This window comes from Fimbriimonadaceae bacterium, from assembly GCA_019638775.1.
GTDB lineage: Bacteria > Armatimonadota > Fimbriimonadia > Fimbriimonadales > Fimbriimonadaceae > JAHBTD01.
The window spans coordinates 283,871-341,541 of record JAHBTD010000001.1 but is presented as its reverse complement, the minus strand read 5'-3'; the positions used below and the strand labels follow the sequence as shown (position 1 = coordinate 341,541).

Here is a 57,671-nt window from a genome sequence, read left to right as displayed (position 1 = left end):
CCCAGCCGTTGCCGATTACAAATTGCAACTCCTTGACGCCATTCCCGAAGGCGAAGCGATCTCCTTCTACGATCAAAAGCGGACCGATAGAGAAGGAAATCATCATCGCTTCCTGGACCTTTGCCGAGGTCCTCATGTCGATTCCACCAAGGAGATCAAGCACTACAAGCTGATGTCTTTGGCGGGCGCGTACTGGCGTGGCGACGTCAAGAACAAGCAGCTCACCCGTATCTACGGCACTGCCTTCGAGACTGCTGAAGAGTTGGAAACCTACCTTCATAACCTCGAAGAGGCACGGAAGCGCGACCATCGCATCCTTGGCAAAGAGCTTGGCCTCTTCATGTTCTCGCCGAGAGTCGGCACCGGTTTGGCGCTATGGCTGCCCAAGGGGGCGGTGCTGCGCGAAACCATGACCGAGTTCCTGCGTGAAGAGCAGCTCAAGCGTGGGTATCAACCGGTCATCACCCCCCAACTCGCCTCAATCAAGCTGTATGAAAAGTCGGGACACATCATCACGTTTAAGGAGAAGCTCTTCCCGTTCATGGAGGACGAGGAGAAGGAAACCTACATCCTCAAACCGATGAACTGCCCGTTCCACATCGAGATCTACGCATCTCAGATGCGCAGTTATCGAGACCTTCCCATCCGCTACGCGGAGTTCGGAACCGTCCACCGCTATGAGCAGAGCGGGGAAGTGCACGGAATCCTCCGAGCTCGTGGGTTCACCCAGGACGATGCTCACCTCTTCGTCCGCCCCGATCAACTCCTCGAAGAGTTCATCGGTGTTGTCGACCTCATGAAGGTCGTGCTCAACAAACTTGGCCTGACCGAGTGGAAGGCTCGCCTCGGAACCAAAGACCCCAACAGCGATAAATACGTAGGCCACGACGACAACTGGAAGGCCGCAACCGAAGCCATCGAACAGGCCTGTAAACAGATTGGCATCGATTACTTCGTCTCCGAAGGCGATGCGGCGTTCTATGGCCCCAAGCTGGACCTCATTATTAAGGACGCCATCGGTCGCGAGTGGCAAATGGGGACCGTTCAGGTGGATTACAATCTGCCCGAGCGCTTTGGATTAGAGTACGTCGGTGATGACGGCTTGCCCCACCGCCCCATCATGATCCACCGCGCCCCGTTCGGCTCAATGGAGCGAATGATCGGACTGCTCACCGAGCAGTATGCGGGTGCTTTCCCGTTCTGGCTATCTCCCGTTCAGGTGGCGATCCTGCCCATTGCCGACCGTCATATCGAACACGCGTATGCCATCGCCGAGGCGCTGCAAGGCTTCATGACGAAGGATCGCGAGCATTCAGAAGAGTCGGTTGAATCCTCAGCCGAAGTAAGAGCACAGATAGAGAGTGTCCGGGCAGCCGGGCACAAGTTCAGAGTTCATGTCGATGATCGGCGCGAAACCCTCGGAAAGAAGATTCGCGAGAATCAGCTTCAAAAAGTGCCCTTCATGATGGTCATTGGTGACCGCGATATCGAGAACGGCACGGTCGGTGTGCGCTCTCGCGAAGACGGTGATCTTGGAGCGATGCCTATCGAGGAGTTTGTTGGTTTGCTCCAAAAAGCTTCGTCTTAGTTCGACGCTTCATCCAACTACAGGAGTGGAAACCGTAAGGATTCCACTCCTATTTTTTGGCCTTCTTGCTATTTGTTGGCACGCTACTTGCCGAATATGTGGAATGAGGAAATTAGCCCGCATAGAAGCGGTGGATTCTTGGTTGATGGTGAAGTATGCGTAAAAGAGCATTTACTCTTGTTGAGATCATGATCGTTGTGCTGATCATTGGTGTCCTATTGGCAATTGCAGTGCCGCAGTTCATGAGGGCTCGCGCCAAATCGCAAGCACGAACATGTGTCGCCAATCTCCGCCAAATCGAAGCGGCAAAAGAGATGTTCGCGATGGAGAACAAGCTTCAAAACGGAGCCCCCGTCACGATTAACGACATCTGGCCCACCTATATTCGACAGAGCAACAAGCCGGAGTGTCCAAACAGCGGCGTCTATACCATCGATGTCGTCGGTACCGTTGCCTCGTGCAGCTACGTTGACGCGACGTTCCCCCACGTTTACCAATAAGAACTACTCGTGACGCAGGCTCTCGACGGGATCTCGTCGAGAAGCGCGGATGGCGGGGATAAGGCCAAAAACCCCGCCAACCCCAACACTCACCGCAAAGCTGAGCCCAACTACGCCCCAAGTAATCAGCGGCTTAATCGCCGTATTAGAGGCCAGCAGAAGGCTGACGACATAGCTCAGCGAGAGTCCGACTAGGCCTCCCATTACCGCGATAAACACCGACTCAGCCAAGAACTGAGAAAAGATATCGGACCGCATCGCCCCCACCGTTCGCCGAATGCCGATCTCCTTGGTCCGCTCATTGACCGACATCAGCATCACCACCATAATCCCAACACCCCCAACAAACAGAGCGATTGAAGTCAGGCCGATAATGAGCCAGGTCAGGATCGACATGATCTTGAATACGAGCTTAAGCAGATCCTCCTGAGTGAGCACGGAGTAGTTGTCTTTTTCGAGCCGCTCTCCAAGCGCCTTTTCAACGGATGAGACAAGCTGCTTGGGTTCACGTCCCGGATCGGTCTCGATGAAGATGCGGTTGATCTGCGCCGAAGGTTGAGTTTTGCGAATGTAACTGTATGGCACGTAAACAAAGTTATCGAAGCTCCCCTGAGAAAGCAAGCTACTCTGATTATCGCGTTGCCTCAGTACACCAATAACCCGGTAGTCGCTCCCCCTGTAGTGCACGGTCTTGCCCACGGGATCGACTTCTCCAAACAACTCTGTTGCCGGTAGATCCCCTAAAACGATCGTCGGTTCAGCATCATCTTTTGCGCCGAAAAACCGCCCGGACTTCAACTCCGAGCGCCGCATCGCAAACCACTCGGGATCGGCGGCAACAATGAAAGCCGTTGTGGACTTCTTTCCACCGTATTCGATCCCGGCTCCTACAAACGAAACTGGCGATGCATCGACAACGCCCTCGACCTTCTTTACTCGCGCCACGTCGGCATCGGATAGGTAGCTGATGCCCATGAGGCTGGGGGCAAAGAGCGAGTTGCCCTCAAACCGGCCAGGAAGCACGATGAGCGTATTGACTCCAAGGGTGTCCACCTCGCTGCGAATGTCTTGCTCAACCCCTTTGGCGATGCTCATCAGCAGCACAATCGCAACCGTGGCCACCATCACCCCCAAAGCGCTCAGGGCCGCACGATCAAGCTGCTCGCGAATGTTAGAGAGCCCGTTTAGAATGTTGAGAAGAGTTCGGCGCATGGCGTGAAACTAGAATCAGAGAAGATAGTTGACTAAGGATTTGCTGGTCCGCGGAGAAGTCTGAGACCGTTGAGAATGACCAGTACCGTCGAACCCTCATGCCCAACTACTGCAAGCGGAAGAATAAGGTTTCTGTAATCCGGAAGGAATTGATCGAAAAACATTGACCCCAACGTGAGAACGACGATGACCGATCCCGCAAAGTAGAGATTTGCGCGGATGATTGAATTCGTCATTCGACCGAGCTTGATCAGTCGGGGGATGCTCTCAAGTCGGTCGTTCATCAGAACCACATCTGCCGCATTAAGCGCGATGTCACTCCCCAATCCACCCATCGCAACGCCGACACTGGCCCTTGCCAGACTCGGGGCATCGTTCACACCGTCGCCGACGAAGATGAGTCCACCCCCTTTTGCCGTAAGTTCAGCGACGATCTTCTCCTTGTCTTCGGGAAACAATCCTGCACGGACGTCCGTAATCCCGACCTCACTCGCAACCGCCTCCGCCGTCTCTCGTGTGTCCCCCGTCATCATCACGGTCTGCCGGATGCCGAGTTCTTGAACATCACGCAGCACTGTTTTTGCCGATGGCCGCGGGGCGTCATGCAGGCCGATAGCCGCCATCATCCCGTCATAGTCCAGCACCACAACCGTAAATCCCTTGTGCTGCAGCTCCTCCGCGTGAACCGCAAAGTCCGGGTCAAGGGAGCTATCAGCCGTGTCGAAGAACTTTCTCTGCCCGACCTTGACCGCTTTTCCTTCAACGTTCGCAGTGACGCCAAGCCCTGTGTGAGCATGGTGTTCAGTCGCCTCGGGAATGTCCAATCCCTGTTGACGTGCTGATTCAACAATAGCCTCGGCGATCGGGTGTGTGCTGTACTGCTCTGCCGCCGCCGCGACCCGGAGCAGCCGCTTGGCCTCATCCGACATCGTGCCTTGCCCCGACCAACAGGCATGCCCCTCCATACAAAGCCTTCCCGACCCTCCAACAACTTCCGGCACCCCCTGACAAACGCAGATCTCGGCGAGTTCAAATCGTCCGGCCGTCAGTGTTCCCGTCTTGTCCACCGCCAAGATGTCGGCCTTGCCTGCCTGTTCAATGAACTCCCCACCACGAATGAGCATCCCGTTTCTTGCTGCCCAAGCCAAAGCGCTAAGCGTGCTCGCCGGGGTTGAGATCACCAAAGCACAGGGGCTCAACGCCACCAAAAGAGTTAGAGCCGCATACAGCGCTGCGTTGGCATCCTGCCCGAGCAGGAGCCGAACCACAAGGGAGATTGCGAACGCTACGATCACAAAAATCGTGTATCGCTGCCCAAACCAGGTGCTGATCCTCTCTCCGCTCGCCTTATTCTCTTGAGCATCCTGAACCAGGTCCACGATCTTCTCAAGAGTTGTTTGGCCAGCCTTCGCTGCTACCTTGATGGTGAGCATCCCATCCAAGTTCTGCGTTCCCGCCAAAACTCGCGTACCCCGACTGGCGGAGACAGGCACTGACTCGCCCGTCATCGCGCTTTGGTTAATGCTGCTTTCCCCGGATTCCACCACCCCGTCAAGTGGTACAAGCTCAAATGCAACCACGCGGATCATGTCGCCAACTTCGATCTCTTCAACAGGGGTTTTCTCGTCCCCGCTTGCCGTGATCCTAAGAGCGGTATCGGGACGGAGCTTTATGAGTCCCTCAATTGCCGACTTCGTGCGCGACATTGCGAAGGCTTCAAGCGTGCTCGAAAGGCTGAAGAGGAAGAGGAGGACCGCAGCCTCGGTGGGATGTCCCAATGCAACCGCGCCAGCAGCGGCAAACACCATCAGGAAGTTGACATCCAGGCTGCGCTCTCGGATCGCTTCGTAGGCAGATTTCAAAGCGAAGTAAGAGCCAAAGACAACACTGAGATAGGCGATGGAGACGTGCAGACCGAAAAAGCTGAGCACCAAAAAAATGCCGCAGAGCACGGTCAATATCACTTGAATGTCTCTAAAAATCTTCATATCTTCTGGCTGCTACTCATTGTGCCCCCGGATCGCCAGGTGATACATCAATACTTCAAGAAGACTCCAATCCAAGGGCTCGGAGCGCAAGTTTTAGGACTTTTCGTTGTGGGGAGGACATCGCCAGCGCCGCGAGATCATCCCGCAAATACCATTGCAAACTTGGGGATTGCGCATCGCTTCTGCAAAGTCGAGCGATAACCTCAATCCTGTGATGCGTGACGGAGTGCTGAAAGCTTCCTAGGTCTTCAAGCCAGCCCGCTCCGGTCAAATCCCTCAAAGCGTCGATCTCTGAATTGCCCTCAGAACGCGTGCCTACGGCAACTCTCGGAAACTCCCACATCCCTTCCCACCACTCCCCTTCCGGGACTTGTCGAAGCCCAAAGGCAGATCCGTCAAATGGAACCCAAACCGCATGAATAAGTCTTACGGTCTGTTTCTTAGGTTCGGCAATCGGCAAGATGTCAACTTGCCAAGACTGCTTGGCGACGCACATCTCCGCAACAGGGCAGATGTCGCAGCGTGGAGTCTTGGGAGTGCACACGGTTGCGCCAAGCTCCATCAGCGCCTGATTCCAGTCCCCAGGCCGCGGTTTGAAAAGCGCCTTTGAAGCCCATTCTTTCGCTTCTGAGTGAAGTCTTTGTCCGCTTGAATGCGAGCCCGTCAGACGTGCGTATACGCGCTCTACATTGCCGTCCACAAGTGACACCGGTTCTTGGTAAGCAATGGAAGAGATAGCGGCGGCGGTGTATGCGCCGACGCCGGGAACCTTCAGCCATGCATCATGTTCAGTGGGCATCCCGTTCTCAGCAACAAACTGAGCTCCCTTGAGCAAGAGCCGTGCTCGTCGATAATAGCCAAGCCCTTGCCAGTACGACAGAACGTCACTTTCGTCCGCTTGAGCGAGTGCTTCGACGGTGGGAAACCGTTCCATCCAACGCTGATAGTAGGGAAGGACGGTTGCAACCTGGGTTTGTTGGAGCATGATCTCACTGACCCAGATAGCGTAGGGATCGGCGGTCCGCCTCCAAGGCAGGTCGCGCTTGTGAGCGTCGTACCATCGCAAAAGCGATCCGCCATCGGGGCCGGAGAGCTTATGCGTGGGTTTGTCTTTCAGATTGGACCCCTAAATCGTCTCTTGGAGTCCCGTGAACCCAAGGTTTTCCAAAGCCTGATTGATGTCTTGTGCATCCGAGAGCGCCCGTCCGATCACCAGATAGCTCGCACCGTCTTCCAACGCTTGCTGCGCGGTCCCCACTCTCGCCTGGTCGTGATGGCTGCTCGATGCCGCCGGTCGAATGCCGGGAGTGACGATGATCCCCTCATGTCCGATCGCGGCTCGGATCATCCGTGCCTCTCTTGCCGAACACACCACTCCATCAAGTCCTGACTGGACGGCCAGCTCGCTTAGCCGTCGCATATGATCGTCAAGCTCACGGTCCACCCCGAGGTCTTGCGTCAGCATCTTTTGATCTAGCGATGTAAGGACGGACACACCCACCAACAGGGGAGCCTTATCCGGGGCATAAGCCCGAGCCTCTTCAACGGCAGCGCTCATCATGGCTTGGCCTCCCGCGATGTGCAGGGTCATCATCCAAACCCCGTATCGCGATGCCTCACGGACCGCGAGTGCGACCGAGTTGGGGATGTCGTGAAACTTAAGATCGAGGAAGATGCGCTCCGCGCCTGCCTCCCGTAGCCAGTCGATCACACCGAGTCCGTGCGATAGGGTGAGAGCGTGTCCAATCTTGAATGCGCCCACGTGGGGTGCAAGCCGCCTGATCATGGTCAGAGCAGCATCAAGGTCGGAAGTGTCGAGCGCGCAGATTACTTTTCTTATTTGCATCCTTGTTGTCTCGCAGTCGGCATGTATATTTTGTTCTATTGTATCGGACGGACCGGGGGTTCACGACGCAGATGGCCTTCCGATGCCTCTATACGTATCTTTACGGGGGATGGTTGCCATGCGAGAACCGAGCATTCAAGGGTTCAATGAGACCATGCTCCATCTCGAAATGCTCATTGACGGTCATTTCATCGGTGGCCCGTGCGACCAAGCGGTTGGCAAGGAGATCGTTAAAAATCCTTACGATCAGTCCATCGTCGGTACCGTCGCCGAGGGCGGATGGAACGAGGCTAACGCCGCTATCTCTGCCGCACAAGAGGCTTTCCTCACTTGGAGAAAGAGCTCGGCATCCGAACGCTCTAAACTCCTCGGCCTCATCGCGATGGAGATACGCGAGCGCGGCGAAGAACTGGCCCATCTTCTTGTCGCAGAGATCGGCAAGCCGATCACTTGGGCCAGAGGTGAGGTGAGCCGACTTGCCATCACCTTTGATCTCGCCTCCGTCGAAGCCCTAAACTGGGAGCCGGAAACGCTCGATTTCGGCTTCGACTCCCGTGGGAAGGACTACTCCGGGAGTTTCTTCAGATTCCCTGTCGGTCCCGTGCTTTGCATCGTCCCTTACAACTGGCCCTTCAACCTCACCGCTCACAAACTCGCGCCTGCGTTAGCGACAGGAAATACGATCATCCTAAAGCCGTCGGGCCTTGCCCCAATCTCCACCATGACACTCGCGCGCATCATCCACGAATGCGGCTGCCCGCCTGGAGTACTCAACTGCGTCAACGTCCCCGCCCCAGTTGCCGAAAAAATGGCGCTCAATCCCAGAGTCAAGGTTGTCAATTTCACGGGCTCGCCCAAAGTAGGCTGGCACCTGAAGCAGATCTGCTGGGAGAAGAAAGTTTTGCTTGAGCTCGGAGGAAACGCCAGCGTCATCGTCATGCCGGATGCCGACCTTCAATGGGCCGCCAGTCGCACCGCCGTCTCAGCCTACGGCTATGCTGGACAGGTTTGCATCTCGGCTCAACATTGCTGGGTTCATGCGTCCGTTTACGACGAATTCAAACATCGGCTCATCGAAGCCACCCAAGCTTGCCCAACCGGCGACCCAGCCCAAGAAGAAACCGTTTGTGGGCCGCTGATGAACTCCGAATCCGTAGACCGGGTCATAAGCTGGATTGACGAGGCTGAGTCAGCTGGGGCTGATATCCTTGTGCGGGGGGCAAGGGAAGGGAATGTACTTGGGCCGACCCTCATCGAAAACGTGCCTTCCAGCGTGCCGCTTGGCTGCGAAGAGGTTTTTGGGCCTGTCCTCACACTTGCCCCGTTCGACGAGATTTCTGAGGCAATCGCAAAGGTGAATGCTTCCCAATACGGCATCCACGCCTCGCTCTTCACCCACGATCAATCGGTGATCGACCAGGTGTATGCAGAGCTTGAGGTTGGGGGGCTAATCGTCAATGACTTTCCAAGTCTACGCTTCGACAACATGCCCTATGGTGGCGTGAAGAGAAGCGGCTTCGGCCGCGAAGGCGTCCGCTTTGCGATGGAGGAAATGACGGAGCCGAAAATGATCGTAAACAAGAGCTGATACTGTGCATTCCTCCTTTGCAAAAAAATGCGCGATGCCGAAGAGTCGTAATCTGATCTCGGATATCTGACCGCTGATTTCCTATCACCAAGCGCGCAACGCTCAACCGTGTGAAAGTGTGAGCTGAAAGCCTTAGCGGATCGCCTGCTCAGTATTCGCATCAAACAGATGCACTTTCTGAATATCGACCGCAAACTTCGCCGTGGTGCCAACCTCAATGCGAGTTGCCGGATCCAGGGTCGCCGTGATGGGTGTGCCATTAGCAATCAAGAACGCCGAATCCTCCGAACCCAACTTCTCAAGCACATCAACCTTCGCTTCAAACGTGTTGCCATCGTTCGGCGTCACTGGACAATTTGCATTCGTGTCGTAGATGTCCTCTGGGCGCATTCCAAATGTCACTTGCTTCCCATTCATGCTTCTGCCTGGGTGATTCTCCGGCAAACTGATCTTGGCAAAACCGATGTTGATCGCGTCGTCCTCGATTGTCCCTTCGACAAAGTTCATCGGAGGCGCTCCGATAAAACCTGCCACAAACTTATTCGCCGGGTAGCGATAAACCACTTCAGGTACGTCGCACTGCTGCAGGAGACCGTCCTTCATGACCGCAATCCGCTGGCCCATTGTCATCGCCTCAACCTGGTCGTGAGTCACATAAACGGTAGTGATTCCTAACGAGCGGTGCAGCCGAATCAACTCAGCGCGAGTTTGGATGCGGAGCTTTGCGTCAAGGTTAGAAAGCGGCTCGTCCATCAAGAAAACCTTAGGCTTCCTAACGATTGCGCGAGCTAGAGCCACGCGCTGGCGTTGCCCTCCCGAAAGCTCCTTTGGACGTCGGTGCAGATACTGATCGATGTCCAGCATCTCCGCCGCATCGTGTACCCGGTTGTCGATGTCCTGCTTGATCTTCTTCGCCTCAGACATGTGGCTGATCTGCCAGAAAAAGCCTTTGAGTTCGCGCAGCCGAAGTCCGAACGCGATGTTGTCATAAACGTTCATGTGCGGATAAAGCGCATAGTTCTGAAAAACCATCGCAATATCGCGGTCCTTGGGGGGGACGTCGTTCACCCGTTTATCGCCGATGTTCAGATCACCATCGGTGATCTCCTCCAATCCTGCGATCATGCGCAGAGCAGTGGTCTTGCCGCAGCCCGAAGGGCCGACCAATACCATGAACTCTTTGTCCTGAATCTCAAGGTTGAGATTGTCTACGGCTTTGACATCCTTGCCGTAAATCTTGGTGACTCCGTTGAAGCTAACTCCTGCCAAGCGTGGGTACTCCTAACCGAACGGTTCTCTGCATTATAACGGTCCCGGGCCCCTATATCTACGCCCGCGAACCTGCAAAGCCTGGATTTCTTCCTTCCTTTAGAACAAAATGAGCAATCTGAAAGGGATACTTGACAAAAAAGTATAGATGAAGGGAGAATGACTATGTGAGCCAATCGAGCGGTCGAAGTAGATTCTGAATGGCAAGCACATTCAAACCAAGGCTGGAAACATGACGCAAAACGATCAAAACACGGAAGCATTTGCCATCGAAGGAAACGACGATCTTGGCTTCGTCGCCATTAACTACATCACCTGCATCGAGTGCTACAAAGAACGATTCGAACAGTTGTTTAAGTCGCGTGCAATGGCTATCGATCGGATCGCCGGCTTTCGCTTTATGAAGGTTCTCAAACCACAAAAAGAGGATCAGCCCTATCTCGTTCTTTCCCACTGGGACACAGAGGAGGCCTTCAAAAGCTGGACATCTTCACCCGAGTTTATCGAGGGCCACAAGCGAGGATTCGAAGACGTGCGAAAAGCAAAAGAGTCGGGGCAAGAGCCCCCAATGAAATCAGACTTTGCGACCTACACCGTGCTCTGCAACTAGTAGCCGAATCTTTCGCCCCCGTCCTTTTTGTGAGACGGGGGCTTTTTTTGTGCACTCTTCCAAATCCCTGTGTTCCTAGGGCGAGTGGTCCTAGTCGAAGTGCCAATTCTTAGGTTCAAAAAGTTATATATTTGTAAATATATTTTAATTTTCTGCATTTTGTGAACATATTTCTGTAGACTGCGGTCAGAGGTACAGCCATGAAAAAACTAATCTTTGCTTTGTCCGCGCTCACCGTCGTGAGCTCTGTTCACGCCGTGAGCTACTTCGATGGCGAGTTCGCTGTCGCTGACTACGGGCACTTCGCCTACTTCGACAACGCCTTCACCAGCACAAACAACGCCGCTGCTGGTGGTAACCCCAATGCGACGCTGCATCACATCATCGAGCACGATCCTGCCGGCGCTGCGCAGGGTACGGGGGAGATTGGATCGTACAACTTTAACTTTCTCTACAATCCGTCTGTCAGTGGCGCGCTCAGCTCCATCAGCTTTTCAGCCGACTACTATCTGGACACCGAGGCAGTTCTAAGCGGGCAAGCTCTCTTCTTCTCGCTCATCCAAGATGGAAGCACATACTATGTGCCCGTTTTCGACGACTACACACCAGGCCAATGGCTGAACGCTTCCTTTAACGCCATGCCGAACTCCGCTTGGAGAAAGCTGGACTGGATTAGCGGGAATTTCGTCTTCGCAAATCCTGACTTCTCAGCGGCTGGCAACGAGATGATGTTCGGCTTCATCACCGGATATAACCTTTCGAACGGAGCCTTGGTCACGACGCGAGTCGATAACTTCTCCGTCCAAACTGCACCTGTCCCCGAGCCCGCAACCATGGCCGTCCTTGGCTTTGGCGCACTTGCCGTTGGTCTCCGACGACGCAAGAAGAACCGGGCCTGACCTCCTTGTCTTAGCACGATGCGTCACTAAAGAGGTCCTATCAGTGCAGCTCTCAATAGGACCTTTTCGAGACATCTTAGGATGGAAATTTAGATATATATTTTAAGAATAACAAATCTCGGAACATAATATCTACGTCCTTCGTCCCAAGCAAAGCCATGAAAAAACTGATTCTTGCTATCACCACAATTGCAGTCGTAAGCTCTGCAAACGCCTTCAGCTTTTCCGATGGGGATTTCGCCGTTGGCGACTATCTTCATCTTGCCTTTTTCCAGCATACGGCTACCAGCGCGAACCGCTCGCCTGTCGGTGGGAACCCCGGGGCCGCGATGTTCCAGACGATCGTGCATGACGGAAGCAACGAGATCGGCTTCGGTCGGGTTGGAGCTTTCAACCAGGTCTTGACCTATAACCCTTCGGTCAGTGGGGCGATCTCCTCGGTCAGTTTCAGCGCCGACTATTATCTGGACACGGAAGATGCACTGGACAACCAGTCCCTGTGGTTCTCGATCATTCAGAACGGAAAGACCTTCTGTGTGGCGGATGTCCATAACTTCGCGCCTCATCAGTGGCGGACGACGGCATCGACGATGAACGCCGGAGACGCTCAGTGGATCATGTTTTGGGATACAGGCGGGGTTTCGTTCGATACGCCTGACTTTTCGGACACCGGAAGCGAGATGAAGTTCGGCTTCATCACGGGCTACAACCTCCTCGACGGAGCAAGCCTGACGCAGAGGGTGGACAACTTTACGGTGCGCACGACACCGGTTCCGGAGCCTGCGACGATGGCCGTCCTCGGTTTCGGTGCGCTCGTCGTTGGCCTCCGACGACGAAAGAAAAGCTAATCTCAAAACCCCCTCCTTGTCCGAGCGTAGCGAGGATGGGGAGGGGTAGCACAACAGATTCGCAATTCCTCCCCCTTTAGGGGGGAGGCCGTGAGCGTAGCGAATGGGGTGGGGGTGAAAGGTTCTACCGCTCGGGGCGAGGCAGTGAGCCAGTTAAGCTGGCCAAGCCCTGCCCCTCACTGAACACCAAGCCCAAACCTGCGTTCTGAACCGTATATGATCGCCGCTCTCGTTTGCCTGTTCACCATCGCCGCACCTCAAACCCAAGAATTCACCGTTGACGGCGTAAAACGGACCGCCCTCATCTACGCCCCCACGGCAAAGTCAAAAAAAGCCCCGCTCGTCCTGGCCTTCCACGGACACGGCGGCAACAGCCGCAATTCCGCAAGAACCATGTCCTTGCACACCGAATGGCCGGAAGCGGTCGTCATCTACCCCCAAGGCCTGACTGGCAACCCCGGAATCACCGACACCGAAGGCAAGAAGACCGGCTGGCAAAAGACGCCTGACCAGCAGAACGGGCGCGACATCCACTTTGTCGAAAACATTCTGGATTGGGCGAAGAAGACCTACAAGATCGACTCCAAACGCATCTTCGCGACAGGCCATTCCAACGGCAGTGCCTTTACCTGGGTGGTAATGACCAAGCTCGGCGACAAGTTCACCGCCTTTGCGGGAGCCTGTGGCGGTGGCGGACTGTATGCAAAAGACGCTCCAAAGAAGCCAGTCATGATCATCGGCGCGCTCAACGATACGCTCGTCCCCATCCGCAGTATCCGCTTCTTCACCGATGCAATGGTCAAGAAAAACGGCTGCGGAGCTGGGCAGCCAGGAGAGAAGGGAATGACCACCTATCCCGGAGAGTATCCTGTGGTGTCCTACATCTACGACGGCGGCCACGCCCTGCCCGAAGACATCGGTAAACGGATCGTGAAGTTCTTTAAAGAAGTGAAGTAACCTACACTAGGAGACAAAGGGCTTTGTTGAGCCATAATCTCACTCATGCCTGAGAACATCAAGCGGATTGTCGCCACCGACTGCGGCTCCACGACGACCAAAGCCATCCTCATCGAGCAAAACGACAAGGGAGAATATCGCCTCGTCGCTCGTGGTGAGGCCCCAACAACCGTCGAAAGACCCTTCGAAGACGTCACCGTGGGCGTCCTCAACTCCATCACCGAGCTTGAGGAGATCACCGAAACCGTCGTCCCCGAAGGCTACAAGACGGGCCGCCGAAAGTTGATGAAGGACGGCAAAGTCTGGAAGCTCCAGAAGGAGGGCAAAGTCGTTGATAATCGCGGCAACGACCTCGAAGCCTCCGACATGTACGTCTCCACTTCATCCGCCGGCGGTGGCCTGCAGATGATGGTTGCCGGCGTGGTCAAGTCGATGTCTGCCGAATCTGCCGAGCGCGCGGCCCTCGGCGCCGGCGCGATTCTCATGGATACCCTCGCCGTCGACGACGGCAGAAAAGATTATGAAAAGGTGGATCGTCTCCGCAAGCTCCGCCCCGACATCATTCTCATGTCGGGTGGCACCGATGGCGGAACCGTCAACCACCTCACCGAGATGGCCGAAGTCGTCCGCCGAGCCGACCCCAAACCCCGCTTCGGCGACATGAAACTCCCCATCATCTACGCAGGCAACGATCAGGCTGCTTCCCCGGTAGAGCAGGTCTTAGGTGAAGATATCGCTCTTAAAGTTGTCGATAACCTCCGCCCAACGCTCGACAAAGAGAACCTCGACCCTGCCCGCGACGAGATCCACGAGATGTTTCTTGAGCACGTCATGCAGCAGGCGCCCGGCTACAGCAAACTACTGGAGTGGACCTCAGAAGAGGTCATGGCAACCCCAAACGCTGTCGGCAAACTAATGAAGACCTACGCCGACCAAGAAGGAATCAACATCCTCGGTGTTGACATCGGCGGAGCCACCACCGACGTGTTTTCCGTCTTCTCCGGCATCTACAACCGAACGGTTTCCGCGAACCTCGGCATGAGCTATTCGATCTGTAACGTCCTCAAAGAGACCGGGATCGAAAACATCGCTCGCTGGCTGCCGTTCGAAATCGACCCCAGCGAAGTTCGAAACCGACTTCGCAACAAGATGATCCGGCCGACCACGATCCCGCAGACCTACGAGGACCTGCTGATCGAACAGGCCGTTGCTCGTGAAGCCCTAAGGCTAGCCTTCGCTCACCACAAGTCTCTCGCCAGATCGCTCGTCGGAATGCAGCAGCAGCGAGACGTTGGCCAAATCTTCGACCAGACCGGCGGCGGCGAAACGCTTGTCAATATGCTCAAGCTGGATATGGTCATCGGGTCCGGCGGAGTCCTCTCCCACGCCCCAAAGCGCGCCCAGTCTGCACTGATGATGATGGACGCCTATCAGCCAGAAGGCGTGACCATGCTCACCGTTGACTCCATCTTCATGATGCCCCACCTCGGAGTCCTCTCAGAGCACCATTACGAAGCTGCGCGCGAAGTGTTCGAGCGCGACTGTATTGTCCGCATCGGCACCAGCATCGCTCCTGTGGGCATCGGAAAAGAGGGCGAACCCTGCGTCAGCGTGAAGGGCAACGGGCTTGATGTCAACGTCCCGTTTGGTCAGATCAAGGTTGTCCCAATCGATATCGAAAAGACTCCCGAACTGACTATCGAACCGGCCAAGAACTTCGACATGGGTGAGGGCAAAGGCAAGTCGGTCAACGTCAAGCGATTTGACACCAGCAAGGGCAAACGAAACCAGACGACAAATCTGATCGAAGGCCAACTCGGATTGATTATCGACACCCGCGGACGCCCGTTCAACGTCGAACTCAACGATCCGAACCGGGTTGCCAGCCTCCGCAACTATCTCACGGCGATGGGCTTGCCCCTACCCAACTAAGCGCCCTTAGAAAAAGCCGGATGTGGAAACACCCGGCTTTTTCGGCACCTATTTAACGCAAATGTTTGTTAGCATCTAGCATGATGCGAACGAAAGCTATTGCTTGGATAGGTGCGGGAATACTTGCCGCTGCCATTGGACATGCCTGCTGCACTGCCTACGGCGAAGACCCGATACTCCTATCCAACGAAAAAGCCATCATCGTCTGGAACGAAGCCCAAAAGACCGAGCACTTTATCCGACAGGCTTCGTTTGAAGGTGAAGCGAAGGACTTCGGGTTCATCGTTCCCACTCCAACTCAGCCGGAGATCGCAGCAGTTGAGGAAACCGTCTTTGAAGTTCTGTCGCGCTTCAAGCCTCGCGACAAAGGAAACATTGGATGTAGTGCCCCAGACTCAGTGGCCGGAGCAGCGAGCGACACCAAGTCTGATGTTGAAGTTCTTGACGTCGTCCAGGTTGGCGACCACAAAGCCACTGTGCTCAAAGCCACCGACGGCCAGGCCATGATGAACTGGCTGAAGCAGAACGGCTACAAAACTCGCCCCGCAATGACCGAATGGCTGGACTATTACACCAAAAAGGCGTGGATATTCACAGCGCTCAAGTACACCGGAGCCAAGGCAAACGTGACCCCAACCAAAGCCATCCGTCTCAGCTTCAAGACCGACGAGCCCCACTACCCATACAAGATGCCGACCGACACCTGGCCTAAAGGGCACGTTCGCCCGATGACCCTCTTCCTGATCTCCTCTGGCCCCGTCACCGCCGAATACGTCGGCAATGGCAATGCTTGGGAAGCTCGTGAGGAGTGGAACAATCAGGTCGATTCCTCTAAGGCGAAGTACGTCGCATCCCTGCTCAAACTGGATGAGACGCACATGCCAGAAAACACTCACGTGACAGCCCTGCTGAACAGCACAAATGAGCACGGCTACGATCGTGATCTCACTTTCAAGACACGCTTTGAGTTGCCCAGTTGGGCTTCATGGTCGTTGATCGGATTTATCATCGTGTCGTACTTCTACTTCCGAAGAAGAGCACGATCCCGGGTTGTTTCTGCCTGATAAACCCTTGTCAGCAATTGACTTTTAACATAACAATCGAACGGATTGGAACTTGGCAAAGGTCAGAACAAGTAGCAAATCACGAATAACTTCGTAGATGATAGAGGACAAGACCATGCGTATCAAAAGTTTCATCGCCGGATTTATTGTCGCCTCGGCATTGGTAGCCGTCGCCTACGCCCAGACGCAATCACAAAGCTCATCCAGCTCCTCAAAGCAGTCGAGCAGTTCGTCAAGCGCTTCAAAGCAATCCTCTAGTTCGGCTTCGGCCCGCAGCGGAGGCTCGCATCTAGCAGGCTCAAGCTCAAGCGGCAGCGGCAACATGAGGTCAATTCCGTATCCCACCCACGCCGTCATCTATTCGCCCGGCAAAAACTGGGACACGTCGAAGTCGGTAATGGAACAAACCCTAATCCAGGAGCACATCGCCTACTGGCAAAGAGTGATCTCCACTGGCAAATTTTTCCTGGGAGGACCGTGGCGAAACGAACCGGGCGGCATGAATCTGCTCGTGACAAAATCCGACGAAGAGGCAGAAAGCTTGGTTATGGGCGATCCTGCCGTCAAAGGTGGCTTACTCGTACCAGATATCAAGGCTTGGTATATCGGGCTTGATGGAACGCTTGCCGCCTCACAGTTGGCGGGTAAGTAGATTAAGCCGAGACATGAATGCGTAGTGTTGAGCCTAAAAAGGCTGTGCTTACGCATTCATGAAAACTCGGGTTGAGTATCACCGTCAGACAAACATGAAGTCTGTCGCTCGTTCAGCAGTTTTCGGCACGTTCGCCCTCTCGTCCGTCATCGCCGCAGCTTGTTGCATCGCCTATGGCGAGAACAAAGTCGAACTCGCCGGGGAGCGTGCAATCATCGTCTGGAACTCCAAAACGAAGATGCAGCACTTTATCAGGACTGCGAAGTTTGAGGGCCAAGCGAAGGACTTCGGCTTTATCGTCCCCACGCCTACCGAACCCGAGATCTCCAAAGCCGAGATGGGAGCATTGACAAAGCTCGATACGATTAAGGCACGGGAAAAGAAAGCATCACGTAATGCTGTGAGCTTGGGCGGGGGAGGCTTTGGTGGAGGCCGTGGTGTCACCGAAGTCAAAAAGGTAAATATCGGGAATTACGAAGCGACTGTCCTGAAGGCCACCGACCCGAAGGCAATGACGAACTGGCTGCGAACAAACGGATACAATGCCCGACCCGCCGTTGAAGAATGGGTCTCTTATTACACAAAACAAGGTTGGTATTTCTCAGCCTTCAAATACACAGGTGGCACATCAACTCGGACCGAAACGACCCTTGTGAGGCTCAGTTTCAAGACAGACGTACCCCACTACCCCTACAAAATGCCGAGCGATACCTGGCCCAATGGGCACGTACGCCCCATGGAGTTGTTCGTGATCACCGATCAGCACATTCATGCCCGATATAAAGGCGTTTATCAGATGTGGGAAGCTCGACAGACCGTGCTCACGACAATGACAAACGCCGAGAAGAACTTCATTGCCGATCAGGTAGGGCTCAAAGCAAGCGATATGCCAGAAAAAGCTGAGTTATTCGTGTTCGATAACAATCAGAACAAATATGGCTTCGATAAGGATTTAGTGTTTATCAAAAACTCTACGAACCTTGATCCGCAATGGCTTTGGCTACTATGTATCCCCGCGGCGATGGTCGTGGTCTGGCGTCAGAGAAAACCGTAAGGTTGAAATGGCCCCACGGTTTTCTCCGCCTTTGCTAAAACCTAAACTGCAGCCGGAAGGTGCTGATCTGATAGCGCTTCTGAAAGTTCACGCTAGCATTTGCATCACGCGCCTCATCAAAGAAGAACTCATGAGCAAACGTGAATTTCATGTTCGGGTTTAAATAGTGCGTCCAAGCCAAACCGTAGCCGTTGATCGCATTCGCCACGCTGCCAAGGTCCGGATCGAACTGCTCCCAGCGCAGATCAAAGCGGTTTCGAGCGTTCAGAAGATATCCAGCCTGAATCTGGAACCCGCTCAACTCATGCGCCACTTTGCCAGCCCCCGGCGTCGAGCTCGGGACCCGATCCTTGCCCTTCATCACCTCACCACGCAGAGTGAAATTCTTGTCAAAAAGACCTTGGTAGGCGGCATCAAGATAGACAAACCGCCGATCGACTTCCGGTGAAGTCGTCAAGACGTTGCTGATGACCTGAGAATAAGCCGGACGTTTTCCAGCAAACCCCGAAACACCCATACTAAATCCTCCATCGGTGTATCGATAGCGGGCCGCCATCGCAAGACGGTTGCCGGGGCCAGCCGGGAGATCCTTTTGCTCAGGATCGTTGATTGTAAGGGAGTTCCAAAGCCCGACCTCCATCGTTTGGTTGGCGTCAATCCCGTACCGGAGAGCAACCCCTCTTCCCGTTTCCGAATTGAAAAGTGTGCTGTTGTAAAGCGCTTGCTCAGGGAACTCCCGCTCCGAAGAAGACCGCTCAATCTCATAGCCGAGTGGCATGTTCCTTTGGCCCGCCAAGAATGTCGTCCCCTCCTGGCCCTTCATCGGTCTGATCGAGTACATCACATACGCATCGCGGATTTGAGCTTGGCTCTGATTGGTGCCGTTTGCAAACTCGATTCCCAATCGAATGCCGGTGCGTTCATCCGCCTGATGCTTCACGCCCAGCCGAATTCTCCGAAATCGGAAAGCATCATTCGCCGTTGTATTCAAGGATGAAGCTGGGTAAATGCGGTCGGAGTCTTGGTACTGAAACTGCGAGTAAAGGGTGATTTGGGTTTTCTTGAGGTTGCTAACATCCTGTCCCAGCTTGTCAGTCGTGGATTTCTGGGTCGTCTGACCGCTGCGAAGGTCCATCACTTCCTGCTCAATCCGCTTCACTAATGACCGAATCTCGGAAAGCTCGTCAACCATTCGCTTAAGCTGGGCGATCACTTCGTCGCTTTGCGTAACTCCGCCCGAAGTCGTAAGCTCACTGATCTTCTTTACGACGGAATCGGCGCTCTCTTCAAGTCTCTTCAACTCGGCGAGCTTGGCGTCAAGAACCGTTACCGGAGGCTGTTGTGGTGCTGGAACGGGTTCATTCTGAGCGTATGAAGAAGAGAAGACGGCAACAAAAGCAAGGGCAGCTAATGGGCGTGGGAAGGACATGTAAAAATAGTAGGCGTTTTGTTAAGCAAATGTTAATGCCTTGAGTGTCAAAAACCCAGCAATTTTCGGAAAGAGGCTTTTTGCCCATGAATCTAGGGGTATCCGCCAGGAGGATAAAGCACGACAATATCGTCGCTGCTTGCACGAGCCCGAGACGCCTCTGCCGCATCCAGACCCCCATCATCAAAACCGTTGGGACCAAAAGAATAAACACGAAAGTATCCGTTCTTCTTCGTCACCGACAGTGCGATCCCGCGGAAAAGATCCACATGCTTCTCGGGCAAGTCGTTAATCGTGGTCGGCCATGCTCCTGTCTTTTGCCGATAGATCAAACAGTCGATCATCGCAAGGCATGCAACCTGTCGCGTCTGTGCCCGTATCGCAAAGTCAACTTCGCTGAACGGATTCTCCATCAGCCCGAATGCGCTATCGATCGGGTCGTTACTCTGCCTAGAGTGATCGATGACGGCTTGCCAGGTTGCCGGAGAGTCCCTTCTTGTGACTGGAGACTTCTCATACTGCTCCCACAACGGCTGCATCAGCCTCAAATACCTCGCCATCAAGGCCTTGTGACGATCCAATTTTGGAACCTCAGAATGGTCAACCAACTTCCTGAACTCTGTCCTAAGTGTTTGACGGCCGGGTCTTGAATACGAATATTCCCACGCCGGGCCATACGGTCGAAGAAGATCAAAGTTGCGAAGTATTGTAAGATCGCGCAGGAGCGCTCCCCGAATGCTCTGCGTCGGATCCACAACTCCATCGAACTTAGCCATCGCCTCACGCAGGCTTACAAGCCACTTCGCATTGTTTCGATGCTTGTGAGCAAGCGCAATGAGCACCGCCCGACTATCACGTAAACAGGAATTTGCGGCCTGTACCCCCTGCTCGCAGGGCCACGAGTCCGCTCGTCGCGCCAATTTTGCAACGGTGTCGAAGTCTGCAAGTCCCGACGTCCAGTCACCATTGCCAATGCTCGCGTATCCTCGCAAGCACAACGCCCTTCCGACCCACTCGAACGTGGAGCCATAAGAGCTGATCCATTCCGGTTCAATATCCCAGTTCGTATCGATCCCACTGGGTTCAAGTTGAAGGTGGGCTTGCAACTCCTTAATGGCGGGCTCCAAAGCTGCCGCAACGCTAAGCGCACTGTCTCCCCCGATCATGCCAAATTCGTCGAAGAGAATGAAGCCTTCCAGCACGCCTTTTGGCCGAAGCGACTCGGTGATCCCAATCGCCGCTTGAAGGTGGGCTCGAGGGCCAGTGCCCTGCTTCAAATCTTCATTCGTGACCGCGAGGCCAGCCTTTCGTGCGTCGGCAATCGCATCGTGAACGTCAGCCGCAGCCGACCGCAAACGTGAACACGATAATCCAATCATGCTCACGCCGATAACCACCCCGGCAATAGGAAGACCAAGGACAAGCAGCCAAAACCACCCATGGCGTTTTGACCGAACCTGAGAATCGCCAAACTGTAAGTCGTCCATAGGCTTTCTCTCAGTACGGAATCTTAGGAGCCCGACGTTGCGATTTTAGCTCTACCGAGGCTCTTCAAGTCTCGTCCGAAGCATCCAAAACTGCTTCTCCAATCCTCGAAGCCCACTTATAAGAACGTCTTGGCTGACAAGATCGAGCCCACCAACAGTTTCAATCCTCGACCGAAGGGTGCGGCAGGTTTTATCCAAGCTTCCGCACAAAACCTCAACAGCTTGACGATCTCTCAGGAATCCGTTCGGCATCGCCATCAGTGTGGAGTTGTTGACAACCGTCACCGCTCTGCCGTCGGGCGAAACTCCTATAGCAGCCATCCTCTCCGCGATCTCGTCAGCCACATCACGGGCAACATCCACAAGCTCGTCAAACTGCTGATGAAGCTCGCGGAAGTTCTGTCCGGTCACGTTCCAATGAGCCTGCTTGGCCTGAGAAGCAATGGCGATAAGATCGACGAGAGAGGCCTGAAGATGTTCGCCAAGCTGTCCGGCGACATCATGTCCAAGAATGTTGCAACTTGTCTGGGTCATGCTCATGACATTCTATCAAAGTTCACCCGCACGCCCGTTCATTTACGAGCTTTCTAAGGCAAGAATTGATGAAATCGTGGCTGTAGATTCCACCTTTTTGTAGTTTTTTGAACGGATAGTAAGAAGTTGCGGTGGTCTTAAGACGTCTAAGGATCAAAGACGAACCGCCATCGTCCACGAGTTCATTACGGCCTCACGACAGTCCTTTGGTACAATGAAGGTACAACTGCGCGATTCTGGGGTTCTTCGTGTGGGCGTTTTCGGCGTCGAATTAGGTTGAGCTATGGTCATTTGCAGCAAGTGTCAAACCCGCAACAGTCTGGACAGTGCATTCTGTAAGCATTGCGGAGAAGCAGCGGACGCGACGGCAGTCGCCTCCGAGAAACAAAAGATTGAAGAGTTGGTCGCCGAGGGCTTCCGACTGTTCAACGAAGGCAGGGTCGATGAAGCTCGACTCATCGCCGAGAAGTCCATTGAGGAGTTGCCCGAATACACCAACGCGCTCTCACTCATGGGCATGTGCCACGAACGAGCGGGCGAACTGAACGAAGCTTTGATGTGCTACGAAAAGATCGTGGAGTTTAATCCCGACTCCGCCCTCGACAAGATCAAGATCACACAACTCCGAAACATGATCGCCGCAAAGCTGATAGCTCCGCCAGAGCCAAGCCGTCGAGGTGCACTAATAGGTGCGTTCGCCGCGACTCTCCTGGTCATCTCGGTAGGCGTCGCCCTCGCTGGGTTCATCTCAAGCCAGAATAAGCCGGATCAGAGGCTCGCCCAAAACACACCACAGTCGAATCTGAACTCGGCTACAAACCAGAATTTCCAAAACCCACCCAACAACCAGCAGAATCAGCCGGTCAACCAGCAACAGCCCAATATTCAGCAGCCGAATACCGACACGGTTCAGCAACCAAACAACAGTGCAGGCAACAATGGCACGGGACGCATCACCCCTAACTCCAATGTTGGCGAAATGCCAAATGTTCTCGGACCACTGAATCCAGGGCTTATTAGCATTCAGCCGGACAACCCACCCACCGGCAACAACGGCAACAACGGAAACACCGGAAACAACGGAGTAGTTAGCGACCCCAATCCTCCCGTTACTGGCGGAGTGAACGATCCAGATGTCGTAGTGGATCCTCCGACCAAGCCCCCGAAGAAGACGGGTGTGATTGAGATCACCGTCGACAACGGCAACAAGCCAAACGCAGGTGGCAGCGTACCGGTCGAGAATAACCAAAACCAGATGCAGGCGCTGATGCAAACGGCACGTCAGCAATACCTCACGGGCAAATACGATCTTGCCGCCAAAACCTATGAGCAAGCGCTTCGAGCTGGCGCAGATTCTGCGACAACAAATCAAAGGCTCGGACAGTGCTACGAAAAGCTGAATCGAGACTCTGATGCAATCCAAGCCTACAGCCGCGCCGTTCAAGCGGCTCAGTCCCAAATGGCAAACGGTGGCAATAAAGAAAGGCTCCAGAATCTTATTGATTCGTGTCAGCAGGCGATGAGAGTCCTGCGAGGCGGCTAACCATCCGAAAGTATACGGTTCTTCTTCTATCCATTTTTCTTGGGGCTTCCGCGCTTGCCGCAGAAGTCCCTCGCGTTCTTATCATCCAAAGGATGGATAAGGCGCTCGAAAATTACGATCCAAATGTCAAGATTGCTTCGATCATGGCATCCGAAATGGACGATGAAGGTCGCCTGGAATCGGTTGTCTGGAGCTTGACAGACCCCGTTTTTCGAGCAGCTGTCGAAGATAATGTAATCGTTAATCCCCCAGATGTTCCGAATCTCGACTATGCCGTGAGCGTGCTTGGAAAGTTCAAAGCCGAGTACGTGCTCTTCGTCCGCGCCATTACCAACCAAGAAGGGCTAGAGGTAGAAGCAGAGCTTTACCGTGGACGTCGGCAAATCTGGAAAGACAAGAACAAGGTCGTCGTAGGGGGCTCCATCGAATTCAGCATGGAGAACGCGTTGCACTCGGCCGCGCGAACATGGGCGCTCAAAATGAGCGGTGGCCCGCTCAAAGACCTCCCCGCAAATCCACGACAGGGAACTCCCGATCCAGAGAATGTTCACATGCAAAACAACAGCAATGTGACCGTTCCGCCCCCCATCAATCGCACTGTCGACAACACCGAACTCAGGGCAAACGTCAATCAAATGCTCAGCGTGGGCCGGGTATCGGGAGCCGTGAATCTCCTTCGCGACGCCGTCGATGCCGAGCCGCTCGACCCCGAGCGTAGGCTCATGCTCGTGGGATCGCTGATGCAGATCGGAGAACCCGCCCTCGCCGCAGCCGAGGCTCGCCGAGGCGCTGTCCTGTTTCCTGAGCAAGTGAAGTTCAGAGTCTTAGCCGCTCGTGGCTGGCTCGAAGTCGGGAACCTCGACGAGGCAACTTTAGATATCAACGAAGCAGTAGCGCGAGACGCAAACGCCCCCGAAATCCGACTCTTGATGGGTGAAATCAGCCTGAAAGGTCTTCGATATGGGTCTGCGATTGAGCATTTCGACGCCGCGATTCAGGCAAACCCATCAGCCGAGGCTTACTATAAACGGGCTCTTGCTAAGGCGATGATGGGCAACTTAGCCGGATGCCAAGCCGATATGGATCAGGCGACCAAGCTTGACGCGACGCCAACCGAAACCACCGTCCGCGAACGTTATGCCTTCGTCGTCACAATGGTGAATTCGATGATGGTGCAAACGGACCTCGATATCCGGTCGCTCTTTCAAAGAACCCGCCTAAATCCGAAGGACCAAAACCTTCCCGTCGATTGTGTAATCCTCCTCAACCGCACCGACGCCATCACCCAGGTGCTGTCAAAACTGACCATCCCCAAGGCTCACACGAATTCAAACGACCTTCGACTTTTGGCCTTAAAATTGCTGGCTCAATGTCTAAGTGACGTCAAAGGATCGTTCGGCACTCTGAACGACGAGATTGTAACCGACGCCACCATTAACCTTGGAGAAGCTCTGAAGAGCTACGAAAAGGCCCAAGAGACATATTCAAATGAGCGTCAGACCGGAGAGCCAACTTAGCCAGATAGCCGAGATGATCGGCTATTTCACTATGGTGCTCTCGTGCAGCATCATCGGTTCCTATGCGTGGGTCACGCTTCGCAAGCGCAGCCAAAAGGCAACGCCTACCGTTGGCGGGACAATGCGGCTCCGAACCGTCTCCGGCATTTATCGAGCCCGATTCCTACGTGAAACCCCCGAAGGCTGGGTTTTCTCAGCCCCCATCAAGCGCGACGTTTATGTCCCCCTCCGAGAAGGCGAAGCCGTCACTGCGGAGTGCCCCACCGAGCACGGCGTGCTGTTGTTCCGAACCCATGTCATATCACGCGAGAACGAAACTCACGAACTGATCCTCGAAAAGCCCAAGCAGGCCAATGCTCACGAACGTCGCAGCCAGAAGCGGCTCCGACTGAATGGGATCTCACTTACTGTCGAAGCGATTGAAGGTAACTTGCTCGACATCTCCGAGGGCGGTGCTAAAGCTGTCCTGCCACGCCGCTTTGCAAATGGCGACCGCGTTGCCGTCCAACTGCCCTGGGCCGAATCGCCCACCTACGCTGCCGTGCTGGAAACACAAGTCGAAGACGGACGAGGGATGTACTCCACCCGCCTCGTGTTTGAAGAGCCCGTCAAGGTTCAATGGTCGCGTTTGAGATTTGCCGTGGAGGCATAAACCGGGCCGGATAAAGTGCAACGGCCCCTTGGTGGGAAGGGGCCGTGCTGGGTGGGAAGGAGGATATGCGTCACTGAATTCAACGCGCGAACCTTACTGTCGGTTCCGCATAAAATGCAAAGTCCTATCGACGGTCCCTATTTGAACTTGAACAGCCCAGATTCGACCTAAACGTAGACGTTCAACCGGTGAAGAAAAAACCGGCTTACAGACCCTCCAGAGGGTCCCCATCCAACACCTGAAAGTCGGCAAATTGCCCCGAATTAAGGCTTCCCATCGCCTCGCTGTCATCGTTGGCCTGCGCTGAGCCTTGTGTGTAAGCCATGATCGCTTCCTCGGGCGACACGCTCTCTGCCAAGTCAAACCCCTTGGGTCTTCTCACCGCCGAACGAATGCCATCAAGCGGATCACCCGGCACAATTGGACGATCAGAGCTAAACGCCAAAGGTATCTCCGCATCCAAAAGCGACCGGCAACGCTTTAGCTTCGAAGCCCGCTCCGGCCCAAGCTGACGAAGATAGGCGTGTCCAAACCGCATCAAGAACTCCGGCTGCATTGTGCAGCAGATTCCCAGCCTTGCCATCCGGTCAATCTGCGCATCGCTCAAGAGCATGGCATGTTCAATGCGATGCACCGACGGGTCCGGGGTCTGCTCGTAGGCGTTCATCACGAGGTCGGTCGAATAGTCGCCGATCGAGTGGATTGACACCGGAAACCCGGCCGCATCCGCAATCCGCACCATCTCGTTCAGCTTGTCCGGCTGATAGATTAACTGCCCCGACCAGTTGCCATGCTCCGGGAGCTCGGCAGCATCATACTTGCCGTAGATCGCCGCCGTCCCTGCCCCGATAGCGCCGTCAGCGAAGATTTTGATACCGTTGATCCGGCAAGCGTCATGGTTCATAAACGCATTCAGCTCACGCAACCGCTCAGAGCCAATCCCCCGAGGGCCAAAAACCTTCGACCAGATCGCATACAGCCTCATCCGAATCTTGCAGCCTTGTTCACTGGCGATGCGGTAAGCCTCAATCTCCTTGGTGATATCGTGCTTGCCCGTCAGCATGTCGCTCGCGCAAGCGATGCCGAGTCCTGCCATCTTCTCCCCCGCCGCCAAAATCGCCTCGACCAACTGCTCCTGCGTCGGTTCGGGAATCGCCGCGCTCACCATGTTGTTCGCATCCTCAAGCAAAACGCCGTTCATGCGGCCATCCCGTCCGCGCTCAAACGAACCTCCACCTGGATTGGGCGTTGATTCGTCGATACCTGCTGCAACAAGGGCCGCCGAATTGGCGATTCCCGCGTGCCCACTCACATGGCGCAGCAAGATCGGTCTTCCCAAAGAGATTCCGTCTAACTCGTCGCGAGTGAGGTGAATGCCGTCCGAAAACTTGGTCTGGTCGTAGTGGACGGCAAGCAGCCATTCCCCAGGCTCCAGTCCCTTCTCATAATCCCTTAGCGCATCGAGTATCTCGGCCCGACTGTTGCAGTTCCCGAGGTGCAGCTTGAGCAGGTCCTGCCCAGTTGGAAGGATGTGGCAGTGACAGTCGATGAACGACGGCATAAGGAACTTGCCCTCAAGGTCCACTCGCTCACCGTCGTACTCCCCGACGAACACTCCCTCCTCACGAAACTCCACTCCACCGTCGGCGACGGCCATATAAGAAGGCGCACCTGTGCGCCACCATCGAAAATTGGTATACAGCTTACGCATGAATGACCTCGGCGGCGACGCGCTCCGCGCTCTCAAACGCCCCCTCGATAAAGCCGGTCCAAAGAGCTGTATGCTCCCCGGCAAAATGAATGCGATCCTCAGAAGTCGCAATGTGCTTCATGTGTCCAAGAGCATATCCCGGCGACATGTGTGAGAACCCTCCATAACAGTAGGGATCGCTCGCCCAATCAAAGGTCCAGCCGCGCACATACTCCTCCTTGGCAATCGGGAAATACTCGGCAAGGCTTGCTGCCGCTATTCGTGCTGCATTGTCTTGTTGAGCCCACCAAACCGCGTCATCGCCACAAATGTACGCATTCAGCACCGGGACTTCACCCCTCGTCCCGTTCCATATCTGTTGCAGTTTGCTGTCGCAGTGTAGCCTTCCCGTCCAGTCCAACTCCTCCCACCAAGGCGATTCAAAGGCCATCGCAATCTTCACAATACGGCTCATGGGGCAGGCTTCAATCGCGCACCGCTTACCGGTGGTGAGAGCCGGGGTAAACACAATCTGCTCCAATGTTCGAGGCGGTAGGGCCAGCACCGCACGGTCGCATTTGACGATCCCATCGTCGAAATGGAGGATCACTTCATCATCGTGATTGTCCACCCGCCGAAGAGTCTTGCCCAGATAAAGCGGTCCATGAAGGTCCTCGGCGATCTTCTCCAGCAGACGCTGAATCCCACCGGGTACACGGTAGGCGCTCATCGCATCGGATTCGCGATCCACATAGTGCATGTAGCCGCAGAGCCAGCCTAGCAGGGAGATATTCCCAAGCTCATCGCCCTCGTCCGATCGGTACTTGTTCGTGAGCCACCATTTGCCCCGTTCCGATTGGCAGTTCGTCCGCACAAAATCCCCCAAACTTGTATTGTCCAAGTCCTCCGCTTGCCAATTCTTCCACGGTTCGGGTTCAAGGTTCCTGATCAGTTCATGCGCTGCCGCGTCCAATCGCAGTTCATCCTCAAGCGCATCGCTCCAAAGCTCAACTTCGTTGCTCCACTGGCCTTGATAGACGACCCGCCCCGGCCAGCCATGCGAAGGCTCCGGCTCCAATTCGTACGCCTGACAGATCTGCAAGCAGCGTTCGTGGTCGGCATCAATCCACTCGCCGCCCGCTTCAAACGCAAGCTCCCCATCCTCAAAGGTATAAAGTCGTCCGCCAACTCGGTTGCGGGCTTCAAAGACCGCTACATCGAGTCCAGCTCTTTGCAAAAGCGTTGCCGTCCAAAGACCAGCTGCCCCCGCCCCGACCACCGCAATCCTCAACGTTTACCCCTCGGGGCTTTGCGGGCAGTGACCATAAAGTGGATGATCAAAAGGACGATCATCAATCCGATTGCCGAGTAGCGGACACCATCAGAAAGGCTTGCGTAAAGCGAGTACTGAAAAAGAATAAACGCGCCAAGAGCCGCCGAAAGCAGCAAAGAGGTTGGGCCGCGCTTTGGATACAGGAAGAGATTGACGACAATCAGGAGCCCAGCAATCGCCATAGTGACAAGCGCGTATGCGCGGTATCCCTCTTCCACCGCTCTATTTTGCCAGACTTCGGCTCAACGACTTTTGCCGACGCTGAGCGGCTTGCCTCATCCAAGCTCGGGAGTCACTCGCGATATCCTCCCAAACACCATCATCGTCGAACGCCTCAAGGAACGGTTCAAGCATCGCATCAAGCCCATCGGGAAGCGTATTCTTAGGCGCTTCCAGAGCCATCTCAACCTCTTTCGGCGTTCGCACACCAACGAGCACAGGATTCTCCTTTGCCAAAGATGCGATCACAGCTTGGGCAATCGTGAGCCCATAAAACGACTGTGTAAGGTTCCGCAACTTCCACGGAGAGGGCAAAGCAGAAAAGGGAAGGCCATAACCCCAATTCAAGGGTCGCGAGGTGACCACCCCAACCCGACGCTCATCCGCCAACCTCTTCATCGCATCGTAGGCCGAGGAATCGTAGGGGTTGCGCGGGATAAGCGCTGCCTCAAAGGCGTCGTGAAATTGCCAAGCGCTCATCGCTGCCAATCCCTCACCGTCCGCACAAAGACCGATAAAGCGCACATGCCCCTCCTGCTTGGCATTTTCCAAAGCGGCAAGGGCGCCCGTGATTTGATACTCCTTCAAGGGCTCGCGTACCCTGAGAAAGTAGAAGTCGATCGTCTCACGACCTAACGCGCAAAGTGTCTCAATGAGGTGCGCCTGTAAGAGGCTTGTCGCATGAGCCTCTTCGGTAGACCGTACAACATCCCCATCCCCGATAGTCATCAGGCAAGCCTGTTTGCCTCGCAAAGCCCCTCCCCAGAGCCCGGGCTGGCTGGATACGTCAATCGGGCTCCCGCCCTCAAGAGCTGATCCGACCAAAGCATCTAACCAGCCCTCGTGCGGCTCATAAGGCGGCGAAAGGCTCAGCCAGACCTCGGGGAATGCGACGTTAGTCCTGCCTAAAGTGGCTGAGGGCATGCCCTAGAGTACCTGTGGCCCATACACCATCACCTACCCGGTGCATGATGAGTGAGGAGGGCACCCAACGGAAGGATCAAAAATAGTCCCTTTCTTGGAGAATGCCTATTCAGCGGAGTTGAATGAAATGCATACTGCGTATGAAAAGTATGAATCCTCATTCTGATAAACCGATGTGCTGGGACTCCTGTTTCCTCGGGTCCGTTACGGTGGGTGAGCGCGGACAGATCGTCATCCCCGCCGAAGCGAGGCAAGAGTACGGGTTTAACCCCGGCGATAAGCTGCTCGTTATGCGTCACCCGGCCCACAAAGGCCTGATGATTTTTAAGATGGAGTCTGTACGCGAGTTCCTTGATGACTTCGATAGAAGTCTGAGAGAGCTCGAAAAAGAGCCGAAGGAGGAAGGATAAATTGGTGCTTCTACCGTTGGGGATTGCCGCTTGGGCATCCCTCGTCCCAATGACCCAAGACAATTCGCTCACGCTCGATCAAGCGCTAATGATCGCCGAGAAGAACGCTTTTTCGGTCCGAATCGCCGCTTCGAACGTTGACAAGACGAAATACCAAGTTGATCAGGCAAAGGCGCTTGCAGGGCCTAAGCTGACGCTGGACTCGACCTACACCCGATTCGACAAAGAGTTGACCTCAAGCTTTGGCTCATCAACCATTGTCACCCGCCCCATCGACAGCAAGGAATCAAAACTAAGCCTTTCCATGCCGCTCGATATCGCCGGCAATATTAGCCGAGGCATCAAGGCTTCCCGTGCCGTCGAAGACGCCAGCGTGGCTTTGCTCCAAGCAGAGAAGAATGCTCTGCGGCTCCAGGTTCGGCAAGGCTATTTTCAAGTTCTGCAGGCCAAGGCACAGCTCGACGTTGCCGAGGAGAATCTGAAGCTCTCGATGGAGAGGTTAGAAAACGCACGAGCGAACGAGAGGCAGGGAAGCTTTGCAAGGGTTGACGTGCTCAGATTCGAAACGCTGGTCAAGCAGGCCGAATCTGACCTCATCACGGTTGCGAATGGCTACGAACTCGCCAAAGAGGTCTTCAACAATACGTTGGGGCGGCCGATAGAAACCGAAGTCGTGTTAGTCGACATCGACGCATTGCCGAATGGACAAGTTCCCGAAGGTCAGGCCGTTGAGGCTGCGATGAAGTTTCGCCCGGATCTTGCCGCGGTCCGCTATCAGATCGAATCGCTGAGATTCATCCGCGAAGCCCAGCGAAGCGGCCTTCAACCGTCGCTCTCGTTTAGCCTTCAGTATTCGCACAACTACGACGCGATGGGATTCTCTTCACAGTCCAACACAACGGTCGGCGTGGTCACGCTCTCGATCCCGCTTTACGACTCTGGGCTCACAAGGGCAAAGGTCAAGACAGCAACCGAGGATGAGAAGCAGGCCAAGCTAAGGCTAGACCAACTGCAACTCGGAGTCTCATTGGAGGTTCGCCAAGCGCTCACAAATTTGCAGAACGCCAAGTCTCGGATCGACCTCGCCAACAAGCAAGTCGAGTTTGCGAAAGAGACTTATCGCCTCGCAGTCGTTCGGCTTCAAGCCGGAGAGGGCATCTCGGTCGAAGTGACCGACGCACAGACTCAGCTTATCGGTGCAAGGACTTCACAAGTCCGCGCACGCTACGACTATCTCACCGCCTTTGCCCAATTGCAAAAGGCGATCGGCAATGACGACGTGACCAAAGGTCCGCGTGATGAAGTGTTAGGGGGAATGCAATGAAAAGATCGCTGGTTTTCGCCACGATTATTGGTCTATCGGCGGTCTTGGTAACGCCGGGGTGTGTCAATCGTGCCGCTCAGGCACAAGCCAAACGCACCGAAGAGATTATCAAAGATAAGGCAGTGCTTGTGACGACCGCAGTCGCGACGTCCATGCCCATGTCGGAAACGCTTGACATAACGGGTCAGATCGTCACTTCCGACACCGCATCTGTCGGCGCCAAAGTTGCCGGACGACTGGCCTCGGTCAACGTGAAAGACGGTGACTCGGTCCAGGCAGGACAGGTGCTCGCCGTTCAAGAGACCTCTATTCAAAACGCACAGCTCAGGCAGGCTCTCGCGCAGCTCAGCTCAGCCCAGTCGCAGCTTTCTCAGGCAAAGTCCAATGCGGCTATCGCGCCACAGCGCACAGCGGCGGCGGTCGCTGCCGCCGAATCGCAGTTGCGGTCGGCTAAATCCCAGCTCGACAAAGCCCGCAAAGGCGCCCGTACTGAAGAGATCGCTCAGGCTGAATGGAATGTGCGCTCCGCCAAAGCCAACATGGAGACAGCCAAGAAAGAGCTCGACCGTGTACGCGAACTTTACAAAGAAGGCGCGGTTCCACTCCAGAGGGTCGAACAAGCCCAAAACGCGTACGAGCAAGCTCTCGCTGGATACAACGGCGCTCTTGAAGCGCAGCGTGTTACCCAGAACGCAACCCGCCCTGAAGACCTGCGCGCCGCCGAAGAGGCGGTCCGTCAGGCCGAGGAAAACGTGCGCAGCGCCAAAGCTCAGAAAGCTCTCGACGTGACCCTCAACGATCAGGTTATGGGCGCGGTCGCGGCTGTCAATGCCGCTCAAGCCCAGGTCGATATCGTCCGTCAGCAGATTGCCGACGCCACGATTCGAGCCCCGTTCTCAGGACGAGTTTCCGGTCGCCCTGCCCAGCCTGGCACGGTCCTCAATCCTGGTCAAACAGTCGTCAACCTTGTTGGTTCCGAAGGAATCTACTTCGAGGGCGAGGTCCCCGAAGTCCGTCTTGCCGAAGTACAAATCGGTAAAGCCGTCGAAATCACGGTCGATGCTTTTCCCAATCGTCCTTTCACCGGCAGAGTCGTCAGCATCAATCCCCTGGGTTCAGACATAGGACGGATGTTCACGGTTCGTGTCCAGTTTGAGCGAAATGAAGTCGGTGTTCAGCCCGGTATGTTCGCACGCGGAGTGGTAACGGTCAAGCGGGTGGAGGACGCTATTGTTCTCCCGATCACGGCTTTGCTTAAGCAAGATGACAAAACCTTTGTCTTTGTTGTGCAACAGGTGCCATCAGACCCCGCCAAGAACACTGAGGCTCACGACAGTGTGAAGAAAGTCGAAGTAAGGACCGGGCTTACCAACACCGAATTCGTGCAGGTCATCGGCATTGCCGAAGGCGCAAAAGTTATCGTTAAAGGTGTAAATGCCGTCATCGACGGTTCGGTGATCAAGGAAGATCAGCCAAAGAAGGACACCGGAGCCGCAACCTCCGAAGGAGCATAACGCGATGGGTTTAACACGATTAGCCATATCGCGCCCGGTCTTCTTCTTGATGTTGATGCTGTTGGCGATCTTTGGGGGCCTAATCGCATTCACTGGAATGCGAAAAGAGCAAAACCCAGAGGTCAACTTCGGCACCATCACCGTGACCTCCGTCTATCCTGGCGCAGGACCGGAAGAGGTCAATACTCTCGTCTCCAGAAAGATTGAGGAGGCGATGTCCGGTATCGAGGGCATCCTTGAAGTCACCAGCACATCGCAGGAAGGCATCTCCATCGTCGCGGCTCAGTTCGAGTTGGGCACGAATATGGACGAGGCGCTCAACGACGCTCGTGCAAAAGTTGACGCCACCGTTCCGCAACTGCCCCGTGCTGTCGAGAAGCCGACGATCTCCAAGTTCGACTCGGCCTCCGACCCAGTTCTCTTTCTCGCATTCTCTAGCGAATCGATGTCGAGTCGCCAAATGCGCGACCTCGCCGACGATAAGCTCAAAGACCTCTTTGCCCGAATCCCCGGCGTTGCCTCGGCGAGCGTATCCGGCGGTCAGGTTAGGGAGATCCAAATCCAGGTCAAGCGCGACCGACTGGTCGCCTACAAGCTGGGAATCCTCGACGTCGTCAACGCAATCCAAGGTGCGACGCTCAACGTCCCCAGCGGACGTTCGTCGACAGCTGATCGCGAAATCTCTGTTCGTGTGCTCGGTGAGTACAAGACGGTTGAAGAGATTCGCGACACTTCGCTATCGGTTAAGGACCCCAACGCTTTCGGCGGCAAGCCGACCATTGTTCGGCTTGGTGATATCGCCGAGGTAACCGACGGCAGCGTTGAGCGCCGAAACTGGAGGCGATTGGATGGCGGCGATGCCGTCATCATGACGATCCAAAAGTCCAAGGGTGGAAACGCGATTGAGATTGACCAAGGCGCATCCAAGGTCATCGACACCATCGCGACTCAGTATGGAATCAAGACGATCAAGGTCCAAAACCAGGCGACCATCATCGCCGAGTCCCTGCTCGACCTGAACATCGCCCTGTTCTTCGGAATCTTCCTCGTCACCCTCATCGTGTACATCTTCTTGCACGACTGGCGCGGAACGCTGATCGTTGCTATCGCAATCCCGTTGTGTCTTATGGCAGCTTTCCTTGCCATCAAGGCGCTCGGCTTTACGATCAACAACATGACAATGTTGGGGCTGTCGCTCTCGGTTGGTATTCTCGTTGACGACGCTATCGTCGTTCTCGAAAACATCTTCCGGCACTTAAAGATGGGCGAAGAACCGGTGGAAGCCGCGATCAACGGTCGAAACGAAATCGGCCTCGCCGCGATCTCCATCACGCTGGCAGACGTCGTTGTCTTCGTCCCCATCGCGTTCATGGGCGGCGTCGTCGGGCAGTTCTTCAAGCCCCTCGCAGTTACGGTCGTCGCAAGCGTTCTGCTCTCGCTCCTTGTATCGTTCACCGTTACGCCCATGTTGGCCTCACGGTGGTACAAGAAGGGCGAAGACGTGGAGCACCCGAAGGGCGGTTTCGCACGGGCATTCGAAGCGGGCTTCCACAAGTTCGAGAAGTTCTATAGGCGACTTCTTGAATCCGCTTTGAACCATCGTTGGGAAGTCTTCATCGGTGGTTTTGTCGCCCTAATCGGCGTCTTCATGCTCATTGCAGGTAGCTTCGCAGGGAGTAGCTTGTTAGCCATCCAAGGCGCGATTCCGCTCTTTGTGATAAGCGTCTTGATCGGCATTGTCGTGTTTGGGATCAACGCTATCCGGGGCCATGCCAAGGTCAAGCAGATATTGGGTGGATTCGCCTTTGGCGGCGTCTTTATCCTCGCTGCGTTAGCCGGACATGGTTGGGCAGATTGGAAGAAGGAAGCTCTCTTTAAGTTCGCCTTTGCCCCTCCAAGCGATGCTGGACTCGTCTCCGCAAAAATCACGATGGCCCCTGGGTCAAGTCTCAAGCAGACCGAAGCCGTGGTCAAGAGGATCGAAGATGCCGCCCGCAAACACCCGGACACAAAGTACGTTCTCTCAAATGTTGGCGCAAGAAGCGGCGACTTTGTCGGAAACGAAACCGGTCCTGGCTTTGCCGAGGTTCGTGTAACGCTGAACGACCGTTCCGCGATGCTCGATTCCATCATGTTCTGGAAGAAACATGAAGGGAAGCTTCGGTCGCGTTCGGACAACGCCGTTGCCGCCGACCTCCTCGAAGAGATCAAGCGCATCCCCGGCGCAGACGTAACCATCTCGGCTCAAAGCGGTTTTGGATTCGGTGCCCCCATCCAGATGGGGTTTGCTTCCGATGACACCGACAAGCTGCTGAGCACGGTCTCCAAAATCAAAGAAAGGCTCCAACAGGGCGCCATCGCCGGTGTTGTCAGCCCGGATATCAGCTCGAAGCCCGGCAAGCCGGAGCTTCAGGCGATTCCCGACCGGGTCCGCCTCGCGGATTTTGGAATGAGCGTTGCTGATGTCGCGAACTCGATGCGCGTGCTCTACGATGGAAACAACGACACGAAATTCCGCGTCAACGGGCGTGAGTACGACATCCGCGTGATGATGGATATCGGCGATCGCAACGATCCCCATGCAGTGGGATCGGTCCCGATCCGCTTTGTCCAAGGCAACCCGATCTATCTCGATCAGGTCGCCAGTCTTAACGAGGGCATCGGTATCGACAAGATCGATCGCCGAAACAAGGAACAGGAGATTCGGTTAACCGCCGACCTCTTGCCTGGATACGCAGCGGGTTCGGTTCAGACGCAAATCAGCAAGTTGATCGAAGATGAAAAGCTTGTCGCCGACGGTGTGCGCATCAAGCCATTAGGCCAGGCCGACGTTCAGGCTCGTGAAAGCTTGTACCTGTTCACCGCCCTGTTCACAGGGTTTGTACTGGTCTACATGCTGTTGGCATCGTTGTACAACAACATGCTCTACCCTTTCATCATCCAGCTTGCCCAGCCCCAAGCGATGGTCGGAGCGCTTCTGGCCCTCCTGCTTACCGATAAGACCTTGAACATCGTCGGGTTTATCGGAATCATCGCTCTCGTTGGTCTTGTTGGAAAGAATGCGATCCTCCTCGTGGACTATACAAATACGCTCCGCGGAAGAGGAAAGAGCAGGCGAGACGCGCTTCTTGAAGCGGGCCCAACGCGTTTGCGTCCAATCATGATGACGTCGCTCGCGTTGGTGTTGGGAATGCTTCCAGTCGCGCTCGCCATCGGGCGAGGCTCGGAGTTCCGAGAGACGATTGGTATCACGATTATCGGGGGAATCAGTTTGTCAACGATCTTGACACTCCTGATCATCCCATGTTCGTACACCATCGTCGATGACATCTTCCTCGCCCTTTCCGGTCGCAAACGCCGAGCCGGTGGCGATCAGTTCCCGCCGAGCGATGCGCTCAATGGTGGGGAAGGGGAACAGAGCAATCCAAGCCCCGAGATTGGCTAATCCCCAACTCTCAAAGCAGACAGTGCAGCCGGTGGAAAACCACCGGCTGTACTGCTGTTTGTGGGGCAGGAGTCCCGACAGCTTGGGCCAATCGACCCTGATGGCCCATCGCCAACCCCGATATCGCAACAACTATTGTAGAGTAAGTCCAACGAGGGAGTTTCCTTGGCCGACTGGTACTATATCGGACACTACGGACAGCTAGGACCGCTCACGCTCGACCAAATGGGAGAGCTTGTGCAAGGCGGTGTAATCCAGCGCGAAACTTACGTCTGGCGGACGGGGTTAGCAAGCTGGGATATCGCGGTGAACTCTGATGAACTTGGTTCCTTCTTCCTCACGGTAGACCCCCTTTTCGCCAGTCCCCCACCCCCGCCAACCATGTCGCCTTCGGTTAACGCTGGTGGCGGTTCAACCCAAGACCCGATGCGCTGGACCGGCGCACCCGCTGCACCGCTTGGGTACGCGAACCCCAGCTCAATGGCCCCGTATCCCATCTCATCACCGCCGGGTGGATACCTCGCCGTCCAGAGCGAAAAAAGCCGCGTCGCCGCAGGATTGCTCAACCTCCTCATCCCCGGAGTCGGGCGAATGTATATGGGTTACGCAGCTATCGGTGTGCTGCAGCTTGTTTTCTTTCCGTGCTTCGTGGGTTGGATATGGAGCCTAATCGACGGTATCCTGATTTTGTCCGGCTCGCCGAAGGTCGATGGGTACGGGCGCGTCATGGATCGCTAGGACTTCCACGAGACGTTTAAAGCGCTCCATCGTCTAACGGATATACATGACATCGCGAAGAGTTATTTTCATATTGGCTGCAATTGTCGTCCTCGCGGTGTGGGCGATTGCACAGGCTTACCAGCCCAAACAAGGCGAAACCATCATGGTCGTAGAGGTTGCTGGGCGCGGCACCGTGCATATCAAGCTCCATACCAAGGAAGCGCCGAACACGACTGCCCAAATCATGCGGCTTGCCCAAAACGGCTTCTACAACGGTCAAAGGTTCTTCAAAGTCGATAAGTCGCCAAAGCCTTTCCTCGTCCAGACCGGCGATCCCGCATCCAAGGATGCGTCAAACCTCGATAAGCCCACGATGGGCTCAGGTGGATCGGGCACCAAGGTTGCCTACGAAGACAGCGGTTTTGCGAACCAAGAGGGGTCGGTTGGCCTCTCCACCAAGCCGAATGACCGCGATTCCGGAGACAGCCAGTTCTACATCCTGCTGGGGAACTTCCCGTTCCTCGACGGGAGCTACACGGTCTTTGGAAAGGTGGTTTCGGGAATGGACGTCGTCAAGAAGATCGAACGTGGAGACGTCATCTCCTCAGTCAAGATCGTTAAGGGCTGACGGTATCGCCAAGCACAAACTTTTGCAAACAAACCGGCTATAGGCCGAGTTTAGCCTGTTGCCCGTGAACCTGGACCGATGCAACGGGTAATGTATTCGCCGTGCGGCTTGCCAAGGCCATTCTGCTACGGTTCCTCTTCGGGCTCCTCAGCCTGCTTTTTATCTCGTTTGTCGCCTTCATGGCGGACGAGATTGCTCCTGGTGACCAAGCAACCGTCATGGCAGGAGAAAAAGCCACTCAAGAACGGGTGATGGAGCTGCGTGAAAGACTCGGCCTGAACGACCCGGTGCTGATCCGATACGGACGGTTTCTGAACAACCTCGCCCACCTCGACTTTGGAAACAGCTATTACGGCACCAAGGAGCCGGTGATTGACCGCATTAAGCAAACCTTGCCGATGACGCTCATGCTCGCCGTGATCGCCATCCTGCTGTCTGCGGTCATTGGCATCGCGCTTGGCACACTTGCCGCCGTATATGAAAACCGAGCCGCTGACCGGAGCGTCCTCATCCTCAGCACGATAGGGGTAACTCTGCCTAATTTTGTGCTTGGTCCGCTGCTCGTCATCGTCTTTTCACTCTGGCTCGACCGTTTGCCGCAGAACTGGGAGTTGAACCGAGTCGGCTCGGATTTCGAATATCTCATCCTTCCTGTGATCGTTCTTGCCGCCCGCCCAATGGCCCTTCTAACGCGACTCACCCGCGCGAGCATGGTTGAGACCATGAAGCAGGAGTTCATCCGCACCGCCATCGCGAAAGGCGTCCGTCCCCTCACGCTCATCATTAAGCACGCCCTGCGCAACGCCATCCTCCCCGTCATCACCGCCATCGGCACGACGTTTGGATTTCTACTCACCGGCTCGTTTGTCGTAGAGCGATTCTTCACGATCCCTGGCCTGGGATCAACCGCCATCGAAGCGATCCGTTCGGGAGATGCGCCCGTCGTTCAAGCAACTGTACTCATCGCCGGCCTCATGTTTATTACCGTTAATCTGATTGTCGATATCCTTCTGCCAATCCTTGATCCGCGCATTCGGGAGAGCCAAGTATGAAGCAGAAACACAAGTTCGACTTTCTATTTTGGATTGGCGCAATCTTCCTGTTGGCGCTGGTTGTCTTCTGCTTTGTCTATCCCTACATCGGCCCGCCCGTGGCAAAGAGGGTTGCCGATCCATTTCTTGGGGCTGGAGGCAAGCACCTGCTTGGCACGGACGAGCAAGGGTTCGACATCCTTGTCCGCATAGCCCACGGCGGCAGAACTTCGCTTCTTATCGGCTTCGTCGTCCAATCGATCAGCGTTTTCTTTGGTGTCTTCCTCGGCGCTGCCGGAGTCTTCGCTCCTAAATGGTTGAGAGTGCCGGTGTTGCGATTCATCGACGGCATGTTCGCTTTCCCAGACATTCTCCTCGCCATTATGATTATTGGCTTCTGGGGTCCTGGCGTCCTCCCAGTGGTGATTGCATTGTCCATCACCTCTTGGCCCGCCGTAGCGCGCCTCGTCGTGGCCCAAGTGGCAAGCCTTAAGGATCGGGAGTTTGTCGTCGCTGCGCAAGCCCAGGGCGCCTCCACAACCTATACCGTCGTGAAGCACATCCTCCCGCAGATGGGCGGCATCCTGCTCGCGTATACGATGGTCAGCCTCGCCGGAACCATCCTATCGGAGAGCACTCTCAGCTTCATCGGTATCGGCATCCAAGCCCCTCAACCAAGCTGGGGCGGCATGATTGAAGCGGCGCGCCAACAGATGAGCTCCTACCCACTCATGTTGCTTTGGCCATGCGCATTTCTTAGCGCAACGATCTTCGCGTTGAATTTTGTGGGAGATGGCCTCAGAAGCACCCTCGACCCTCGGTCGAAGTAGCTAATGACCGATAGCCGATCACTGATCTCTGATCTCTGATCTCTGATCTCTGATCTCTGATCTCTGATAGCTGATAGCTGATAGCTGATAGCTGATAGCTAATTATTCGGTCGCAGATCAATCTGCTCAGCCGTAGCCGCAAGATCGAAGGGTGTCTGCTCGCCCATGAGCATCAGCGTGTAGTCCATGTCTTTCCAGGACACACAATTGCGCTGGCCCATCACGCCCGACCGATACTTGGAGTTCTCAACCATCGGCTCCAGGCCCTGCACTTTCTCAACATCGTCGATCAAGAGCAGGTCCATCAATTGCCCGCTGCTGTTGATTCCAAAGATCGCGAACGGGTGCCCGCGGTACGTGCCGCTGGTCGCTCCGATCACCTGCAAACTTCCAAAGCTAAGGAACGGTGGCTTGCGGCGATTCGCCGGAATCCACTTCTGCAATTCTTCCGAATCGCCCGTCGAGGGCTGGCTGCTCGGGCCTACGCCCGCCATAATCCGCGCAAGCTCACCCGTTCGGACTTCGCTGCCGTCGGTGCGGTTCATCCATGCGCCACCAATCATCAGGACAAAGATGCTGGCGCACAGGCCCCACGCATAGCGGGTAACGAATCGCTCGACACGCCGCTTCTGCTCCATCTCCTTGAGACGGCCCTGGCATTTTGTCCAAGTGCTATCGCAGGAGGGTGTCGGCAATTTCGAACGGAGAACCCCTTTCAGAGCTTGAACAGACTCAAACTCCTTGCGGCTCGTGTCGCAGGTCTTCAGGCGCTGCTCGGCCTGCGCCTTCTCTTCGGCGCTTAATTCTCCGTCGGCTAATGCATGGATGTCGAGCCATTCGCTCATTCGTTAATTTCCTCTTTCAAATACCCTTCAACACGGGCATATGCTTCTAAGGATTTGCGGAGCAAAGCTCGGCCCCGGGCCAAGCGAGATCGAACCGTTCCAATCGGAACGTTCGTGGCATCCGCAATCTCCTGGTAACTCATACCTTCAATATCGCTTAAGATCACCGCTAGTCGAAAGTCTTCCGGCACTTTTGCCAGGGCTTCCTCTACTTCGGCGCCGACCAACTCATCGAAAACCTGCCTATCCGTAAGATAGGCCTCTTCCGCAACCGGTTCCAAAACCCCGTCTTCATCGATCGATGAAACCAGCGGTCCACGTTGGCGTTGTCGATACCGGTTGATATAAAGGTTGGTTAATATTCGTAACAACCAAGCCTTGAAGTTCGTTCCGTCGAATCGGTCGTATGCATCGAACGCTCGGACGATCGCCTCTTGGGCCAGGTCTTCGGCGTCTTCTTTGGAGCGCGTCAGACGCAACGCCGTACCGAAGACGGAAGGGAACACACGTTCCGCTTCACGCTCGAACTGGTCGCGTTTGCTGCGCTTGGAGAAGAGCATGGCGGTCGGATTGTACCTTCGGCAGGTTCAACCGGGAAGAAGTTAGGAGAGTTCCGAGAGGATGGCTTGATACCCAAAAACCCAGTAATTGTAGAGGGCGGACCCGCCCTCTACAATCGAGGCAAGTTATTTTAGAACGGTCTTAGTAGAGATCTTGCTGACCATATTCATACCACTGAAGGCTACGGTCGCGTCGCCCGTCATTGTCGATTCGTGAATGATGCCGGTAGCCACTTCAACCACCGCACCGGCGGTGCCCTTGAGCGTCATCGACATATTGTTCTGACCTTCGCCCATAGTCACCGTTCCATTGATCACCGCCGTAATGTTGGCGACTCTTTTGCCGGCCTTCGTGCCAAAGCTCTTAAGCGTGTACTTAACTGGGATGCGGCCCTTTACCTGCGGCGCTTGAGCGCCTCCACCCATACCACCCATCGCATTCTTGAGGTCAATATCAACCGTCCAAGTTGAGCCAACGCCCACTGCTTCTGCCGGGAAGGTCATTCCTAAAAATCCGCCGGGACCGATGCCCGCCATCGGACCGCCAGGCTGTGACGACGATCCGGAAAGCTGCGCGCCGCGTGCGTCATATTTTGCGGTCTGCGTCGTCTCTCGCTTCTTTCCCTGCTGCGTCATCGAAGTTGTCGTTTTGGCAGTAAAGCCCTTTGCAGAGGCCTCCGATATCACGATCGCCTGAGTGGCGTCGATGTTCATCGTTCCACCTTGAGCGCCGTTTCGAGCGCCGCCCATCCCATCCGAAGTCACCTTCGCTGTCGTGGTGTAGGTCAACTTCTGTCCGTTCTTAAAGTTGAACCGTAGGGTGACCTTGCTCTGTGCCGCGATGGCAAAGACGGCAACGCCTGCCATCAAAGTGGTAGCGATCAAGAGGGCGCCCGCGCGTGTGCGCGCTGAGCGTGCAGAGTTTGTCCGAGTCATACCGCTATTTTACGTGCATCGGTATGGGCCGTTGCAAATCGGCAGGATAAACGGCAATTCGGTCTAGCGACGAACATCCAATTGGCTAAGGATTACGGCAAAATAGGAGCAACATTCAGATGGAATCGAGATCGGGAGAAGCAGATGTTAGGCAAAGAATACGTCGATTTTTTCAAAGAGCTAGAGGCCGACAATAGCAAAGAATGGTTCGAAAAGAACAAAAAAAGGTTTGAGAAAGTCGTCAAAGGCCCGTTCGAGGAGTTCGTCGCCGAGGTGATCACCCAAGTCCAGAAGCATGACAAGGCTGTACAACTCCTGCCCAAGGACGCCATCTTCCGCATTTACCGCGATGTGCGATTTTCAAAGGACAAAACGCCGTACAAGACATTCATGGCGGCGGTCGTCTCCCCCGGAGGCCGCAAAGACCTCCAAAACCCTGGCATTTACATGCAGTGCTCCCACAAAACGCTCGCCATCGCGGGAGGCGTTTACGAATGCGATCCCGAGACGATGATTAAGATTCGGCGCGCGATCATGGCTGACCCCAAAACCTTCCACAAAGTCACGGAAGCGAAGGAGTTCGTGGAGAAGTTTGGTGAAATCCAGGGAGACCGAAACAAGGTTCTGCCCGAAGAGTTCAAAGCCGCTGCTGCTGCCGAGCCCTACGTCGCGAATAAGCAATGGTATTTCTGGGTGGAACTGCCCGAGAAAGTCGTCTCAAGTCCGAAGATCGTCGACACGGTCATGGAACACTGGCACGTCGCCCGACCCGTAAACGAATACTTCGCGAAGATAATGAAGTAGGTGCATCAATCCCCCTCTCTCACGCACGCCGAAGGCTGAGTGGGCAGGGGGAGGGAGGAATCCACTCCACCATCAGTACGCCACCTCAATCCTCAGAAAATGGGGTCCGGATCACGGATCTCCGATCTCTGATCTCCGATAGCGGATAGCCGATAGCGGATAGCCGATAGCCGATAGCTGATAGCCAATCGCTCCCCTACGCCATCGGCAAAGCCGTAAACCGCTGCTTCCCAGTCGCCGCCTCTTCACCTTCACGCTTGATCTCGTGATAGAGTGAATCCCGCTCGACCGGCGTTCGCCCAACCTCAAGGATCATCTCCTTCATTCCAGCAACCGTCAACACCTGATTCTTGTTGCCGTGCTCGCCGTCCTTGTAGGTGATTTCGTATTCGTGAACCGTGCCATCCGCATCGTCGGCGCCATACCAAAGCGCCATCTGCGTGACCGGAATGCTGTTCATAATCCAGAAACTCTTCACGTGCTCAAAGTTATCGAGCATCAACCGGGTCACGGCGATGTTGCGCAGATCGCAGTCGGCGGTGGGGTGGGCGATATGCTCAAGTTCCGTGTTCTCGGGGTGGAAACTCAACGGAGTCATGGTCAGGAAGTGCTTGGTCTCATCCTGAAGCTCGCGTAGCTGAATCAAGTGATCCACGCGCTCCTCGTTGGTCTCGATGTGCCCGTAAAGCATCGTCGCATATTGCTTTAATCCGAGCTTGGCTGCGGCCCGGGCAACCTCTTTCCACTCCTCACCATTGAGCTTTTTGCCGAACAACTCACTGTGAACGCGGTCGCTCAAAACCTCGATGCCGCCACCGGGAAGGGAGTCCAAGCCAGCTTCGATGAGATCGGCGAGCGCTTGGTCAATGGTCGTTTTCCCAACCCGCGCAATCTCCACAATCTCAACCGCCGTAAACGCCTTCACGTGAACACCGGGGATCGCCTCTTTGACGACCTTCACAAGGTCCATGTAGTACTGATAGGGCAGTCGTGGGTTGATCCCGCCAACCATGTGGACCTCAGTAATCTCCACATCTCTGTGCCATTCGAGACGGCGCTTGACCTCCTCGATGCTCATTTCGTAGGGGTCGGGTCCACCCTTCTTGGCGTAAAAGCTGCAGAACTTGCAGAACTTGTTACAGATATTCGTGTAGTTGATGTGCTGGTTGCGCACCCAATACGTGTTCTTGCCGTGCAACCGCTCACGCACGATATTGGCCATGTAGCCGACACCCGTCAGGTTGGGGGTCTCATAAAGACGCATCCCGTCCTCAAACGAGAGTCGTTTGCCCTCATCTACCTTGCGGTAGATGTCCATCAGGTCGGTCCCGACGATGCGTTCTGCATTTGCTGACATGGTTATCCTCTACCTACGCAGAATACCTCCGCGCAGTTCAAACCGCTGGGCTTTCGTCGCTCGAAGGGAGGGTAGGCGCAGGTGGCGGAGTAGCGATTACCGTGTTCGGCGTCACTGTCTTCGGCTGCCAAACTCTTGCCCGTATATTCTCAACCGTAATCTCATCCAGCCCCACCGATAGTGGCCCGCCCGGCAAGCTCTGCGTCGCTTCCACACTGACCGCGATCCCGCCAATCGGGCACTGCTTCTGCAAATGCGCAGCAACATCGATGACGTGGGCAAAGTTCACTTTGGTCACGTCCTGCCCCGGCGGAACGTTGACCGTACCAACGTGAATGCCTGCCCGAAGCGTGATCGGAACGCCGATCCGATTCCTAAAAGTATTCAGCTCCACAAGCCCAGCTTGAATGTAGCGAGCCGCCGCAAAAGCCTGGTGCGGATGGTCAAAAGCGCAAGTCACTCCGTCACCCGCAGTTGAGTGCACCGTGCCCCGATACCGCTTGCACGCCATGTCCACAAACTTGTGATACTCAGTGAACGTAAACTCCACACTCAAAGGGTCTGCCGACTCTTTCATCTTCGTCGAGCCTGCGATGTCGAGGCTCAAAAATGCCATCGACTGGTCGCCGGTGCGCAAACGCTCTTGAATCTCGTGCAGTTGATGAAGAAGTTCTTGCCGCTCTTGTTGAGGGTCCTTAAGGCCGAATTTGTTCCGGTTGGTAGAGACAATTGACTGCAGCGTAAGCCCACCGAGCGCCCCAATCAGGATGTATGGCACCAGAACGATGGAGTCGAAATAGCGTGGAGCCTGAAAGATAAACGAAAACAGCGAACCGGCGATAAACATCGACGCGCCGAGCAACGCTCCCGAGATCGCCCCCGCCCGCTTATCTTTGCTTACCGCGACATTCCACATCCCCAAGCCCAAGGCAAGGAGACTGGCAATGCCCCAAATGGAGTACTGATCGCCCCACTTTGTGCCGATGGTGCCGAACAGCCCCATCATCGAACCGATCGAACTGGCGAGGACGTTGCGGCGGGTGTCGGGCTCAAGCGCCTGGAAGGAGTTACGAAACTGCTGGACGAGGTTGGGCTTTTTGCCCTCGGGCAATCGCTGCACCGCTAAGCGCACGTACTCGACTGGGATGCCCGATGCCTCAGAAACCGCCTGGATCGCGGCATCGTCAAGGTCGCCTCCGTGAACGTCACGCAAGCGCTCCGCTAGCAGGATCATCTCTTGAACCTGCCCGCGGTCGGAATCTTCGGTTTGCTTTAGATCAGCGTCCAATCAACCCCACCTGTCTCGCTGTCGGCGATGCAACCTCATTGTACTCACGCAGGAGGGTAAAGATTGAGTTGCACTCAATCCTTCAAATGCGCCGAATCGCCTACTTAAAGCCCGCAGCCGTTGGGTGGAGGAGGCGGAGGAAGGTTTTGAGGCGTGATGACGATACTTGTCGCCATGGGGGTCATGAAGCCTGGATTGTAGGTCGGCAAGGGTGCGCTGCAAGTTGTATCCAGCGTTGTGTAGCGTTTCGTGTTGTACGAAAACTGCTTGAAATAGCCGATGGGAATCGAGCTGTTGATAATGTGAAAACGGGTCGGAGTCCCCAGTCCGGTTAGGTCAACGCTGAAATTTCCGGTCGAGTTCGTGGTCGCAACTTTGAGAACGCTACCGCCCGCGTCTCTAATTTCAACTTTGACGTTGGCAAGGCCGTTGAGCGTGTCCTGTCTTACAACGCGCCCAGTGTAGCCGCTGGTGGTGCCGGTGCCTCCGCCGTTGCCACCGTTTGAACTGCCACCGCCACCGCCTCCTCCGCAACCCGCGAAGAGAATGATGGTTGCCGCAATCGAAATGAAAAGCGTGATGAGCTTGGAGTTCATGTTTATCCTTGTTAGTATGACCGGGCAGGATACCCAACGGGTTCGATAATCTTGAGCTGAACCTTCGATTGGGGACCCAAATCCGGCGCTGGTTCCAATGAGGCATACATTTGGAATATCCCAATGCCCCGCCCTCACCAGTGCCCCTTGACGTGAGAGGGGGCAGGGGAGAGGGTGACGATCAGCACAGGCTTGCAGGGAACTGGGCATCCTTGCGCGTCCTGCGATTGTAGTGCGGGCATCTCACCTGCATTATCTGACGATCCCACCTACCGCACACCACCAGCTTCCTCAATCAGCCGCATCGCAGGAAGGCTCACAAAGATTTGGCTGTGGAACTGCTCACCCCATGACAAAGGCGTCACATCCCGATACTCGTGCATCCAGTCCTCCCCATATCCTGGATGGAGCTGCTTGCGCAGGGATGCTCGGACGTTGGGATCGGCCCCGTGCTTCAGCAAAAGCTCGGTGAACGGCGCGACCTGCGGAAGTTTGTTATGATTCATCCAGAAGTTCGGCTGAGAGACCACGGTCGAAAAAAGAGCCGTATGCCCGCCAAACCCTTCGGCATCGACGGCGGCTGGCGTGTTGACATCCGCGCCCTTCGACAGCAGCCATAGGGCGATCTCCATCTCGTCGTAATCGACACACATATGCAGCAGTGTCGTCCCAGCTAACGGCGTGCCATGCGTGGCAAGAATCTCGTCGTGACAGTCAAGCTCGGGCGGATAGATCTCCTCATGGGAAAACGTCCGTGACAATAGCTGAGGATCGCGGCGTAGGTGCTCTTCGAGAAGGTCGATCCTGCCCCGATGAAGCGCCATCGTGGGCGTGTCGGGAAGCTCCAGGCCGTGCTGAACGTAAAGCTCAAGAATCCGATGCTTTGCCTCAGGCTTGCGGCTGTCGGTTTCGAGCACGACCGATACCGGAGCAATGGGCTTCCCCCTCTCATCCTTGACTTGAGCCCCGAGTTCAAGCATGAGCTCCGTGCCGCTTACACTCAACGTATAGGCTGGCCCGCCGAGAGCATCCTCCGGTGGCTTGGGCTTACCCAGTAGCTCATGAAGTAGCAAAGCGGTGCTAACCCTGCTCTGCAGCGTGGCGCGCCCGATCGCGTGCTCCAGATCGGTCGCGCCCATCGAATGGAGCAGCTTGATAATCTCATCGCGCCCGAGATTCGCCGCGTAGGACAGGGGCGGTCCCCAGTTGCTGTCTCGGATCGTGGCGTGTTCGTGGATCAGGCGAGGGTGCTCGGTCACAAGCCTGCGCACCGTGCGAATGTCGTCGTTCCAGATAGCGTCGATCAGATGACACGCGAGCGTAAGCCGATGCCAGCTTGGCGCTTGGTACATTCGGGCAAGCACAAGCTGAGCGTCGGCGAGCTTGACGGAAGCCGGATCGATGGGATCGGGATGATGGGTTTGAAGCTCTTCCAGGGCTTGAGGATCGCCGCGCTTGATTTGGCGGAGAAGATCTTTAGCCTGATGCTTGAGCTGTGTAAGACTGGGCCGAACTGGCAGATCGCGATATGACATAACGAAGCCTCCTTAGCTGTGCCCGTGGTCCGCTGGCATCGGGCTAGGAGGTTCGCTGTGAACCTTGCTTTCGAAACCCATGAAACAGGTGGACTCGGTCCTTCCCGCGGACGGGAGGCGTCCTGCGCGCCTGCTTTCATTATAACAATCTCCGCACAATTATAGAAATCCCTTCTCCCTTCATGGGAGAGGATGACGATGCGCGCAGCCTGCTGTGAGCCGGACTCCCTGTCTAAAGCTCGCAGTCCTTGATCTTCAGACCACGCAGCCCAATCACCCCCACCCCGTTCGCTTCGCTCACGGACCTCCCCCCTCAATGGGGAGGAACGCCAATCAGTTGATACAGGAATCCCCTCTCCCTTGATGGGAGAGGGGCAAGGGGAGAGGGTGGCGAACGCCGGAGTCGATGACATCCAGCAACACCCATTCTTTAATCCCTTTGCAAGGGGAAAGGGAATCAGACTGTCCCAGGTCCAAACTCAGAGGCTCCTACAGCTACGGACACTCCGCACTGCGAACGGGCGCTCCCAATTGTGTCGCAGGCATCTTGCCTGCACCAGCCGGGACTGCCCCCCCCCAGCCAAGCACCCCGTTTTCCATGCCTCCACCCTCCCAAAGGGTGGAGGCTACACATCTGCAAGGGACGCCAAGGAACCCCCGCCCTGCCGAGTGCCCCGCAGTCCTCTCGCTCGCCCCAGGCTCAAAGGTAACCTATACGTCTATGTCCGTACGCGTTCGCTACGCCCCATCACCCACCGGATCCCCCCACGTGGGCAACATCCGAACAGCGCTGTTTTGCCACCTCTTCGCCAAGCATCACGGCGGACAGATGATGCTGCGCATCGAAGACACCGACCGAACGCGCTACGTCCCCGGTTGCGAAGAGGAGATTGAAGAGAGCATTCGATGGATGGGAATCGAATGGCACGAGGGCCCCGACAAGGGGGGGCCGTTCGGACCGTACCGGCAAAGCGAAAGGAAAGAGTTAGGAATTTACGATAAATACTCACAAATCCTTCTCGATCAAGGCAACGCGTATTGGGCTTTCGACACCTCGGAAGAGCTGACTGAGATGCGCGAATTCCAGCAGATCAACAAGCAGCCCATCGGCTACTTTGGAGGGATTTGGCGAGACGCAACCCCCGCCCAAGTCGAAGAAGCAAAGGCTGCCGGAAAGCCTGGGGTGATCCGCCTCAAAATGCCACGAGGCAAAAAGCTGGTGATCCAGGACGCCATTCGTAAACGAATCGAGTTCGACGCCGAAGAAGTGGACGATCCCGTGCTGATCAAAGCCGACGGCATGCCGACTTATCACTTCGCCGCAATGGTCGATGACCACCTGATGGAAACGACCCATATCATCCGAGGCGAAGAGTGGATCAGCTCAGCACCCAAGCACGTCTGGCTGTTCGAGGCGTTCGGATGGACGCCGCCCGAATTCGTCCACGTCCCCGTCATCAAAGGCAAGGACGGCGCCAAGCTCAGCAAACGGCACGGCGATACACGCTGTCTTGACTACCGTGCCGCAGGCTATCTGCCCGGCGCATTGGCGAACTTTATTGCTCTTATCGGTTGGGCCCCCGGAGGCGACCGCGAACTGATGTCGATGGATGAGATGGCGGAAGCGTTCGACCTGGATGGCCTGCAGCCCTCACCAGGTGTCTTCGACCCCGACAAGCTCAAATGGATGAACGGAAACTACATTCGCCAAATGTCACCGACCTTGCTCGTGAAGGAGGTTGCCGACTACGCATCAAGTCCGGAATCGGCAGAGTATTGGGCAGCGGAAGCGCGCGCCGAAGAGAAGACCGGAGCTGCTCTCAAGCTTTTGGCGAAGGCAGCACGCGAGGATGAGACACTTGTGTCGGAGGCGATCACGCTGGAGCAAGAGCGTGTCACGACCCTTGCCGAATTCGGCGAAGCGTGTCAGTTTTTTCTGGTTGAAGAGCCAGAGATGGACGAAAAATCTGTGGAGAAGTGGTTTGGGCAGGAGCATGTCCCCGCACTGTTCGATAATCTAAAGGCGTTTCTCGATAACAAGAAAGAGATTTCTGTAGAAGAGTGCGAGACTTTCCTAAGAAATCAAGCTGAAGTCCTCGGACAAGAGAAACTTGGCCCTATCGTCCACCCCACCCGCGTTGCCCTCACCGGCAAAACCGTCGGCCCCGGACTGTTCGAACTGATGAGCGTGCTCGGGCCGGACCGGATGATCCGACGCATCGACCGCGCGCTCGGGATGCTGGGATGAGCCTCTGTCGTGTGATCGTCTACGATACGTCCGACAGAACTACCTTCCACGAGTACGCCCGTGCGCGGATCGCTCTTTCCCGAAGGGGACTGGACCGGAGCTTTGCCGAATCCAAAGCCGTCGCCAAGATCATCGAAGACGTTCGTATAAACGGTCTTTGGGCCGTGTGGAAGTACACCCGCAGATTTGATGCCCCAAAACTCCGTATCCGAGATCTGGTCGTTACCGAGAAAGAGATCAAGAACGCTGTGGTTTCTAAAGAACACCACGCCGCCATCGTCCACAGCATTGAGCGAGTGCGCGAATTTCATGAAGCGCAGTTGAAAGCTCTGACGAAAGGCTGGCAAAAATCTGGCGAACACATCTATGAGTGGCGCATGCCCGCGCGTCACGGCGCAAACGACACAGGCTATGAGGGGCAAAGGCTTGTTCCCATCGAGAAAATCGGCGTTTACGCACCGGGCGGAAAGGCGAGCTACCCAAGCTCGGTGATCATGAACGCAGTCCCCGCTCTGGCAGTGGGAGCAAAGGAGATCAGGATCGCCACGCCCCCGCTCGCAGACGGATCTCTGCACCCCGCGATCCTGATCGCCGCGCGCGAGCTGGGCATCAGCCAGATTATCAAGTCGGGCGGCGCAGCCGCAGTCGCTATCCTGGCGCACGGCGACAACTCCGCCTACACCGAGCGCGGCGTTCCAAAGAACACAGGCGATCTGTGGCACGCGGTCGACAAGATCGTGGGGCCTGGAAACAAGTGGGTGAATGAAGCCAAGCGTCAGCTTTGGGGGCTTGTCGGGTTCGACACTTACGCAGGCCCAAGCGAGGTCGCAGTAGTCGCAGACGAAACCGCAAATCCAGCTTGGGCGGCGGCAGACTGGCTTTCTCAGGTTGAACACGCGGAAGATAACTTCGGAGTGCTCGTTACTTGGAGCAAGGATGTCGCAAACGCGATCCTAGCCGAGGCTGAGAAGCAGCTGAAAGGTTCTCCTCGCGAGCAGGTGATGCGAACCGCTCTGAAGGATCATGGCATCGTCATCATCGACGAGTCGCGGCAGATGGCGCTCAATACAGCGAGTAGCCTTGCCGCCGAGCACCTGACCCTAATGGTGGAGAACCCGGAGGAGGCATTGCAGTCGATCGAACATTCGGGCTGCATCCTGCTCGGCAGCTATACACCTCAGTCGGCAGGCGACTTCTGCTCTGGCCCTTCCCACACCCTGCCTACGTCGATGGCAGCGCGTTTTGGCTCCCCGTTGAATGTGATGGAGTTTCTCAGATTCCAGAGCATCAGCCGCCTCACTCGCGAGGACTTGAAGGAACTGTTGCCGACCATCGAAGCGTTCGGCGAAATGGAAGGCTTCCCTCAGCATGCCCGTGGGGCAAGCATTCGGTTTGAAGAGTGACTCAGTTCTATTTTTTGGGTTTTGGAATCTGGAGTTAGCAATGCGCCCATCCCTCCGTCGCTTGCGATGGAGGGTCTTTATTGGGTTTGCAGTCGTCACCCTGTCGCCTGCGATAGAGGGTCTGAAAGCACTTCCGATCGTGGCACGGGCGTCTCGCCCGTGTGTCCCATGACCGTCTCGGTCATGGATTCCGGCGCTCGCGGTTACCTGACGTGCCGCCTGGATGCGTTTTTACTCATTGCACATCAGCACAACATGACAACTCCTCTGCGTGAAACTCCCAGCAAGACTCCACAAAACGCGACTCAAGGCAGTGACCGCAGAACCACAAAGGTAGATCTGCCCATTCGGTAAATCACCCGCCGCATCCGCCAAAATAACCGCATGACCCGAATCGGATTTATCGGCCTTGGCGTGATGGGTGGACCCATGGCAGGGCACTTGCTCAAGGCTGGTCACGACGTCACCGTTTGGGCAAGAACGCCTGCAAAGGCCAAGCCACTCGCCGACCAAGGGGCGGCCATTGCCGAATCCCTTGAAGAGCTTGCCAAGGCATGCGATATCGTGATTCTGTGCGTCACAAAGTCCGAAGATGTTCATGATATCTGTTCAAAACTTGCACATAACATGCGTCCCGACTCCATAATCGTCGATCATTCCACGATCTCTCCAAAAGCCGCAAAGGACGTGCACGATGAGCTTGAAAAGCACAGCATCGGATTCATTGATGCGCCGATCACCGGCGGAAGCATGGGAGCGCAAAAAGGGACACTAACGATATTTATGGGCGGAAATCCTACACATATCCATCATGTCTTGCCATACGTGCAGGCCTACGCCAAGAGAGCCGAGAGGGTAGGGGATTCGGGTGCGGGCCAGATGATGAAGATGGTCAACCAGATCGCTGTCGGTGGAGCCTTGATCGCCTTGTGCGAAGCCCTGAGCTTTGCCCAAAAAGCTGGGCTCAATCTTGAACAAGCGCGGGAGATGGTCGGCAGCGGTGCGGCGGGAAGCTGGGCGTTCGAAAACTACGGGCCCAAGATTCTGAACAGGGACTGGTCGCCCGGCTTTAGCATTCTCAACCAGACGAAGGACTTTGGCTATTGTGAAGAGGCTGCGAGAGAGATTGGGGCGGCAGTGCCGGGGACAGAGCTTGTAAACAGGCTCCTGCAAGAGATGATCGCCGAGGGGCGGGGACAAGAAACAACATGCGCTTTGTTTGAGAAAATGTTAAGGATGCCCGCGAGCGGCTAAATTATGTGTAGGCATGCCTTACGCAGTCTCAATGCAGGGAATGACAAAGCGCTTTGGGGCTGTTGAAGCGCTCAACGAAGTCACGTTAAATGTGGCGTCGGGGTCGATCCATGCCGTCGTCGGCGAAAATGGCGCAGGCAAAACCACGCTGATGCGCATTCTTTATGGGGCGCTGGCGGCTGACGAAGGCCTCCTCAAAGTTAACGAGAACGAGGTCCACTTCAAGAACGCCGCACAGGGCATCGCCACCGGGATTGGCATGGTGAGTCAGCACTACAGCATCATCCCAGAGCTCACCTGCTTGCAAAATCTGATGCTTGGGGCGGAGCCTGGGCCGCTCATCTCGCTGAAACCCGCCCAAGAAAGGGCTCAATCACTGGCAGAGCGGATGGGATTCACGTTTGAATGGGACGCGCTGGCGGAAACCCTCTCCCCCGCTCAAGCCCAAAAACTGGAGATTCTGAAGCTGCTTTGGCGCAACGCCAAGATCATGATCCTCGACGAGCCAACGGCAATGCTCTCGCCACAAGACAGCGCTCAACTTTACGCAAGCCTTAAACGGCTCGCTTCAGAAGGGGCGACCGTTATTGTCGTGACACACCGAATCCCTGAGGTCTTGGAGCATTGCGACGACGTGACGGTACTGCGGGGCGGGAAGCTGATCACCTCCAAGCCAGTAAGTGAAACGGACTGTCCAGAGTTGGCAGAACTGATCGTGGGCCACGCAATGTCGGCTCCACCAGAGCGTGCAGAGAGGCAAGGGGGCTCGCTGATTTTGGTGATAGATCGCCTTACCGTGAAGGGTCATCGCGGCGAAGACGCCGTGAAAGAGCTTTCCCTTGAGGTTCGTAAAGGGGAAGTGGTTGGGATTGCAGGGGTAGATGGCAGCGGGCAACGCGAACTGTTTTGGGCGCTCATGGGGATTCTCAGGCCGACTTCCGGGCTGATCAGCTTGGATGAAATCACCCTTAACGACAAGACCACTGCCGAACGAATTGCGCTTGGTCTGCGACTCATTCCCGAGGACCGCCATGAAGAGGGCGTTGTCGATTCTTGGCCCTTGACGGAGAACGCCATGCTGGGGCTTCAGGAGATCCCTCCATTTAGTGATGGAAGATGGATTCGCACCGAACCCAAGCATCAGGCAGCGAATGAAATCGCCGCGATGTTTGATACCCGCCATGGCGGGCTGAACTCCCCAATGCAGAGCCTGAGTGGAGGAAATCAGCAACGGTTTGTCGCGGCGAGGGTGTTGTGGTTGAACCCAAAGCTCATACTCGGATTCCAACCGGCGCGCGGGCTCGACATCGACGCTACCCGACGGCTCTACGACAGCATACGCGCCAAGTGTCAAGAGGGTGCGGTGGCGCTCATCGTGAGCTACGATCTCGACGAACTCCTGGAAAACTGTGACCGACTGGTGGCGATGAACCGGGGACGGCTGCACAATCCTCCGGCTGGGCAGGAAAGGGACCGTGCCACGGTCGGGCAATTGATGGTGGGAGAATGAGCCGCTTCAAGATTCCGCTCCTCATCCTGGGATCGTTCTTGCTGCTTCTTGGGGCCGTGTGGCTAACCGGCGTTTCTCCAATCGCAGCGGTACAGGCTCTGTTCAAGGGAAGTCTAGGAAGCTCCAATGCCGTGAGCGGAACTCTAAGAGAGATGACTCCGTTGCTCATCGCCGGACTTGCCGTGTTCATCGGTCTGCAGGCGGGTCTGTTTAACATCGGCGTAGAGGGTCAGCTCTTGGCGGGGGCAGGCGCAGCGACCTGTGTCGGATTGGCAATTCCAGGTTGGATCGGCATAGTGTTGGCGCTTATTTCGGGCTGCGTTGCCGGAGCTATTTGGGCGTATCCAGCAGGTTGGATCAAGGCATACCGAGGCGGGCACGAGGTCATTACGACGATCATGTTGAACGAAGTTGCTTTCCGGCTCACACAATATCTCACAGCCGGACCGCTCAAGCAGGAAGGCCAGCAGAGCGCGACGACGGCAACGTTGTCCGAAGGAACCCGATTAGGCAATGTATGGTCAGAGCCACAGGTCAATTTAGCCCTCCTTTTGGCGTTGGCGATTCTGCTGGGGTTCGGGATTTGGTTCAAGCGAACGGTCGCGGGATTTGAGCTAAGGCTCACCGGTGCGAAGGCTCGAGCCGCTGAGTTTGCCGGGGTGAACGTGAAGCGGGTGACCGCACGGGCGATGGCGGTCTCAGGTGCGCTCGGCGGACTGGCGGGGGCTTGTCAAGTACTCGCCTTTGAAGGTCGCTTCTATGCCAATTTCTCATCGGGATATGGGTTCGAGGCTCTCGGAGTCGCGCTTCTTGCCGGAGGCACACCGATCGGGCTCATCCCTTCGGCATTTCTCTTTGGAGCTTTGTCGAAGGGTTCAACCGCCTTGCAAGTTGAAGGTGTTCCGAAGGGGATTACCGGTGTTGTTTTGGGGGTGCTGATTATCGTCTACGCCGTCATTCGCTATCGAAAGCAGGTGCGTCATGATTGATCTTCTCATCGCCTTGTTGGGGAGCACGATCACCCTAAGCGCACCCTTAATCCTTGCTGCTTTGGGCGGATTCTTCAGCGAGCGCAGCGGCATCATCAACATCGCGCTTGAGGGAAAGATGCTCTCGGCAGCGTGTCTGGCTGCGATAGTCGGCTTGAGCTCAGGAAGTGCAATGTTCGGTCTGCTGGCCGGGATCGGCGCAGCGGTTGTGATGTCGCTCCTGCACTACCTGCTTACCCAAACCTACAGCGTCGATCATGTGGTGAGCGGCATGGCGGTAAACATCATCGCCTTTGGGGGGACCAACTTCTTGGCCAGCACATTCATGGATGAATCGTTCGCCGCGAAGGTGCCGATCATGCCAGTGGCAATGTACGACGCGCTGGCGTTCTTGCTCCCACTTCTGTGTCTGCTTTATGTGCAGCGGTCACGCGGTGGGCTTCGTCTGCTCGCGCTGGGGAATGACCCAGACAAGGCTCGGCAAATGGGAGTTTCAGCAGTCCGAGTTCGGCTGATGGCGTTGCTGGCAACTGGTGTTTTGTGTGGGTTGGCAGGAACGCTGATGGTGAGCACAACGCGCGTTTTTAGCGACGGAATGACGGCGGGTCGTGGATTTATCGCGCTTGCTGCCCTCGTGATCTCCGGATGGCGACCTATTCCAACGTTGATAGCGTGTGTTGCCTTTGGGTTTTTTCAGGCCCTCCAGATCAATCTGCAAGGGATCAAGATTGCGGGCTTGGAGCCGCCTCCCGAGTTTTGGCAATCCTTGCCGTATTTGGTGACGGTAGTTGCCTTGGCAGGACTGCTTGGGCGGAACCAGGCGCCTGCGGGGTTGGGCAAGCCGTAGGAATTTTGGTTTTGGATTTTGGATTGGGGATTTGGGATTGCTGATTGCTGATAGCTAACCGCTGATAGCTGACATCTGATGTCCGACCGCTGACCATCGGGACCCTTGCAACCGATACTAAAATCGACGCATAATATCAGTTCCCTGGATGGCGGCGTAGCTCAGTGGTAGAGCACACGGTTCATACCCGTTAGGTCGGTGGTTCAAATCCACTCGCCGCTACCAAATCCACTTTTCATCGTTGACGGCTCATTCGGGCTTTTCGTCGGACTGTTGTGTCTGGCTTTTCTGCTTTGGCTCAGACCGCTCCAGGATTTTGAGCATCATGGTTGTCGCGTCATAAAGCCGTAAATCAACCTCTGAAGGCATGAGTAGGGTGTCCAGTTGGATCTGGGCGGCCTCAAGTTGAATCCGTGCGTTGGCCGAGTCGATCCGCTGGGCCGCTGTGAGGTACTTCCGGGCGAGGAGATAGTGTTTGTTGGCAAGCTCGCCGAGCAGTCGATAGACAGGATCATCGGACATGATGCCGATCTCTTCGGCGCGCCGCAAGACGTTTGACTTCAAGTAAGGCCGATATCGCCGTCGAATCCGCTGTTCGAGCTTTTCTTCTTTTTGCTGTAGGCGAATACCCTGCTCAAGTTTAAGCGCGTTGAGTTTGTACTTTTCGAGTTCTGTGAGCTCGTCAGCTTCTTGCAATCGAATGATGATGGCGAGCAATCTTGTCGCGGGAAGGAAACGGTATCGACGCGGGACTTTACCGCCCATAACTTAGTCCGTCCTGAGCGCTTCGATCGGGCTCAGCTTAGCCGCACGAATGGCAGGATACAAGCCAAAGACAACCCCGATGAGCGCAGAGAACGCCGCCGCCGCGATACCGGCAACAACCGGGAAAGGCATGGCAAGGCCGCTCTCGGAAGGCCACTTATTGGCGATGGTCATCAGTGTGACCAAGTTCCCCAGCATCCACGCTCCGAACATCCCGATCAGTCCGCCGACAAGGCTAAGCGTCGCCGATTCGACCAAGAACTGGGTTAGAACGGCACCGCTTTTGGCGCCGACGGCCTTGCGCAGGCCAACCTCTTTTGTGCGCTCGGTGACGGAGACCAGCATGATGTTCATGATGCCGATGCCACCGACGAGCAGCGAAAGGGCGGCAACCAACGCCAGGATGACACCGGCAGCTCCAACAACACCCCCAAGAATATTCATGATCGACTCGCGTGAATCGAGTCGGTAGATTTTGCGATTGTCGGATCGGCGCATGAGCGCTTCCCAAGTTCGGTCCATCGTCTCTTCGACGGTGTAACCGGGCTTGGGTTTGAACGAGATCATGCTGTAGTAGCGGCCGCCCAGCCATTTATCTTGGGCGGTGGTGATGGGGACGAGGACGTCGCGAGCGTTGGTCTGCCCCATCATGTCGAAGCGCTTGTACACGCCAACGACCTCAAGGGTGATGCCCTTAAAACTGATGAGCTTGCCAAGGGGATTATCGCCGAGCCCAAGCCTAGTGATGACCTCCTCTCCGATCACGCAAACGTTGGCACGATTGCGGATGTCCGTTTCGGAGATATGTCTGCCTTTGATGAGCGTAAGTCTGTTGAGGATATGGAAGTTGTCGTCCGAGGCAAAAATCCTCGGATTATCGAGCGTGCGATCTTCGTAGAGAACCTTCTGGCTGGGGACCATGAGCATCGGTGCGAGGATGTCGATGGAAGGGACCTGGTCCTTGAGATATTGGAGGTCCTCGTCGCGCAGTCCGGCAATTCCGCTAAACGGTCCGCCCTGACTGCGCCGTCCTCCGTCGTAGCTCACAAAGATGGTGTCTGCGCCGAGTTTCTTGAATTCGTAAGTGACGTAGTATTGGAACCCGTTTGAGATCATGATGATGATCGTCACAGAAAAGACGCCGATGATAACGCCGAGCATGGTCAGGAAGGCTCTCAGCTTGTGCAGGCGGAGCATTCCGAGCGCGATCAGAAACGATTGCCAAAGTCCCATGATGTTGTTCGGCTAGAACCAGCCCTCCGGTGTTCGTTCCATCAGTTGCCGCACGGCGGCGATTTGGTCTTTGCTGGTGTTCCAGCTCTTGACCATTTCGCAGGGCGTGGTTTGTCCGGTGAGCCCCTTGCAAAACTCACTCCATTCGTCCAGGCTTGAGACGGCGACAAGCGGTAGGTTTGCCTTTAGAATTAGGTCGACATTTTCTTCGACCCAGTTTTCCCACAAGGCACGGCTACACGGTTGATGCGGATAATCTGCCAT

Annotated in this window: 51 protein-coding genes and 1 tRNA gene (1 of these 52 cut by a window edge); 30 read left to right on the top strand and 22 right to left on the bottom strand. The window is 55.6% G+C overall.

The features are described 5' to 3' along the window. A protein-coding gene (thrS, locus tag KF784_01595) for a threonine--tRNA ligase (protein ID MBX3117730.1) crosses the window boundary here: on the top strand, window positions 1-1,588 show its 3' portion. Its footprint begins 296 nt before the window's first position; the window shows 1,588 of its 1,884 coding nt (coding positions 297-1,884); its start codon lies beyond the left edge, outside the window; the stop codon is at window positions 1,586-1,588. A 155-nt stretch (window positions 1,589-1,743) separates the two neighbouring features. Continuing rightward, window positions 1,744-2,088 (top strand): prepilin-type N-terminal cleavage/methylation domain-containing protein, encoded by a 345-nt coding sequence (locus KF784_01590; GenBank protein ID MBX3117729.1) that lies wholly within the window; start codon window positions 1,744-1,746, stop codon window positions 2,086-2,088. A gap of 3 nt (window positions 2,089-2,091) precedes the next feature. On the opposite strand, the gene KF784_01585 is transcribed toward KF784_01590, so the two are convergent. From KF784_01585 to pyrF, 4 genes are read right to left on the bottom strand one after another with little or no spacing between them, the layout of a single operon-like run. Then, on the bottom strand, window positions 2,092-3,300 hold the full coding sequence (locus KF784_01585; protein MBX3117728.1) for an ABC transporter permease: 1,209 nt from the start codon (window positions 3,298-3,300) through the stop codon (window positions 2,092-2,094). A 32-nt stretch (window positions 3,301-3,332) separates the two neighbouring features. Then, the gene (locus tag KF784_01580; GenBank protein MBX3117727.1) at window positions 3,333-5,288 is read right to left on the bottom strand and encodes a heavy metal translocating P-type ATPase; all 1,956 of its coding nucleotides are present in this window, start codon (window positions 5,286-5,288) and stop codon (window positions 3,333-3,335) included. A 55-nt stretch (window positions 5,289-5,343) separates the two neighbouring features. Next, a complete protein-coding gene (gene mutY, locus KF784_01575) occupies window positions 5,344-6,354 on the bottom strand; it encodes an A/G-specific adenine glycosylase (protein ID MBX3117726.1) in 1,011 nt (336 codons plus the stop codon). 60 nt (window positions 6,355-6,414) lie between these two features. Next, on the bottom strand, window positions 6,415-7,134 hold the full coding sequence (gene pyrF / locus KF784_01570) for an orotidine-5'-phosphate decarboxylase (GenBank protein MBX3117725.1): 720 nt from the start codon (window positions 7,132-7,134) through the stop codon (window positions 6,415-6,417). Window positions 7,135-7,252: 118 nt separating this feature from the next. Between pyrF and KF784_01565 the strand changes: the two genes are divergently transcribed. After that, window positions 7,253-8,722 carry an aldehyde dehydrogenase family protein gene (locus KF784_01565; GenBank protein ID MBX3117724.1) on the top strand — a complete coding sequence of 490 codons (1,470 nt, stop codon included), beginning with the start codon at window positions 7,253-7,255 and terminating at the stop codon, window positions 8,720-8,722. Window positions 8,723-8,854: 132 nt separating this feature from the next. Here KF784_01565 and KF784_01560 read toward each other — a convergent pair whose 3' ends face one another. Then, window positions 8,855-9,991, bottom strand: coding sequence for an ABC transporter ATP-binding protein (locus KF784_01560; GenBank protein MBX3117723.1), 1,137 nt, complete (start codon window positions 9,989-9,991; stop codon window positions 8,855-8,857). A gap of 232 nt (window positions 9,992-10,223) precedes the next feature. Between KF784_01560 and KF784_01555 the strand changes: the two genes are divergently transcribed. From KF784_01555 to KF784_01520, 8 genes are all read left to right on the top strand, one after another. After that, window positions 10,224-10,601 (top strand): antibiotic biosynthesis monooxygenase, encoded by a 378-nt coding sequence (locus KF784_01555; GenBank protein MBX3117722.1) that lies wholly within the window; start codon window positions 10,224-10,226, stop codon window positions 10,599-10,601. A 200-nt stretch (window positions 10,602-10,801) separates the two neighbouring features. Beyond that, a complete protein-coding gene (locus tag KF784_01550; protein MBX3117721.1) occupies window positions 10,802-11,500 on the top strand; it encodes a PEP-CTERM sorting domain-containing protein in 699 nt (232 codons plus the stop codon). Between the two features lie 158 nt (window positions 11,501-11,658). Continuing rightward, complete coding sequence (locus KF784_01545) at window positions 11,659-12,348, top strand: PEP-CTERM sorting domain-containing protein (GenBank protein ID MBX3117720.1); 690 nt, start codon at window positions 11,659-11,661, stop codon at window positions 12,346-12,348. Between the two features lie 216 nt (window positions 12,349-12,564). Further along, window positions 12,565-13,305, top strand: coding sequence for a dienelactone hydrolase family protein (locus tag KF784_01540; GenBank protein ID MBX3117719.1), 741 nt, complete (start codon window positions 12,565-12,567; stop codon window positions 13,303-13,305). Window positions 13,306-13,350: 45 nt separating this feature from the next. Next, a complete protein-coding gene (locus tag KF784_01535; GenBank protein ID MBX3117718.1) occupies window positions 13,351-15,237 on the top strand; it encodes a glutamate mutase L in 1,887 nt (628 codons plus the stop codon). Between the two features lie 80 nt (window positions 15,238-15,317). Further along, entirely contained in the window at window positions 15,318-16,301 is a 984-nt protein-coding gene (locus tag KF784_01530; protein MBX3117717.1) for a DUF2330 domain-containing protein, read from the top strand. Between the two features lie 115 nt (window positions 16,302-16,416). After that, on the top strand, window positions 16,417-16,953 hold the full coding sequence (locus tag KF784_01525) for a hypothetical protein (GenBank protein ID MBX3117716.1): 537 nt from the start codon (window positions 16,417-16,419) through the stop codon (window positions 16,951-16,953). 58 nt (window positions 16,954-17,011) lie between these two features. After that, complete coding sequence (locus KF784_01520) at window positions 17,012-18,007, top strand: DUF2330 domain-containing protein (GenBank protein MBX3117715.1); 996 nt, start codon at window positions 17,012-17,014, stop codon at window positions 18,005-18,007. A 34-nt stretch (window positions 18,008-18,041) separates the two neighbouring features. Here the strand turns inward: KF784_01520 and KF784_01515 are convergent, their stop codons facing one another. The 3 genes from KF784_01515 to KF784_01505 all read right to left on the bottom strand — a co-directional run bounded on the left by KF784_01515 (window position 18,042) and on the right by KF784_01505 (window position 21,457). Continuing rightward, window positions 18,042-19,436: a hypothetical protein gene (locus KF784_01515; protein ID MBX3117714.1), complete on the bottom strand. Its 1,395-nt coding sequence runs from the start codon at window positions 19,434-19,436 to the stop codon at window positions 18,042-18,044. Between the two features lie 92 nt (window positions 19,437-19,528). Next, window positions 19,529-20,923 (bottom strand): hypothetical protein, encoded by a 1,395-nt coding sequence (locus tag KF784_01510; GenBank protein MBX3117713.1) that lies wholly within the window; start codon window positions 20,921-20,923, stop codon window positions 19,529-19,531. A gap of 51 nt (window positions 20,924-20,974) precedes the next feature. Beyond that, window positions 20,975-21,457, bottom strand: coding sequence for a DNA starvation/stationary phase protection protein (locus tag KF784_01505; GenBank protein MBX3117712.1), 483 nt, complete (start codon window positions 21,455-21,457; stop codon window positions 20,975-20,977). 283 nt (window positions 21,458-21,740) lie between these two features. Between KF784_01505 and KF784_01500 the strand changes: the two genes are divergently transcribed. From KF784_01500 to KF784_01490, 3 genes are read left to right on the top strand one after another with little or no spacing between them, the layout of a single operon-like run. After that, window positions 21,741-23,000: a tetratricopeptide repeat protein gene (locus KF784_01500; GenBank protein MBX3117711.1), complete on the top strand. Its 1,260-nt coding sequence runs from the start codon at window positions 21,741-21,743 to the stop codon at window positions 22,998-23,000. Beyond that, window positions 22,964-24,517, top strand: coding sequence for a hypothetical protein (locus KF784_01495; GenBank protein ID MBX3117710.1), 1,554 nt, complete (start codon window positions 22,964-22,966; stop codon window positions 24,515-24,517). Before KF784_01500 ends, KF784_01495 begins: the two co-directional genes overlap by 37 nt. After that, window positions 24,489-25,169 carry a flagellar brake protein gene (locus tag KF784_01490; GenBank protein ID MBX3117709.1) on the top strand — a complete coding sequence of 227 codons (681 nt, stop codon included), beginning with the start codon at window positions 24,489-24,491 and terminating at the stop codon, window positions 25,167-25,169. The genes KF784_01495 and KF784_01490 overlap by 29 nt, the downstream gene beginning before the upstream one ends. Before the next feature lie 205 nt (window positions 25,170-25,374). Here KF784_01490 and KF784_01485 read toward each other — a convergent pair whose 3' ends face one another. The 4 genes from KF784_01485 to KF784_01470 are packed head-to-tail and all read right to left on the bottom strand — an operon-like array spanning window position 25,375 to window position 29,335. Further along, a complete protein-coding gene (locus KF784_01485) occupies window positions 25,375-26,880 on the bottom strand; it encodes an amidohydrolase (protein ID MBX3117708.1) in 1,506 nt (501 codons plus the stop codon). After that, a complete protein-coding gene (locus KF784_01480) occupies window positions 26,873-28,150 on the bottom strand; it encodes an FAD-dependent oxidoreductase (protein MBX3117707.1) in 1,278 nt (425 codons plus the stop codon). Before KF784_01480 ends, KF784_01485 begins: the two co-directional genes overlap by 8 nt. After that, a complete protein-coding gene (locus KF784_01475; protein ID MBX3117706.1) occupies window positions 28,147-28,410 on the bottom strand; it encodes a hypothetical protein in 264 nt (87 codons plus the stop codon). The genes KF784_01480 and KF784_01475 overlap by 4 nt, the downstream gene beginning before the upstream one ends. 4 nt (window positions 28,411-28,414) lie before the next feature. Then, complete coding sequence (locus tag KF784_01470; protein MBX3117705.1) at window positions 28,415-29,335, bottom strand: hypothetical protein; 921 nt, start codon at window positions 29,333-29,335, stop codon at window positions 28,415-28,417. Window positions 29,336-29,484: 149 nt separating this feature from the next. Here KF784_01470 and KF784_01465 point away from each other — a divergent pair, with 149 nt between their 5' ends. From KF784_01465 to KF784_01430, 8 genes are all read left to right on the top strand, one after another. Further along, complete coding sequence (locus tag KF784_01465) at window positions 29,485-29,745, top strand: AbrB/MazE/SpoVT family DNA-binding domain-containing protein (GenBank protein MBX3117704.1); 261 nt, start codon at window positions 29,485-29,487, stop codon at window positions 29,743-29,745. 4 nt (window positions 29,746-29,749) lie between these two features. Next, on the top strand, window positions 29,750-31,069 hold the full coding sequence (locus tag KF784_01460) for a TolC family protein (GenBank protein MBX3117703.1): 1,320 nt from the start codon (window positions 29,750-29,752) through the stop codon (window positions 31,067-31,069). After that, complete coding sequence (locus tag KF784_01455) at window positions 31,066-32,583, top strand: efflux RND transporter periplasmic adaptor subunit (GenBank protein MBX3117702.1); 1,518 nt, start codon at window positions 31,066-31,068, stop codon at window positions 32,581-32,583. Before KF784_01460 ends, KF784_01455 begins: the two co-directional genes overlap by 4 nt. A gap of 4 nt (window positions 32,584-32,587) precedes the next feature. After that, a complete protein-coding gene (locus KF784_01450) occupies window positions 32,588-36,028 on the top strand; it encodes an efflux RND transporter permease subunit (protein ID MBX3117701.1) in 3,441 nt (1,146 codons plus the stop codon). Between the two features lie 165 nt (window positions 36,029-36,193). Beyond that, window positions 36,194-36,766: a DUF4339 domain-containing protein gene (locus KF784_01445; GenBank protein ID MBX3117700.1), complete on the top strand. Its 573-nt coding sequence runs from the start codon at window positions 36,194-36,196 to the stop codon at window positions 36,764-36,766. Window positions 36,767-36,839: 73 nt separating this feature from the next. Next, the gene (locus KF784_01440) at window positions 36,840-37,376 is read left to right on the top strand and encodes a peptidylprolyl isomerase (GenBank protein ID MBX3117699.1); all 537 of its coding nucleotides are present in this window, start codon (window positions 36,840-36,842) and stop codon (window positions 37,374-37,376) included. 101 nt (window positions 37,377-37,477) lie between these two features. Next, a complete protein-coding gene (locus KF784_01435; GenBank protein ID MBX3117698.1) occupies window positions 37,478-38,428 on the top strand; it encodes an ABC transporter permease in 951 nt (316 codons plus the stop codon). Continuing rightward, the gene (locus tag KF784_01430; GenBank protein ID MBX3117697.1) at window positions 38,425-39,237 is read left to right on the top strand and encodes an ABC transporter permease; all 813 of its coding nucleotides are present in this window, start codon (window positions 38,425-38,427) and stop codon (window positions 39,235-39,237) included. Before KF784_01435 ends, KF784_01430 begins: the two co-directional genes overlap by 4 nt. Before the next feature lie 98 nt (window positions 39,238-39,335). Here KF784_01430 and KF784_01425 read toward each other — a convergent pair whose 3' ends face one another. The 3 genes from KF784_01425 to KF784_01415 all read right to left on the bottom strand — a co-directional run bounded on the left by KF784_01425 (window position 39,336) and on the right by KF784_01415 (window position 41,578). After that, window positions 39,336-40,082: a hypothetical protein gene (locus KF784_01425; GenBank protein ID MBX3117696.1), complete on the bottom strand. Its 747-nt coding sequence runs from the start codon at window positions 40,080-40,082 to the stop codon at window positions 39,336-39,338. Beyond that, window positions 40,079-40,642, bottom strand: coding sequence for a sigma-70 family RNA polymerase sigma factor (locus tag KF784_01420; GenBank protein ID MBX3117695.1), 564 nt, complete (start codon window positions 40,640-40,642; stop codon window positions 40,079-40,081). Before KF784_01420 ends, KF784_01425 begins: the two co-directional genes overlap by 4 nt. Window positions 40,643-40,768: 126 nt before the next feature. Next, complete coding sequence (locus KF784_01415; protein ID MBX3117694.1) at window positions 40,769-41,578, bottom strand: hypothetical protein; 810 nt, start codon at window positions 41,576-41,578, stop codon at window positions 40,769-40,771. Window positions 41,579-41,722: 144 nt separating this feature from the next. Here KF784_01415 and KF784_01410 point away from each other — a divergent pair, with 144 nt between their 5' ends. Next, a complete protein-coding gene (locus KF784_01410; GenBank protein MBX3117693.1) occupies window positions 41,723-42,382 on the top strand; it encodes a DUF2461 domain-containing protein in 660 nt (219 codons plus the stop codon). A gap of 196 nt (window positions 42,383-42,578) precedes the next feature. On the opposite strand, the gene KF784_01405 is transcribed toward KF784_01410, so the two are convergent. The 4 genes from KF784_01405 to KF784_01390 form a co-directional block, all read right to left on the bottom strand. Beyond that, on the bottom strand, window positions 42,579-43,739 hold the full coding sequence (locus tag KF784_01405) for a CofH family radical SAM protein (protein ID MBX3117692.1): 1,161 nt from the start codon (window positions 43,737-43,739) through the stop codon (window positions 42,579-42,581). Between the two features lie 37 nt (window positions 43,740-43,776). Then, window positions 43,777-45,027, bottom strand: coding sequence for an adenylate/guanylate cyclase domain-containing protein (locus KF784_01400; protein MBX3117691.1), 1,251 nt, complete (start codon window positions 45,025-45,027; stop codon window positions 43,777-43,779). Window positions 45,028-45,131: 104 nt separating this feature from the next. After that, window positions 45,132-45,623, bottom strand: coding sequence for a hypothetical protein (locus KF784_01395; protein ID MBX3117690.1), 492 nt, complete (start codon window positions 45,621-45,623; stop codon window positions 45,132-45,134). 269 nt (window positions 45,624-45,892) lie between these two features. Further along, window positions 45,893-47,158 (bottom strand): hypothetical protein, encoded by a 1,266-nt coding sequence (locus KF784_01390; GenBank protein ID MBX3117689.1) that lies wholly within the window; start codon window positions 47,156-47,158, stop codon window positions 45,893-45,895. Window positions 47,159-47,879: 721 nt separating this feature from the next. Here KF784_01390 and KF784_01385 point away from each other — a divergent pair. The 7 genes from KF784_01385 to KF784_01355 all read left to right on the top strand — a co-directional run bounded on the left by KF784_01385 (window position 47,880) and on the right by KF784_01355 (window position 55,634). Then, window positions 47,880-49,406: a glutamate--tRNA ligase gene (locus KF784_01385; protein ID MBX3117688.1), complete on the top strand. Its 1,527-nt coding sequence runs from the start codon at window positions 47,880-47,882 to the stop codon at window positions 49,404-49,406. After that, window positions 49,403-50,809: a histidinol dehydrogenase gene (hisD, locus tag KF784_01380; protein MBX3117687.1), complete on the top strand. Its 1,407-nt coding sequence runs from the start codon at window positions 49,403-49,405 to the stop codon at window positions 50,807-50,809. The genes KF784_01385 and hisD overlap by 4 nt, the downstream gene beginning before the upstream one ends. Before the next feature lie 384 nt (window positions 50,810-51,193). After that, window positions 51,194-52,063, top strand: a complete 870-nt coding sequence (locus KF784_01375) for an NAD(P)-dependent oxidoreductase (protein ID MBX3117686.1) — start codon at window positions 51,194-51,196, stop codon at window positions 52,061-52,063. Between the two features lie 13 nt (window positions 52,064-52,076). Beyond that, entirely contained in the window at window positions 52,077-53,573 is a 1,497-nt protein-coding gene (locus tag KF784_01370; protein ID MBX3117685.1) for an ABC transporter ATP-binding protein, read from the top strand. Then, complete coding sequence (locus KF784_01365) at window positions 53,570-54,562, top strand: ABC transporter permease (protein ID MBX3117684.1); 993 nt, start codon at window positions 53,570-53,572, stop codon at window positions 54,560-54,562. The genes KF784_01370 and KF784_01365 overlap by 4 nt, the downstream gene beginning before the upstream one ends. Further along, window positions 54,555-55,409 carry an ABC transporter permease gene (locus KF784_01360; protein MBX3117683.1) on the top strand — a complete coding sequence of 285 codons (855 nt, stop codon included), beginning with the start codon at window positions 54,555-54,557 and terminating at the stop codon, window positions 55,407-55,409. Before KF784_01365 ends, KF784_01360 begins: the two co-directional genes overlap by 8 nt. Window positions 55,410-55,559: 150 nt before the next feature. After that, a tRNA-Met gene (locus KF784_01355) sits at window positions 55,560-55,634 on the top strand. 24 nt (window positions 55,635-55,658) lie between these two features. On the opposite strand, the gene KF784_01350 is transcribed toward KF784_01355, so the two are convergent. The 3 genes from KF784_01350 to KF784_01340 are packed head-to-tail and all read right to left on the bottom strand — an operon-like array spanning window position 55,659 to window position 57,671. Further along, window positions 55,659-56,174 (bottom strand): hypothetical protein, encoded by a 516-nt coding sequence (locus tag KF784_01350; GenBank protein MBX3117682.1) that lies wholly within the window; start codon window positions 56,172-56,174, stop codon window positions 55,659-55,661. A gap of 3 nt (window positions 56,175-56,177) precedes the next feature. Further along, window positions 56,178-57,407: an ABC transporter permease gene (locus KF784_01345; protein ID MBX3117681.1), complete on the bottom strand. Its 1,230-nt coding sequence runs from the start codon at window positions 57,405-57,407 to the stop codon at window positions 56,178-56,180. Between the two features lie 12 nt (window positions 57,408-57,419). Further along, complete coding sequence (locus KF784_01340) at window positions 57,420-57,671, bottom strand: hypothetical protein (GenBank protein MBX3117680.1); 252 nt, start codon at window positions 57,669-57,671, stop codon at window positions 57,420-57,422.

Excerpts from the sequence above, each read along its gene's own strand:
- hisD (MBX3117687.1), top strand. The coding sequence starts at position 49,403 with ATGAGCCTCTGTCGTGTGATCGTCTACGATACGTCCGACAGAACTACC.
- KF784_01500 (MBX3117711.1), top strand. The coding sequence starts at position 21,741 with ATGGTCATTTGCAGCAAGTGTCAAACCCGCAACAGTCTGGACAGTGCA.
- KF784_01350 (MBX3117682.1), bottom strand. The coding sequence starts at position 56,174 with ATGGGCGGTAAAGTCCCGCGTCGATACCGTTTCCTTCCCGCGACAAGA.
- KF784_01530 (MBX3117717.1), top strand. The coding sequence starts at position 15,318 with ATGATGCGAACGAAAGCTATTGCTTGGATAGGTGCGGGAATACTTGCC.
- KF784_01505 (MBX3117712.1), bottom strand. The coding sequence starts at position 21,457 with ATGACCCAGACAAGTTGCAACATTCTTGGACATGATGTCGCCGGACAG.
- KF784_01410 (MBX3117693.1), top strand. The coding sequence starts at position 41,723 with ATGTTAGGCAAAGAATACGTCGATTTTTTCAAAGAGCTAGAGGCCGAC.
- KF784_01415 (MBX3117694.1), bottom strand. The coding sequence starts at position 41,578 with ATGACTCGGACAAACTCTGCACGCTCAGCGCGCACACGCGCGGGCGCC.
- KF784_01535 (MBX3117718.1), top strand. The coding sequence starts at position 13,351 with ATGCCTGAGAACATCAAGCGGATTGTCGCCACCGACTGCGGCTCCACG.
- KF784_01425 (MBX3117696.1), bottom strand. The coding sequence starts at position 40,082 with ATGAGCGAATGGCTCGACATCCATGCATTAGCCGACGGAGAATTAAGC.
- KF784_01550 (MBX3117721.1), top strand. The coding sequence starts at position 10,802 with ATGAAAAAACTAATCTTTGCTTTGTCCGCGCTCACCGTCGTGAGCTCT.
- KF784_01510 (MBX3117713.1), bottom strand. The coding sequence starts at position 20,923 with ATGGACGACTTACAGTTTGGCGATTCTCAGGTTCGGTCAAAACGCCAT.
- KF784_01540 (MBX3117719.1), top strand. The coding sequence starts at position 12,565 with ATGATCGCCGCTCTCGTTTGCCTGTTCACCATCGCCGCACCTCAAACC.
- KF784_01430 (MBX3117697.1), top strand. The coding sequence starts at position 38,425 with ATGAAGCAGAAACACAAGTTCGACTTTCTATTTTGGATTGGCGCAATC.
- KF784_01390 (MBX3117689.1), bottom strand. The coding sequence starts at position 47,158 with ATGTCATATCGCGATCTGCCAGTTCGGCCCAGTCTTACACAGCTCAAG.
- KF784_01370 (MBX3117685.1), top strand. The coding sequence starts at position 52,077 with ATGCCTTACGCAGTCTCAATGCAGGGAATGACAAAGCGCTTTGGGGCT.
- KF784_01565 (MBX3117724.1), top strand. The coding sequence starts at position 7,253 with ATGCGAGAACCGAGCATTCAAGGGTTCAATGAGACCATGCTCCATCTC.
- KF784_01365 (MBX3117684.1), top strand. The coding sequence starts at position 53,570 with ATGAGCCGCTTCAAGATTCCGCTCCTCATCCTGGGATCGTTCTTGCTG.
- KF784_01590 (MBX3117729.1), top strand. The coding sequence starts at position 1,744 with ATGCGTAAAAGAGCATTTACTCTTGTTGAGATCATGATCGTTGTGCTG.
- KF784_01555 (MBX3117722.1), top strand. The coding sequence starts at position 10,224 with ATGACGCAAAACGATCAAAACACGGAAGCATTTGCCATCGAAGGAAAC.
- KF784_01405 (MBX3117692.1), bottom strand. The coding sequence starts at position 43,739 with ATGTCAGCAAATGCAGAACGCATCGTCGGGACCGACCTGATGGACATC.
- KF784_01490 (MBX3117709.1), top strand. The coding sequence starts at position 24,489 with ATGAGCGTCAGACCGGAGAGCCAACTTAGCCAGATAGCCGAGATGATC.
- pyrF (MBX3117725.1), bottom strand. The coding sequence starts at position 7,134 with ATGCAAATAAGAAAAGTAATCTGCGCGCTCGACACTTCCGACCTTGAT.
- KF784_01455 (MBX3117702.1), top strand. The coding sequence starts at position 31,066 with ATGAAAAGATCGCTGGTTTTCGCCACGATTATTGGTCTATCGGCGGTC.
- KF784_01345 (MBX3117681.1), bottom strand. The coding sequence starts at position 57,407 with ATGGGACTTTGGCAATCGTTTCTGATCGCGCTCGGAATGCTCCGCCTG.
- KF784_01515 (MBX3117714.1), bottom strand. The coding sequence starts at position 19,436 with ATGTCCTTCCCACGCCCATTAGCTGCCCTTGCTTTTGTTGCCGTCTTC.
- KF784_01545 (MBX3117720.1), top strand. The coding sequence starts at position 11,659 with ATGAAAAAACTGATTCTTGCTATCACCACAATTGCAGTCGTAAGCTCT.
- KF784_01360 (MBX3117683.1), top strand. The coding sequence starts at position 54,555 with ATGATTGATCTTCTCATCGCCTTGTTGGGGAGCACGATCACCCTAAGC.
- KF784_01450 (MBX3117701.1), top strand. The coding sequence starts at position 32,588 with ATGGGTTTAACACGATTAGCCATATCGCGCCCGGTCTTCTTCTTGATG.
- KF784_01375 (MBX3117686.1), top strand. The coding sequence starts at position 51,194 with ATGACCCGAATCGGATTTATCGGCCTTGGCGTGATGGGTGGACCCATG.
- KF784_01385 (MBX3117688.1), top strand. The coding sequence starts at position 47,880 with ATGTCCGTACGCGTTCGCTACGCCCCATCACCCACCGGATCCCCCCAC.
- KF784_01340 (MBX3117680.1), bottom strand. The coding sequence starts at position 57,671 with ATGGCAGATTATCCGCATCAACCGTGTAGCCGTGCCTTGTGGGAAAAC.
- KF784_01585 (MBX3117728.1), bottom strand. The coding sequence starts at position 3,300 with ATGCGCCGAACTCTTCTCAACATTCTAAACGGGCTCTCTAACATTCGC.
- KF784_01395 (MBX3117690.1), bottom strand. The coding sequence starts at position 45,623 with ATGAACTCCAAGCTCATCACGCTTTTCATTTCGATTGCGGCAACCATC.
- KF784_01485 (MBX3117708.1), bottom strand. The coding sequence starts at position 26,880 with ATGCGTAAGCTGTATACCAATTTTCGATGGTGGCGCACAGGTGCGCCT.
- KF784_01470 (MBX3117705.1), bottom strand. The coding sequence starts at position 29,335 with ATGCCCTCAGCCACTTTAGGCAGGACTAACGTCGCATTCCCCGAGGTC.
- KF784_01520 (MBX3117715.1), top strand. The coding sequence starts at position 17,012 with ATGAAAACTCGGGTTGAGTATCACCGTCAGACAAACATGAAGTCTGTC.
- KF784_01525 (MBX3117716.1), top strand. The coding sequence starts at position 16,417 with ATGCGTATCAAAAGTTTCATCGCCGGATTTATTGTCGCCTCGGCATTG.
- KF784_01580 (MBX3117727.1), bottom strand. The coding sequence starts at position 5,288 with ATGAAGATTTTTAGAGACATTCAAGTGATATTGACCGTGCTCTGCGGC.
- KF784_01465 (MBX3117704.1), top strand. The coding sequence starts at position 29,485 with ATGAATCCTCATTCTGATAAACCGATGTGCTGGGACTCCTGTTTCCTC.
- KF784_01420 (MBX3117695.1), bottom strand. The coding sequence starts at position 40,642 with ATGCTCTTCTCCAAGCGCAGCAAACGCGACCAGTTCGAGCGTGAAGCG.